Consider the following 57,005-nt stretch of genomic DNA (forward strand, 5'->3'; position numbering starts at 1 on the left):
TTTCGGGCCCGGGGACCTGGAAGCCGGCTACCGTTTCCTGGAGTCCCTGAAGCCGCCCTATGTACTCAAAGCCGACGGCCTGGCTGCCGGCAAGGGCGTGGTGATCCTCGATGACCTGGATGCGGCAAAAGCGGAGCTGCGGTCAATGCTGGTCGAGGCTAAATTTGGCGAGGCGAGTGCCCGGGTGGTAATCGAGGAGTTCCTTTCGGGTATCGAGTTGAGCTGCTTTGTCCTCACCGATGGCAAAAACTACAAGATCCTGCCCACCGCCAAAGATTACAAGCGGATCGGGGAAGGGGACACCGGCCTGAATACCGGGGGGATGGGGGCGGTTTCGCCCGTGCCTTTTGCAAAGGGGGCTTTTATGGAGAAAATCGAGGCCCGGATCATCCGGCCCACCGTGGAGGGCCTGCAACAGGAAGGCCTGCCCTATGTGGGCTTTATCTTTATCGGCCTGATCCGGGTGGGGGAAGACCCTTTTGTAATCGAATACAATGTGCGCATGGGCGACCCGGAAACCGAAGTGGTTATCCCGCGCATCGAATCCGACCTGGCAGAACTCATGAGTGCCACCGCCAAGGGCCGGCTGGATGAGGTGGAGTTAAAAGTGCGGGATGAGTCGGCAACTACCGTCGTTATGGTTTCCGGGGGGTACCCCGGCAGTTACGAAAAGGGCCACGTTATTTCCGGGCTGGACTTGGCAGGGGAAAATGCCGTGGTGTTCCACGCCGGGACGCAACGGGACGACAAGGGGAATGTGGTGACCAACGGGGGCCGGGTGCTGGCCGTAACGGCCTACGGAAAGGACTTCACGGAGGCCCTGGAAGGCTCCTACAAGGCCGCAGGGCAACTTTCTTTCCAGGACGCCTACTACCGCAGGGATATCGGTTTCGACCTCTGAGGAGGCTTAAAAGCGGGTTTGGCGGGAATACTACAGGTAGGAGTGGGAGGTAATGCTGTGGTCCTCTTCTCCACGGACATCGAAAATACGCAATTGGCGAAGCCAGTAGACCATGGCAACCATCCCGATAATCACGAATATCCAGTTGACGGCGTTGGAAGTCCACCAGTTGGACAGGAACCTGAAGAAGTCGTAAGGGGCGAACAGGTGATTGACAAATAAATCTTCGATCCCTTCAAAAAAAGCTCTCATAGTGCCTATATTTACCTTGCAAACATACGAAAACCAGCGATGATTTCAAGCGTTTTTGGCAAAACTAAACCCGTCAACTACATCCTGGTCCTCGCCTTCCTCTTCCTGCTTTACGCAATCGTACTATTCTTCCGGTTCGACCGGGAAATCAGCCTGGAAACCCTCCCCATGGATGTGCTCGGGGGTGTTGCCCTCCTGCTGAGCATCCTGCTGATGAATTTCATCGTCCAGCGCAACCAGTTGACGGGGGCACACTCCTTTGTGATCTACTTTTTTGCCTTGCTGGTACTGCTTTTCCCGGAATCCCTGCTGGACCGGCAGGCCCTGGTAGCCAACCTCTTTGTGCTCCTGGCGCTGCGCCGGCTCATCAGCCTCAAATCGCTCCGGAACGTGAAATCCAAGATCTTTGACGGGACGTTGTGGATCCTGGTGGGCAGCCTGCTGGTAGACTGGGTGCTGCTGTTTTTGTTGCTGCCCTGGCTCTATGTCTATTTTTACGACCCCCGGAGCCTGAGAAACTGGCTGAACCCACTGGCAGCCGTGGTGGTCGTGGGGCTGATAGCCACCGCCATCCTCATGCTGGCCGGCATCCCGGATTTTATGACCAGCCATTACCGGTTGCGGTGGGAGGGCACGGTGGAATACTGGTCCCAATGGCGGAATGCCGTAAAACTGAGCCTCTACGTCATGGTGATACTCATTGCCGGATTCATAGCCTTTCTCAAATTGGGGAAGGCAGGGCACGGCCGGATCGTGGTGATGCGGCTTCTGGCTATCTCGCTGCTCATCGGGATTGCCGTGGTGATGCTCCGCAGCGGTACCCGCGGGAGCCCTATTGTCCTGACCTTTTTCCCGGCAGCTGTTTTCCTCTCCAAATACATCGAATCGGTACGAAAGGAAAAATTCCGGGAAGGCCTGCTCATCGGTTCCCTGGTTTTCGGGTTGGTGGTCTTTGCATCGGAATGGGCCGTCCGGTGAGGGGCGTTCGGCAGGCGAGCAGGGACCTCAGTCGGTAGGGCAAAGAACAGACGGGTTGCCAAATAAGCGGTATCTTTGCCGAAACTGCAGCCTATGTTCAGTGACTTCGCCTTTGGCATTTTTGAGGAAAGTATCGGCAAATACCACGAAGCGGACCGGGTAGACCAGCCCAGGGTGAACCCCTATGAAACGGGGAGCATCGAATACCTGCTTTACCTGAAGAACTGGATCGACACCGTGCAATGGCATTTTGAGGACCTGATCCGTGACCCGGGCATCGACCCGGCGGAGGCCCTGGAGCTCAAGCGGAAGATCGATGCGAGCAACCAGGAGCGCACGGACCTCGTGGAGTATATCGACAGTTATTTCCTGAATAAATACCAATCGGTTTCTGCAAAGGAATCTGCAACCATCAACACGGAAAGCCCTGCCTGGGCCATTGACCGCCTTTCCATCCTGGCCCTGAAGATCTACCACATGCGGGAAGAGGCGCAGCGGGAGGATGCCAGTAGGGATCACCGGGAGGCCTGCCGGAAAAAACTTAACGTGCTGCTCGAACAGCAAAAGGACCTCTCCACCGCCATTGACCAGCTGCTCGCCGATATCGAAGCCGGGAAGAAATACATGAAGGTGTACAAACAGATGAAGATGTACAACGACGAGGAGCTAAATCCGGTACTTCGTGAACGGAAGCACTAAGCCACATTTGCTCCTCCTGCGATTCTCGGCCCTGGGCGATGCCGCCATGGTTGTCCATGTGATTCTGTCCCTGCAACGAAAATACCCCGGGATCCGGCTTACGGTGGCAACCAAACCAGCTTTTTTACCCGTTTTTGAAGCCGTCCCCGGCGTACAGGGATTTCATGTACAGACCCGCGGCCGGCACAAGGGCCTTTCCGGGCTCTGGAAATTACACCGGGAATTGCTCGCCCAGAACCCGGATGGCATTGCCGACCTGCATGCGGTACTCCGCACCCGCATCCTGCGGTTCTTTTTCGGGGCATACCCGATCCCCGTGGCGGTGTTGGACAAAGGCAGGCAGGAAAAGCGCCGGCTAACGGCTGCCACCGGCAAGCGCTGGAAACCGCTAAAAAGCACGCACCAGCGGTATGCGGACGTATTGGCCCGGCTCGGGTACCCCATTGAGATGGAGCCGGGGGATGTATTGCAAAAAGCGGCCTGGCCCGCAGATATGGGCCTGCCCCAACCGCCTGCAGCTGTTAAGAAAATAGGCCTGGCCCCCTTCGCCGCCCACCCGGGCAAATGCTATCCGGAAGACCTGATAAAAGAAGTATTGGCAAAACTGTCCGGGGAACCGGAAATACGTGTCTTCCTTTTTGGGGGTGGCCCGGAGGAAAGCGAAAAGCTGCGCCTGTGGGAGGCTGCCTTCGGGAATTGTGTGTCCGTGGCCGGAAGGGGTAGCCTCAGCCAGGAACTCCGGCTTATTTCCAACCTGGACCTGATGGTCTCCATGGACAGTGGGAACGGCCACCTGGCTGCGTTATACGGGGTCCCTGTGCTGACCCTCTGGGGAGTGACCCACCCCTATACCGGTTTCGCGCCTTTTGGCCAGCCCCCGGAGCATTCCCTAATGGCAGACCGGGATATGTATCCGCAGATCCCCACCTCCGTTTACGGAAACAAGGTACCGGAGGGTTACCACCGGGTAATGGAAACCATCCCCCCCGAAACGGTTTGTGGTAAAATCCTGGAAATCCTGGGCCCGGGAGGCCCGGGTCAGGCCAGGACGACCGGGGAAAGGGAACGGAAATAGTAGCGCAGCTGCTGGATATAGTTGTATCGCAACATTTTGCAGTTTCCGGTAACCATCAGGCTGCGGATTCCGAAATAACCCGAAATAATAAAGGCTGCTGCCCCTTCGCTGTCGATATGGCGCTCGACAAACCCGTCGGTTTTCCCTCTCTGCAGGGCCGTGACGATATTTACCTCCCAAACTTTAACGATATCGGTGAGATAGCGGGTGATCTTCTCGTTCCGCCCATTGAATTCATTAAGGAAGTTGGAAAGTACAAATCCGTAGTCCAGGTCATTGAACTCTGCCGTTTTCAAGGCGTCGTCCAGGCAGATTTCGATGGCCCGCAACGGGTTTTCCTCCCCTTCTATGGGTTCTATCAGCATGCTGTACACCTTCCTGAAAACCAGGTTCTGCACGATACTGATAAAAAACTCCTCCTTGGACTGGAAATGGTAATAAAATGCCCCCTTGGATAAATTGAGGGATTTCAGGATGTCGTCGATACTGGTGTTGTAATAGCCCTGGGCATAAAACAGGTCGAGCCCGGACTTCTGCATGCGGTTCATGGTCGCCATGCGCTTGAGGTTCTTGTCCATAATGTAAGATTTTGGGTAACCGACTAATCGGTCGTTAACAAAGAACTTACGGATTGGCACCACCCGGGGTTTTATAAGATGAATTCCGGAAAAATATCGACCACCGGTAAAAATCCCGACGAAAAGCGCGTTTTGAAAAACCGGTTACCGACCGGGCGGTCGGTTCAACGGCCTGATTTTTTGGTTGACCGGGCGTGGGTTTCAGCGTTTTCAGGTCGGTTTTTAAGGTGCCCGCCGTGTGATTTTAAAAAAATTTTAGCACTGACACCCGGGTATCTGGCACAGGATTTGTCCCTTATGGGATGCAAAAAAACGGATAGAATTAAACTGAAGTATTAAACTTAATTGAATACAAAAAATGAAAAAGCACATTCTCAACCAGACGCAACGGACCTATTTGTTGTCCGCCCTGATTGCGTTGTTGGTAAGCCTGGCGGTGATCGGGCTGGACAACTGGCAGCGCCCTGCTGACATAACGATTGAACGGGCCCCGGACTCCCTTCAAAAGCCGGTCCTCTACACGGCCGATAAGGAAGGGAACATCACGCCCCTGGATTTTACCGAAACCACCAAAAAGGTGTTGGATGCCGTGGTGCACATCACCTCCAGGGGCACCCAGCCCTATGGCCAGAACTACCGGCAGTTGCCGGACCCGTTTAAGGAATTCTTCCGCGACAGCCCTTTTGGCCGGTATTTTGATTCGCCCGGGGGGGAAACTCCTCAGGAACGGGCACCTGAAGCCGGTACCCCGGAAGAGCTGCCCCGGATCGGGACGGGTTCCGGCGTAATCATCAACAAAGACGGGTATATCGTGACCAATAACCACGTCATTGCCCAGGCCGATGAAGTAGAAGTGACCCTGCACAACAACGAGACCTATGAGGCCAAGGTTATCGGGGTGGACCCCACGACGGATCTCGCCCTGCTCAAGATCGATGCCGCGGACCTCAAAACCCTGGCGCTTGTAAACTCCGATGATGTCGAGGTAGGGGAATGGGTGCTGGCCATCGGCAACCCGTTCAGCCTGAATTCGACCGTAACGGCAGGCATCGTCAGTGCCAAGGCCCGGAATATCAATATCAACCGGGAAGAACTGGCGGTAGAAAGTTTTATTCAGACGGATGCGGCCATCAACCCCGGCAACAGCGGGGGCGCCCTGGTCAACCTCAACGGCGACCTGATCGGCATTAACACGGCCATCGCCAGCCGGACGGGCAGTTACAGCGGATATGGCTTTGCCGTGCCCAGCAATATTGTCTCCAAGGTAGTGGAAGACCTGCTGGAATACGGAAATGTGCAACGGGGTATCCTGGGCGTGCGCATCCAGAACCTGGATGGCCGTCTGGCCGAGGAAAAGGGCATTGACCTGGTCCCCGGCGTCTATGTGGCTTCCGTAAATGAAGGCAGCGCAGCCGAGCAGGCCGGGATACAGGCCGGAGACGTTATAACCGCCGTCAACAAAAAGCCCGTGGCGAGCTCCCCCCGCCTCCAGGAACTGATCGCCGGTTTCCGGCCAGGGGATGAGGTGGATATTATGCTCCTCAGGGACGGCAAATCCCGGAAAATCGGGGTTACCCTCAAGGATTCCGCCGGGGTTGCTGCGGTAGTTGCCCGTACGGATCGGGAACTGTTTAACCGCCTGGGCGCGGAACTGAGCACCCTGAACCCTGAAAAAGCCGCCGATCTGGAACTCGATGGAGGGGTGGAGGTGACCCGCCTTTACCCGGGGCTCCTCCGGCAGGAGACGCGGATGCGGGAAGGATTTATCGTTACCCGCGTCAACGGGAAAGAGGTCAGGAGCCTGGAAGATTTCCGGGAGGAACTCGAAAAAAGCAGGGACGGGGGCGTCATGCTCGCAGGACGCTATCCGGACAGCCCTAAAATGTATTATTACGCCTTTGGGTTGGATTCCTGACATGGATTAGCCATTTTAGGAAAGCCGCTGGCAAAAGAATTCGTTCCGGTAGCCTGCGGCTTTTATATTTGCAGCAAATCCAATAAGGCTTATGGACTATCCAGGGGCTTCAGAGTCCGGTATCGTATTTTCCGGCGGTGGCGTTCGGGGCATGGCGCATATTGGCCTGGTAAAGGCCCTCCGGGAGCATGACATCACCCCCCAATGGGTGGCCGGAAGCAGTGTCGGGGCCCTGGTCGGCGCCATGTATGCCGATGATATTTCCATAGACGGGATGCTGTCTTTCTTTAAGGAAACCCCGCTCTTCCGGTATAACTTCTTCAGTATTAGCAAACCAGGATTTATAGATACCGATCGGTATCACAAACTGTTTGAAGCCTACTGGCCTGCGAATTCCTTCGAGGCCCTGAAGCGCAGGCTCTATGTGGCCGCGACCAACCTGAACAAGGGACAGGAGGCCTTTTTCCAATCCGGCGAGCTTATCCGGCCCCTGCTTGCATCCGCCGCCCTGCCCCCGATCTTCAGCCCGGTAAAGATGGGCAATACGCTGTATGCAGACGGGGGGATCATGAACAACTTCCCGCTGGAACCGATTGCCCCGCACTGCCGGTACGTCATCGGGAGCAATGTTGCCGTGATCGGGGAGTTGGGTACCCGGGATATCCGGTCTTCTCTACAGCTGACCAACAGGACCACCGCCCTGATGATCTATGCCATCAACCGGGACAAAATACAGAGCTGCAACCTCATATTTGAGCCCCCGGAACTCGAGCGGATCGGGGTGCTGGATAAAAAGGGGATCGAGCGGGCGTACCGGATCGGGTACGAGCACGCCATGCGGGTGCTCGGGAACCCATCGCGCGAACCACAAGGTATAACACAAGAGAAAAAATAAGGGGAACCACAAGAGGACGCGCAAAAGGAACCAATTCCAGAAGCCCCAAAAATACAAAGCTTTTGATCAGACGTCGTCGTAATCCACGGTGAGCTCGCCGGAAGTGGGGTGTGCCTGGCAGGTGAGGATCAGGCCTTCTTCAATTTCCGAATCGGTCAGGATCTGGTTTTTGGCCATTTTTGCATTGCCCTCCCGGATACGCGCAATACAGGTGCTGCAGATACCGCCCTGGCAGCTGTAGGGGGCATCGATTTTGGCCGCAAGCACCGCATCGAGCACCACCCCTTTCCGGTCCATGGTCAGTTCGTGGGTTTCGTCGTCCAGTACCACTTTCAGGCGGGTCATCCCCTCCAGCTCCTGGCTCAGGGGATCCTCCTCCCCGGAGGTTGTAAAGAGCTCGTGGAACACCTGTTCCCTGGCGGCCCCGTTTTCCAGGAGGGTTTCCTCCACGGCCCGGATCATGGGTTCGGGGCCGCAGATATAATACCGGTCAAACTGCAGGTCCCGGTGTTTGTTCTTCGTGATAAAATTGACCGTGCTCTTTTCGATCCGCCCAAAAAGGGTTTCGTCGTAGCGGCTACGGCTGTAGATGTCGTGCAATACAAACCGATCGGCATATTTTTCCTGCAATTCGCGGATTTTTTCCAGGAACATGGTCTCCTCCCGGCTGCGGTTCCCGTAGACTAGCACCGCCTTGCCTTCCGGGTCCGATTCCAGTGCGGTTTGCAGGATGCTCATTACCGGGGTAATGCCACTGCCGGCAGCAAAAGCGATCAGGTTTTTCCCCGTCCCCCCCTTTTCGTAGATAAACCGGCCCTGCGGGGGCATGACCTCCAGGACGTCACCGGCCTTCAGGGTCTCATTGGCAAATTCCGAGAATTTACCCCCTTTGACCTGCTTGATACCGATGGTGAGTTCCGGCAAACCGGGTATGGACGAAATGGAATAGGCCCGGTGGTTTTCCCTGCCGGTTTTTTCGGAGCGGACGGTGATATACTGACCCGCCTTGAAATCGAAGGTATCCCGGAGTGCGGTGGGTATTTCGAGGCTTACCGCCACCGATTCGGGGGTGAGCCTGTCAATTCTGGAAACTTTCAGGGAGTGAAAATCGCTCATGGACAAAATTTTTGTGCAAAACTAAGCATTGGCGTACTTTCAGGGGCGAATTCACCCGCTTTTTCTTCCCGTCTGTAACAAATCCTGCAATTCGGGGACTAAACGAAACGAACTGTCAGACCAACCCATGTTCAAACATTTTATCCGGCTCCAGTGGAAGGCTTTTTTCCGGTCGGCCTCCTTTAAAACCGAAATCTGGTTCAAGATCCTGATGGCGATCGGCGCCCTCTACTTTATCCTGGTCTTCCTGAGCCTGGGGGTAGGGGCCTATTTCATCATCGAGAAGTCCGGCCTGGGCGATCCGCTGCGGGTCGTCAACCAGTTCCTGATCTATTACCTCGTCGCGGACCTGTACATGCGCTATATGCTGCAGAAAATGCCGGTGCTCAATATCCGGCCACTGCTATATCTGCCCGTCTCCAAGGCCAGTGTTGTCCGCTTCTCCCTGGGCAAGACGGTTTTGTCCTTTTTCAACATCAGCCATGCCTTCTTCTTTGTGCCGTTTTCCGTGGTCCTCCTGATCAAGGGCTACCCTGCAGCTTCCGTGATCTCCTGGCACCTGGCCTGCCTGGCCCTTATCTTCACGAATAACTTCCTGAATATCCTGATCAACAACGTGGACCGCATCTTCTACCCGCTGATTGCGGTCCTGGCCCTTTTGGGCATTGCCCAGTATTACGGTTGGTTTGACGTTACTGCCTATACCGCCCCGGTCTTTGACCTGTTCTACGACCAACCCTGGACGGCCGTATTGCCCTGGCTGTTGCTGGGGGCCGCCATGTGGGGGGCGTTCAGTTATTTTAAAAAGCATATGTACCTGGATGCGGGCCTGGCCACCAAAAAGTCGGTCGGGAAGACGGAGGACTATACCTGGCTCAACCGGTTCGGGAACCTGGGCACATTCCTGAAGAACGACATCAAACTGATCAAACGGAACAAACGTTCCAAGACCACCGTCCTGATGAGCGTACTGTTCATTTTTTACGGGCTGCTGTTCTTTACCGGGGGCCTGGAGGTCTACGAAAGCCCCGTATGGCGGATATTTGCCGGCATCTTTGTTTCCGGGGGCTTCCTTTTCAGTTTCGGGCAGTATGTCCCGAGTTGGGACAGTTCCTATTATCCGCTGATGATGAGCCAGAACATCCAGTACCGGGAATACCTGAGTTCCAAATGGTGGCTGATCGTCATCGCGACGGGGATCAGCACCGTGCTGGCGGCCTTTTACCTCTACTTTGGCTGGGAGGCCTACCTGGCAGTCCTGGTGGGCGCAGTCTACAACATCGGGATCAATTCCTACCTGGTCCTTTGGGGCGGGGCGTATATCAAAACCCCCATCGACCTGACTTCCAACAAGAAAGCCTTTGGGGATAAACAGGCGTTCAACGTAAAAACCCTGTTGCTGACCATCCCCAAGCTACTGCTGCCGCTGCTGGTATACTGGCTGGGCGCCTTTTTCCTGGGCGACACGGCCGGGTTCATCCTGGTTGCACTGGTCGGGGTCCTCGGCTTTGCCTTCAAGGAGCGGGTCTTCCGGATGATTGAAAAGATCTATAAAAAAGAAAAATACAAAACCCTGCTTGCCTACAAGCAGAAAGCCTGAGCCTATGATACACGCGGAGAACCTCACCAAAAAATACGGCAGCCAGACCGTCCTCGATATCGAAAGCCTCGAAATCCCCAAAGGCCAGAGTTTTGGGCTGGTGGGCAACAACGGGGCAGGTAAGACCACCCTGTTCAGCCTGCTGCTGGACCTGATCGAACCCACTACGGGAAGCATCACCAGCAACGGGGTGCCCGTGCGCAACAGCGAGGCATGGAAACCCTTCACCTCCGCATTTATCGATGAAACCTTCCTGATCGGCTACCTTACCCCCGAGGAATATTTTTATTTCATCGGGGAATTGAGGGGCCAGAGCCGGGCCGATGTGGATGCGCTCCTGTCGGGCTTCACCGATTTTTTCCACGGAGAAATCCTGGGCCAGAAGAAATACCTGCGGGACCTCTCCAAGGGGAACCAGAAAAAAGTGGGCATTGTGGCGACTTTTATCGGGTCGCCGGAGGTGGTGATCCTGGACGAGCCCTTTGCCAACCTGGACCCTACCACCCAGATCCGGCTCAAGAAGATCATCCGCGAACTGGCTGCCCAAAGGGAGGTTACCGTACTGGTATCCAGCCACGACCTGATCCACGTGACGGAGGTCTGCCAGCGGATCGTGGTACTGGAGAAGGGAAAAATCGTCCGGGACATCGAAACCACCCCGGAAACCCTGCAGGAACTCGAGTTGTTTTTTGCCGGGGAAACGCCCTGATCCGGTAACGGGAAACCACCCAATCCGCATCCGGGCAGGACCCTACTCCAATAAATGTGCCTCCGGCATACTAAAACCGGGCATTTCCAGTTTTGTTTACATACGAATACCGGGAAATTTGAAGCTTCGTCTGGCATTTTTTAACGGCCTGCTGCTAGCAGCAGGGTTATTCTGGGGCTGCTCGACAAAGAAAGACACCTTCGTCAATCGCAACTGGCATGCCCTGAATACCAAATACAACGTACTCTACAACGGCGATCTCGCCTTCGAAGAGGGACGGGAGGAACTCAATGCCTCCTACCGGGATAATTACTGGGAGATACTGCCCGTGGAACGCCTGCAGGTATCCGGTGAGGTGAAGCTGGACTCCGAGGACAACAACCCCAACTTCCTGCGCGCCGAGGAGAAAGCGGCCAAGGCCATCCAGAAACACAGCATGGATATTTCGGACCGGGAGCGGAACCCGCAGACCGATGAGGCTTTCCTGCTCCTGGGAAAGGCCCGGTACTTCGACGAGCGCTATATCCCGGCACTGGAGGCCTTCAATTACGTGCTCCAGAAATACGAGGCCAGCGACAAGCGGGCCGAGGCGCGGATCTGGAGGGAAAAGACCAATATCCGGCTGGGCTACGAACAGCTGGCCGTCAAAAACCTGAAGCAGTTATTTAAGTACCTCAAGCTCAGCGATCAGGAGTATGCCGATGCCCGGGCCATCATGGGGCAGGCCTATATCAACCTCAACCACCCGGACACTGCCCTGCAACAGCTTAAAACCGCCGCAGCCTATACCCGCAAGAACGAGGAGCGCGGCCGGTACCTGTTTATCATCGGCCAGTTATTCAACCAACTGGAGTATCCGGACAGTGCCAATGTCGCATTTGACAAGATCATTGCGATGAACCGGAAGATCCCCAGGGTCTACCTGATCAATGCCCACCTGAAAAAGATACAGAACACGGAACTGGATGCCGGCAATACCGATTTTGTGCTGGAATACCTCACCGACCTCGAGGAGAACCGCGAAAACCGGCCTTTCCTGGACAAAATTTACCGGCAGCTGGCCGAATTCCACAACAGCCAGGGGAACGATAGCCTGGCGGTCCGGTATTACAACCAGTCACTCCGGGCCGCGGACGGCGACCGGGTGATCAACGCCTTCAATTACACGGACCTGGCCGATTATTACTTTGACCGCAATGACTACCGCCCCGCAGGGGCTTATTACGACAGCGTCCTGCTCAACCTGGAGGAAAACACCCGCGAATTCCGCGCCATCCTCAAGAAACGGGAGAATCTGGACGATGTGATCGCCTATGAGGATATTGTGCAGCAGGCAGACAGCGTCATCACCCTCTATGAGATGGAGCCCGTACAGCGGCAGATTTATTTCCAGACGTATATCGACTCCATCCGGGCCCTGGACGAGGCGGAGGCGGCCCGGAAGGAACGCCAGGCCAATGCCGGGTTCGAGGCTTTTGCCCAGAGCCCCGGTGGCAAGGCTAACCAGGGCAAGTTCTATTTCTACAACATCACCAGCCTGGGGTATGGAAAAACTGCTTTTACCAACAAATGGGGCGAGCGGGAGCTCGAGGATAACTGGCGGTGGAGCAACCGGAACCGGCTGCTTGCTACTGCGGAGGATGGGGAGGCCCTGGCAACCGCATCGGCAGACCCCGCCGACCTGCCGGTAGAGCAGAAATACAACCTGGATTTTTACCTGGAGCGGGTCCCGACCGATGCAGGGATTATCGACAGTTTGCGCAGGGAGCGGAATTTTGCCAATTACCAGCTGGGCCTGATCTACAAGGAAAAATTCAAGGAACTCCTGCTGGCCGCGGGCAAATTGGAACGGGTGCTGGCTTCCGACCCGGAGGAGCGGCTGGTACTGCCTTCCAAATACAATTTATTCAAGATCTACCAGGAGGTGGGCAGCCCCCTGGAGGCAAACATGCGGGAGGATATTATCCGGAACCACCCGGAATCGCGCTATGCGGCCATCCTTACGAACCCGGAGATCGAGCTGGCAGCTTTGGAAAACAGTCCCCAGTCCCGGTACGGGGAACTCTACAAGGCCTTTGAAGACCAGCGGTACCTGGAGGTGATTACCGGCACCGAAGAAAGCATTTCAAGGTACACCGGGGACCCGATCGTGCCCAAGCTCGAATTGCTGAAGGCCAGTGCCATCGGTCGCCTGCAGGGCTTTGAGGACTTTAAGGAGGCCCTGAATTACGTGGCCCTGAATTACCCGAACACCGAGGAAGGCCGCAAAGCCCAGCAGATCATTGCCGATCAGCTGCCCCAGCTGGAATCCACGGAATTCACGGATAACCTCAGTGCCCCGGGCACCCAGAACTGGAAGGTCGTCTTCCCGTTTAAACGGTTTCAGGAAAAGGAAGCCGTGGCCCTGAAGGAAAGACTGGAAAAGGCCATCAAGGAACTGGCCTATCGCAACCGGGTTTCCCGGGATATCTACAACCTGGAAGACCAGTTCGTGGTGGTACATGGTTTCCGCTCCAGGGATTTTGCCCTGGGCTTTGTGGAACTTTTAAAAAACAACCGGGATTACCGGATTGATAATGAGAATTTTGTAATTTTGTCGGCCAACTATAAGGTTGTGCAAATCCATAAAAATATCGAGGCTTACCGCAGTCAGCTTCAAACCCCAAAACCTTAAACCCCATGTTTTCAGACAACAAAAAACCTAGGACTATGAGCGAGATCGGAGGACAACCCAACAGGATCGAAAAGAACACCAAAATCAAAGGAGACATTATCTCCGAAGCCGACTTCCGGATCGACGGGAAACTGGACGGCAACGTCAAGACTTCTGGCAAAGTGGTCATCGGGAAGGACGGCTATATCCACGGGAAGGTGGAATGCGTCAACGCCGATATCGAGGGCAGCTTCAATGGCGAATTGCTGGTAAGCGACCTGCTTTCCCTGAAAAACACAGCGGTTATTGAAGGGACGGTACATGTTTCGAAGTTATCCGTTGAACCCGGGGCAACCTTCAACGCCTCCTGCAGCATGAAAGGCAAAGGCGGCCTGGGCAGCAGTTCTTCGGCTTCCGTGGCTTCCACCCCGGGCGTAAAGACCGCTGCGGATTCGCAGGCGAATTCCGGAGAGCGTGCCAAAGCGTCCTGACCCAAATAAAGGCAACAACCCGCTCCGGCAGGTTGCCGTCCTTTCAGGGATCGCCATTGAGATGGGGGTTATCATCTACCTGGCGGCCCGCGGCGGCATGTGGCTGGACGACCACTACGGAATGGAAAAACGATTGTTTACAGCCGGCTGCACCATCCTCGGCGTAGCCCTCTCCCTTTGGGTGGTACTGCGGCAGATCAGGCGGTTTAACCCATGACCCGGACCGATGGCTTCCTGTTGCGCTTCACCCTCCTGCTGACTACCCTGCTCGGGGCAGCCTATGCCACCCATAGTTGGATCCGCGCCCAAAACGGCCTGGACCCCTCCGGCGATTTGCTCCCGGCTTCCTACATCCTCAATTACCTCCTGGCGGCTGGCATTGTCTGGTGCCTCTACATTTTCAGGCGGAAAATCCGGCAGCAGATCGGCTTCCTCTTCATCGGCGGCAGCCTGCTGAAGTTCCTGGCATTTTTTATATTCCTCTACCCCACCTACCAGGCAGACGGCGAGATGTCCCGCACCGAATTTGCCTCCTTTTTCATCCCCTACCTGATTGCCCTGCTGGCAGAGACCTATTTCACGGCAAAAATCCTCCGCGATCTGGAAAAGCAAGACAGCCCCTAACTCCCGGCTGCAGCGGCCTAAAATAAAATGCAATTGCTTTTTTCTTTTTAGAGGAATAGCTTACATTTGCACCGATTTTTAGCGACCTCAAGATTAGAGCAACATGCGAATCCATTTTCTGAGCAAAATCCTGGCCCTTACCGCTTTATTCTGCAGTATCGGGCTCTCTGCCAAAGAAAACGCCCAAACGGAAGAAACGCCCCAGGGAACCAAGGCCGAGATCAAGGCATATATCGAACACCACCTGCAGGATTCGCACGATTTCTCGCTTTATTCCTACACGAATGACCAGGGAGAACACGTTTACGTGGGCTTCCCCCTGCCGGTCATCCTCTGGGACGACGGCCTGAAGATATTTTCCTCCTCCCGGTTCCACCATGGGGAGGAAGTCGCCGAGGTGGACGGAAATTACTACGCCCTGCACCACAGCAAGATCTACAAGACCGATGCCTCCGGCGAATTGAACATGGATGCGGAAGGCCACCCGATCAATGTAAAACCCCTGGACCTGTCCATTACCAAAAGCGTTGTCATGATGCTGGTAACCGGCCTGCTGCTCATCTGGCTGTTCAGCAGCCTGGCCCGCAGCTATGCCAAAAACGGCGGGCTGCCTTCCGGGATCGGACGGTTCTTCGAGCCCATCGTGCTCTATATCCGGGACGACATCGCCATCGCCAATATCGGGGAGAAGAAATACAAGCGGTACATGCCCTTCCTGCTGACCGTCTTCTTCTTTATCTGGTTCCTGAACATGTTCGGGCTTACCCCGCTGGGGGTGAATGTCACCGGGAATATCGCCGTGACCACGGCCCTGGCCATCCTGGTTTTCCTGCTCACCAATTTCACGGGGACCAAAGACTACTGGAAACACATCTTTGACCCGCTCGGGGACGGCATGCCCTGGTATGGGAAAATCGTTATCTACATTATCCTGGTGCCGATCGAGATTCTCGGCCTCTTTATCAAGCCCTTTGCCCTGCTGATCCGTCTCTATGCGAACATGACGGCCGGCCACGTGGTACTGATGAGCCTGATCGGGCTGATATTCATATTCAAAAGCTGGGTCGGTGGCCCGCTTTCATTTGGCCTGAGCTTTGCCATCTCCCTGATCGAGGTGCTGGTGGCCCTGTTGCAGGCTTATATCTTCACCATGCTGGCGGCGCTGTATTTTGGCTTTGCGGCCGAAGAGCACGACCACGGCCATGGTGATGAAACGGAACTGGCGCATCTCTAGGGGTGCAGTAGTAGTTGAATTGTTTAATTCTTTAATAATTATTTTATGGAAATTCCAAGTGTAGTAGGTGCAGGACTCGCCGTAATCGGAGCCGGTATCGGTATCGGTATGATCGGTGGACGTGCCATGGAAGCGATTGCCCGTCAGCCTGAAGCCTACGGAAAGATTCAAACAGCGATGCTGATTGCAGCGGCGCTTATTGAAGGGATTGGTTTCGCCGCGATTTTCGCTGGCTAGACCCAACCAAAACCAGGGCAACCCCAACGGTTGGTTGGGGTTGTCATGGTAATTCGGAATCATAGAATAAACCGACGACAATGGAGAAATTAATCAACGAATTTTCATTTGGCCTGTTTTTCTGGCAGATCTTCCTGTTCATCCTGTTGCTGATCCTGCTCCGCAGGTTCGCCTGGAAGCCCATCCTGAATGCGGTGAACGACCGGGAGGAAGGGATTAAAAATGCCCTTGCCGCAGCCGAAGAAGCCAAAAAAGAAATGCAGAACGTCACTGCAGACAGCGAAAAGCTGCTGCAGCAGGCACGGGCCGAGCGCGAATCCATGCTGAAAGAGGCCCGCCAAATCAAGGAAAAAATGATCGCCGACGCGAAGGAGCAGGCCCAGGTGGAGGGGGATAAGATGATCCGGGCAGCCCAACAGAGCATCGAAGGCGAGAAAAAGGCGGCCATCGCCGATATCAAGAACCAGGTGGCGTCCCTTTCGGTGGAAATTGCCGAGAAGGTGCTGCGGGAGCAACTAGACAACAAAGACAGGCAGCTGAAACTGGTTGACAGCCTGGTGGACGACATTAAACTGCGTTAAGAAATGAGCGAAGCACGTGCAGCCTCCCGGTATGCCAAGGCGGTCCTTGACCTGGCCCTGGAACAGAAAAAGGCGGGAGAGGTGGAAAACGACATGCGGAAGGTACTGGATACCATTTCCGGCAGCGAGAACCTGCGCGAGGTGCTTTCCAGCCCGGTGCTGACGACCTCCGAAAAGGAGTCTGGCCTCGGGGCGGTCTTTGCGGATACCGAAAAGCTGACTAAAAAATTGTTTTCCCTCCTGGCAGAGAACAAGCGGGTGGGCATGCTCGATGAGGTTGCCCGCCAGTACCTGGCCCAGTACGAAATGATCAGGGGACAGGACGTGGCCCATGTGACCACGGCGGTGCCCATGACCCCGGCCCTTGAAAAAAAGGTGCTGGCGCAACTCAAATCCATTACCGGCAAGGAGGTTACCCTCCAGCATGCCGTAGACCCGGAATTGATCGGCGGGTTTGTCCTGCGGGTGGGTGACCTGGAATACAATGCGAGCATTGCGAGCAAGCTCGGGAATTTGAAAAGAGAATTAATTCAGAAATAAGTAACCCGGTCCGCCCCGGTGGGACGGATCGCCTTTTTATCATAGAAAAATGGCTGGAATCAAAGCTGCTGAAGTATCAGCAATCTTAAAGAAGCAATTATCCGGATTTGATGCATCCGCCACGCTGGACGAGGTGGGTACCGTACTCCAGGTGGGGGATGGTATTGCCCGCGTCTATGGATTGGCCAATGCCCAGTATGGGGAATTGGTGGAATTTGACGGCGGGCTCGAAGGGATCGTCCTCAACCTGGAAGAAGACAACGTGGGAGTCGTACTCCTTGGCCACTCCCGGGAAATCGGCGAGGGGACTACCGTAAAAAGGACCCAGCGGATTGCCTCCATCAACGTGGGCGAGGGTATCGTCGGACGGGTGGTGGACACCCTGGGAACCCCGATCGACGGGAAAGGGGCCATTACCGGAGAGACCTTTGAAATGCCGCTGGAGCGCAAGGCGCCCGGGGTTATCTTCCGTCAGCCGGTAAACGAACCCCTCCAGACCGGGGTAAAGGCGATCGATGCGATGATCCCGATCGGACGGGGCCAGCGGGAGCTGGTGATCGGCGACCGGCAGACCGGTAAGACCACCGTCTGCATCGATACCATCATCAACCAGAAAGAATTTTACGATGCCGGGGAGCCCGTTTACTGTATCTACGTGGCTATCGGCCAGAAGGCGTCCACAGTAGCGAATATCGCCAAGACCCTGGAGGATAAAGGCGCCCTGGCATACACCACCATCGTGGCAGCCAACGCCTCCGACCCCGCCCCCATGCAGGTATACGCCCCGTTTGCGGGCGCAGCCATCGGGGAGTACTTCCGGGATACCGGCCGGCCGGCCCTGATTATTTACGATGACCTTTCCAAGCAGGCGGTTGCTTACCGGGAGGTTTCCCTGTTGCTTCGCCGCCCGCCGGGACGTGAAGCCTACCCCGGGGACGTTTTCTACCTGCACTCCCGCCTATTGGAGCGCGCGGCCAAGGTAATTGCCGACGACCAGATCGCCAAGGATATGAACGACCTGCCGGACGTATTGAAGGACAAAGTAAAAGGCGGCGGGTCCCTGACGGCCCTGCCGATTATCGAGACGCAGGCAGGCGACGTTTCTGCCTATATCCCGACCAACGTGATCTCCATTACCGACGGACAGATCTTCCTGGAGCAGGACCTCTTCAACCAGGGGGTTCGCCCGGCGATCAACGTGGGTATATCGGTTTCCCGTGTAGGGGGATCGGCCCAGATCAAGTCAATGAAGAAGGTGGCCGGTACGCTGAAGCTCGACCAGGCCCAGTTCCGGGAACTTGAGGCGTTTGCCAAGTTTGGCTCTGACCTGGATGCCGCCACCCTGAACGTGATCGAGAAAGGTCGCCGCAACGTGGAGATCCTGAAACAAAACCAGAACGACCCCTTTACCGTGGAGGACCAGGTGGCGATCATCTACGCAGGTTCCAAAAACCTGCTGCGCGACGTGCCGGTAGACAAGGTAAAGGAGTTTGAGCGGGATTACCTGGAGTTCCTGAACGCGAAACACCGCGACGTGCTGGACGCGCTGAAAGCCGGGAAACTGACCGACGAGACTACCGACACGCTGACGGCTGTCTGCAAGGACCTGGCCGCGAAATACAAAGGCTGATAACGGGTTGCGGACACCGGGCCGCAATCCCTAAATGCAACCACAGGATATGGCAAACTTAAAGGAAATACGCAACAGGATCACCTCGGTGAGCTCCACCATGCAGATCACCTCTGCCATGAAGATGGTGTCGGCAGCCAAGCTGAAAAAGGCCCAGGATGCCATCACCGCCATGAGGCCGTATGCCGATAAGCTTACCGAATTGCTGCAGGGCCTCAGCGCCAACCTGGACAGGGACAGCAGCAGCCGGTATGCCGATGTGCGGGAAGTGCGGAAGGTACTGGTGGTATCCGTGAGTTCCAACCGGGGGTTGTGCGGGGCGTTTAATTCCAACATCGTCAAGCAAAGCATGAGCCTGCTGCACGGCACTTACGGGGACAAGCAAGTGGAGTTCTTTACCATCGGGAAAAAAGCCCACGACCTGATCCGCAAGCGCCATACCATTGCAAAGGACCACAGCGGGGTTTTCGACAACCTCACCTTCGAGGCCATTGAGGCTATTGCGGAGGAACTGATGCAACTTTTCACTGACGGAAAATACGACCGTATCGACCTGGTGTACAACCAGTTCAAGAATGCGGCAACGCAGATTGTCACCACCGAACAATTCCTGCCCATCCAGCCAGCCGAAGCGGCGGAGGCGGTATCCGGAGACTATATTTTCGAGCCGTCCGAGGCGGAAATCGTGGAGCAGCTGATCCCCAAGTCCCTGAAGACCCAGCTCTTCAAGGCGGTCCTGGATTCGTTTGCCAGCGAGCACGGGGCCCGGATGACGGCCATGCACAAGGCAACCGACAACGCGGCCGAACTGCGGGACCAGCTGAAGCTCACCTACAACAAGGCGCGGCAGGCGGCCATTACCAACGAGATCCTGGAGATCGTCGGCGGGGCCGAGGCCCTGGCCGGGTAGTGGCTAAACCACCAACGAATTTGAATCCCCGGCGCACTGCCGGGGATTTTTTTTTGCCCCGGTTGCCAGGGGCTTTGGCATCAAATTTGGATACCTATCTTTACAAAGACAAAACATGAAACCCCGGATGCTACAGCGAAACCTTGCCACCCTGCTCCTCACCATGGGGTTGATGGGGTGCTCCTCCCAGAAATCCTTTCAGGCCGACCCGCCTTTTACCGTCACCGACGCCACGGCCCGCATGTGGACAGGGGGCAGGGAAGCCTCGGGCTCAGGGATGGAACTGCAGATGCGCTGGACACCCGGGGATAACGGCACGGCCCGGCCGGACGCCCTATATTTCCGGGGGCACCGCATGGAGGCTGTCCTGGAGGATACGGAAACCGGGATGGTCCTGAAGGGGGAATATCTGCTGGTCGCCCCTAGTAAAGGGGATATGATCATGCACGCCGACGGGCGGGAGGAAGTGGGCAACCAACCACCCCTCCCATTGCCGGAAGCCGACTTCCCCTTTGAACTCCGGCCGGACGAGGCAGTGATTTCCTATACGCGGCTTTCCGACGGGAAGCAATTCTACTTCAAAGTCGAAGGCATTAAGGAAAAACAGGGGCGTATTTACCCGGGCAGACAGGGGCAATAACTTTGCCAGCGTTGGCTAATTGCCTAATTTAGGGTTTTATCTAACCCCCTTCTTCTTTGAAGCTGTTTCGTAAACTCTTCAGGCAAACCTTTATTTACGGCCTGGCCACGGTATTGCCACGCATGCTGTCGTTCCTGCTGGTGCCGCTTTATACGGAAGTCATGCCACCCGGAGGATACGGCGAACTCACCATTATCTTTACGTTTTTTGCCATCTTCAATGTCATCCTGGCCTATGGGATGGAAACGGCTTTTTTCCGGTTTTACAGCAAGGAACCCGAGAAGGAGCGCGTCCTGTCTACCTCCCTGCTCTCCATACTGGGGTCCACGGTCCTGTTTTTCCTCCTCGGGGCCCTGATGCGGGAACCGCTGGCCCGGCTGATGAATATCGAGGTGAGTTACTTCTGGTATTTCATCATCATCCTGTCGCTGGATGCGCTGGTCATCGTGCCCTTTGCCCGGCTGCGGGCACAGGAATCCCCCGGTCTCTATGCCATTGTCAAGATTGCCAATGTCACCACCAATATCGTACTGAACCTGTTTTTCCTCCTCGCCCTGCCCCGCCTGGCCGAATCCGGTACGGAGGAGATCTGGTCTGCCCTGTACGTGGCCGACTTCCAGATCGAGTATATCCTGATTGCCAATATGGTGGCAAGTGGGCTCACCCTGCTCATCCTGAGCGGCAATTACAGGCACCTGAGCCTGGCATTCGATCGGGGCCTTTGGAAGCGGATGCTGGGTTACGGCTTGCCCGTGATGGTTGCGGGGGTGGCCTTTACCATCAACGAGGTGTTCGACAAGTACCTCCTCTCGGAACTCCTGCCCCTGGGCGCGGAAGCGGCAAAGGCAGAGGTTGGGAAATACGCCGCTTGCTATAAGCTCGCCATGTTCATGACCCTTTTCGCCACGGCTTTCCGTCTGGGGATCGAGCCGTTTTTCTTCAGCCATGCGACCTCGGAAAACCCCAGGCGCGCCTATGCCCAGATCACCAACTACTTTGTGGTCCTGGGCAGTGTGATCCTCCTGGCCGTGGTGGTATTCGCCGATGTGCTGAAGGTGCTGTTCGTCCGGGACGAGGCATATTGGGAAGCCATGGAAGTGGTGCCCATCGTGCTGCTCGGCAGTTTTTGCCTGGGCATCTACCACAACCTCTCGGTCTGGTACAAGGTGACCGACCGCACCCGTTTTGGTGCGCTGATCTCCCTGGTAGGCGCGGCCCTTACCATCGGGATCAACGTGGCCTTTATCCCCGAATACAGCTATGCGGCCTCGGCCTGGGCCACCCTGGCGGCCTACGGCAGCATGATGGTTCTGTCCTACCTGTTTGGAAAGCGCTACTATCCCATTCCGTACAACATGCGGAAAATCAGCTTTTACCTGGGGATTTCCATTCTCTTTTCGGTCCTGTCGTTTTACGTATTTAACAGGAACTTATATATCGGGCTGGGCTTACTTTTAGTATTTTTGGGGGTACTCTACCGGCTCGAAAAAGAATTGCTGCTCAAATTGATACGCGGAAAATGAAGGTAAAGATCATCAATCGATCCGGGCGCCCCCTGCCTGCTTACCAAACGGCTGACGCAGCCGGGATGGACCTGCGTGCCTGCCTGCAGGAACCGGTACAACTCGCACCCCTGGAGCGCACCATTGTCAAAACCGGCCTGTATATGGAGCTCCCCAGCGGATTTGAAGCCCAGATCCGGCCAAGGAGCGGCCTGGCTGCCAAACAGGGGATCGGGGTGCTGAACAGCCCGGGGACCATCGATGCCGACTACCGGGGGGAAATTGGTGTGATTCTTGTTAACCTTTCCAATGAAACGGTGACCATTGCAGATGGGGACCGGATTGCGCAGATGGTGGTTGCCCGGCACGAAAGGGCCGAATGGGTGGAGGTTGAAACGCTGAACGAGACGGTGCGCGGGGCAGGAGGCTTTGGCAGTACCGGCAAGGAATAAACATGAGGCTAACTGAGAGAATTCCGAAAGCAATGTGGGCATTGCCCGTTTTCTGGTGCCTGCTGGCAGGTGCCCAGGAGGAGGACAGTGCCGAGTTCTTCCTGGAATCCTACTCCGATGCCTTCCAGCAAACCTTTTTCGAGGCCCTCAAGGAGAAGGGGATCGAAAATTACGACCGGGCGGAAGCCCTGTTGCTCGAGTGCAAACAAATGGACCCCCTGGACCCCGTACTCGACCACGAGCTGGCCAAGGTGCTCATCCGCCAGAAGCAATACCCGGCTGCCGAACAGTACGCCGTAGCCGCGGTCCGCGCGGAACCCGGGGAATACTGGTACCTGCATACGCTGATGCAGGCGCTGGAACCCCAGTACCGGCAGCCCGAAAACCTGGCCGATTTTCTGCCCCTGAAGATGCCGGAATTCCGGATTAACCTGGCCACCTGGTACCTGGAACAGGGCAAAGGAGATAAAGTGCGTGCCCAGTTGGAAGGGCTGCCGGCCACGAATCAGGTGGTGGCCCTGCGGCAGCAGGCCAGCCAGCTGGAGGCAGAGGCAGGCCCTGAAGCCCGGCAGGCGGAAGGTGCGCCCGATGTCAACCCGGGCGAAGGAACCGGGGACACCGCACCAAAGGAAGGCTCTGCAGCAGATTTCGAGAAACAACTGGAAGGGTTGCTCGTCTCCAAAGGGTGGGATGCCGCCCTGGAGCTCGGATCGGAGGCAATCGAAACCTATCCGCTCCAACCGTTTTTTTACCTTGCAAAAGGCCGGGCACTGCTTGGCCTGGGACGCGCGGGAGAAGCGGTTGGCGTATTGGAAGCGGGGGAAGAGTTCCTGCTGGAAACCGGGGAACTCGCCATAAGGATTTACACGGCCCTGGCAGAAGGGTATACTGCGCTGGGCAAAATGGAAAAGGCAGCGGAATACAAGGCTAAAATCAAAAACGGTTCGCAGTGATGCATCGATGGACAAATTATCTGGGTTTCCTGCTGGCGGCAATGTTGCTCACCGGCTGCGGGGCCCGCAAGGTGGTGTCGGCCGGGAAGGTGGACTCCCGGATGACGGTGCGCAATGTGATCCGGAACCACATGTCCGGTACGCCGGATTTCAAAACCCTCAGTGGCCGCCTGGCCATCGATTATTCGGATGGGGAAAACGACCAGAGCGTAACGGTCAGCCTGCGCATGAAGCGGGATGAGGTCATCTGGCTGAGCGCCCCCCTGGGCGTTGTCAAGGTGTATATCACCCCCGGCCGGGTGTCTTACTACAACAAGCTGCAAAACGAGTATTTTGATGGGGATTTTGCCTTTATCCGCGGGTTGCTGGGATCCGACATCGATTTCCAGAACCTCCAGAACCTACTGCTCGGACAGGCTGTCCGGGACCTGCGCGATGAGAAATACAACCTTTCGGTCACCGATGAAGCCTACGAACTCAAGCCGGAGGTCAGCCGGTGGTTGTACAAATTATTCTACGAAATAGAACCGCAGAATTTCCGGCTGGCTTCCCAGCAAATCTCCCAACCGGAGCTGAAACGGCTCATGGAGGTACGCTACCAGACCTACCAGGAAGTCGAGGGCCGGATCTTCCCCGAAGAGCTCCATATAGCAGCCATTGAACAGGACGAAAGAATCACCATAGGGATTACCTACCGGCAGGTCGAAATCAACCGGGACCTGAGCTACCCCTATAAAATACCGAAAGGTTTTAATCAGATAACAGCCCAGTGATCCTACGTATAGTGGCTTTGCGGTTCTTCCTTGCGCTGGTTCTGGCGTCGTTGGCCGGAACGGGCGGGTATGCCCAGCAGGACGAACAGGAGGCGCTCGAAGCAAAAAAGGAACAACTGGAAGAGGAAATCCGGGAGATCAACCGCCTGCTCTTATCCGAACGCGAGCAAAAGGGAAGCGTCCTGGACCAGATGGAGGCCCTGGACCAGAAAATCGGGCGCCAACAGCAACTTATCCGGGTTACCAACCAGCAATCGAACCTGCTCAACCGCCGGATCAATGCCAATATCCGCAACATCAGCAAGCTCCGCGGGGAGCTGGAGACCCTGAAGGCGGATTATGCCGGGATGATCCGCAAATCCTACCGGAACCGCTCCAAACAGAACCGGTTGTTGTTCCTGCTGTCCTCTCAAAGCTGGTACCAGGCCTTCAAACGGCTCCAGTACATGAAGCAGTATACGCAGTACCGGAAGGAACAGGGAGAGGAAATCCAGCAAAAGACCGAGGAACTCACGGTGCTCAACCAGAACCTCAGCCTGCAGCGAAAGGAAAAGGAAGCACTGATAGCCGAAAACCGCAAGGTCCGGGACCAGTTGCTCGCAGAGGTCAAAAGCCAGAAGAACCTGTTGCAGACCATCCGGCAGAACGAAAGCAGTTACGCGGCGGAAATTGAAGCAAAAAGGCGGGAAGCCAGGGAAATTGACCGGCAGATTGAACGGCTCATCCGAAGCGCCATTGCCGCCTCCAACCGGGAAAGTAGTTCGGGTAGCGCCTCGAGCAGCCGCTTTGCCCTGACCCCCGAGGCCAGCCTGATAGCGACTAATTTTTCGGCCAACAAGGGCAACCTGATCTGGCCGGTGGAAAAGGGGGTTAAAAAACAGGGGTATGGCATTTACCAGGATGCGGTTTACCCGGGGATCAAGCACCAGAGCAACGGGGTGATCATCGCTACGGACGAGGGGGCCCGGGCCCGGGCGGTTTTTGAAGGGGAAGTAATCGCCATCCTTGCCGTCCCGGGGGGGAACAAGGGCGTGCAGGTCAAACACGGCAACTATATCAGCACCTACTACAACCTGTCGGAACTCTATGTCCGGAAGGGGGACAAGGTAAAGATCAAGGACGAGCTGGGACAAATACATACCAATCGGTCTAACGGGTTGACGCAATTAAAGTTCTACCTGTATCGGGACGCAACCCGCCTGAACCCGGAGGAATGGATCTATCGACTTTAAAATATAACAATGAGTATAATTACAGACGTAAAGGGAACTTTTGAACTGAATAACGGGGTAAAAATGCCTTACCTGGGCCTCGGGGTGTACCAGTCCGAAGAAGGGGGCGAAGTAGAGCGGGCCGTGAAGTGGGCCCTGGAGGCAGGATACCGGCATATCGATACGGCCCGCGCCTATGGGAATGAAGCCGGGGTCGGGCAGGCTGTCCGCGAAAGCCCGGTGAGCCGGGAAGAAATCTTCGTCACCAGCAAGGTGTGGAATTCGGACCAGGGATATGAGAGCACGCTGCGCGCCTTCGACAGCAGCATGGAGGACCTGGGCCTGGAATACCTGGACCTGTATCTCGTACACTGGCCGGTTGCCGGGAAATACAAAGAAACCTGGCGGGCGCTGGAGCGCCTATACCGGGAAGGCCGGGTGCGGGCCATCGGGGTCAGCAATTTCCTGCAGCACCACCTGGAGGACCTGCTCCGGGATGCGGAGGTGGTGCCGGCGGTGGATCAGCTCGAATTCCACCCCTATTTGGTACAGGGATCCCTGCAGGACTATTGCAAGGCCCGGAATATCCAGTACGAAGCCTGGTCGCCCCTGATGCAGGGGGAAATATTCCAGTTGCCTCAAATGAAGGAAATGGCGGATGCCTATGGGAAGAGCATTGCCCAGGTGGTCCTTCGCTGGAATTTGCAGAAGGGGGTGGTGACCATCCCCAAGTCCTCCAAAAAGGAACGTATAGAGGCCAATGCGGACCTCTTTGACTTTGAGCTTTCTCCGGATAGATATGGACAGGCTGGATGCGATGGACAGGGGGCGGCGTTTCGGGCCGGACCCCGACAACTTCGACTTTTAGGAACCGGATCCGAGGAACAGCGCCTTGAGTTCTGTGGCGTCCCCGGGTTTCATCTTGCCGGCAAGTACCAGGCTGAGTTGTTTGCGCCTGAGGGCAGCCGCATAGCGCTGTTTTTCCAGTTCCGTTTCGGGCTCGAGGGGGGGCACTTCCGTGGGAATGCCCGTGTCGTCCACGGCTACGAAGGTATATATGGCCTCATTTGCCTTATCCCGCTCCCCGCTGAACCGGTCTTCGATCCAGACATCGATAAATACCTCCATGGAGGTCCGGAATGTACGTGAAATGGCCGCTTCTACCGTCACCACGCTGCCCAGCGGTATGGAACGGTTGAAGGCCACATGGTTCACGGAAGCCGTTACCGTGATCCGGCGGCTGTGCCTGCGGGCGGCAATGCTGGCAGCCCGGTCCATCCGGGCGAGCAATTCACCCCCGAAGAGGTTGTTCAGCGGGTTGGTTTCGCTGGGAAGTACCAGGTCTGTCATGATGGTGCGCGAGTCACTGGGAGTTTTTGGCTTCATATCAGGCTTCATCTCGGGAATTTTCGGCAAAGATACGGCCCCGCGGTGAGGAATGAAACGGGACAACCGGCTGAATACGGGAAAACAGGTGGAATAGGGGCGATAGGGCGGTACAGGCTTCCCCTGAGGGGCCTGAGGACCTTGGTGGCTGAAGGGGGATTTTACTTTTCCGAGAGCAGCCAGGCGTCGTTGGAAACCTCGCGCTTGATCTTCCGGAGGCCTTCCAGGGCGAGTTGCGGGTCGCTGAAGGTACCACAGGACACCTGGTGCAGCCCAAAGGCATTCACACCGTGATACCGGGCATCATATCCGCGGCTGCGCAATTGAGCAATTTTCCTGTCTGCATTTTCGCGAACCCGGAAGGCGCCGGCAATGATGTGGTGGGATCCCTTGCGGGCTTTTGACACCTCCAGGGTAATGGAGGGGAGCTCCAGGGGCTGGGAACCGAAAAACGTGGCTTCCTGTATGTGCCGGGACACTTCCTCCCGTGCGGCTTCCTGGACCAGGTCGCCGGAGGCATTGCGGCTCTGGTAAAAGGTATATCCGGATATCCCGGCCGTAACGGCGAGCAGCAGGATGGCGGCATATTTTAAATAGGGCCGCAAACCGGGCGTTTCCCGGGATTCCGGGGTAAATGTAAACGGGATGCGCTCCTCCAAAACCTCCACCTCTTCCTTCATGGTTTCCCGAACCACCGGGGTGGCGATCAGGGAGGACAGGCCAAAGGAGGCGGTCAGGAAGTTCGTTTTATCGACGGGCTGGAAGAATATTTTCTTTTCGCTGTTGAGCCTGAAGGTACCCAGGGATTCCAAGGTAAACTTGTGCTCCTGTTGGAGTTGTTTGAGCCAGCCCCTGGCCTCTTGTTCCACATGCTGCAGGGCCTCCTCGTAGGACATCTTTTCCGCCTGGGCAATGTGGGAGACCAGCAGGCCGTCGTTAGACCGCAGCTGGGCGTTAAAGGACAACACCTTGGAAGGCGGATAAAAGGTATTGCTGTCCTTTTGCAGGTAGGCAGGCTTTATTTGCGTCAGGAACGCCCCGAATTCAGGGACTACCACGCACTGGTAGCGATAAAGCAGGGATTCTATGTGACGGGCCGTTTCCATATGAGGCAAAGATGCTAAAATTTAACATTTACACCAACGCGGGGGTGCACCTTTTTATCAACTATTTAATGGTGCATCCTGTGAATTATACAATGAAGTGGCTGATAAAGAGCTAGTTGCATTATTGAGATTACAGGCAGTTCCCGGGATCGGACCGGTGGGATGCAAACAACTCATCGAGCGCTTCGGAAGCCCATCCGCTGTTTTTGCCGATAAAGGGATATTAGCGGAGAGCGGCCTGAGGCCGGACCTTGCAGGGAGGTACGGGGAGGAACAATACCTCCGGTGGGCCGAGGACGAGCTGGAATTTGCGACGAAACGTGGTATCCGGTGTATTTCCTACCTGGATCCCGGTTACCCCGCCGGCCTCCTGCAGTGCGCGGACGGGCCCCCTGTGCTGTTTACCCGGGGGGCCATTCGATTCGATGCCGGCCCCCTGGTTTCCGTGGTAGGTACCCGGGGCATGACGGAATATGGCCGGCAGTGCTGTGAGGCTTTTATTCGGGGAATCGCACCGATAAACCCGATAATCATCAGCGGTTATGCCTATGGAATCGATATCACGGCCCAGCGAACTGCCATGAGCCTTGGGTTGCAGACCATTGCCTGCATGGCTCACGGCCTGGACCGGGTGTATCCTGCCGCGCACAGGAGGTACGAGGGGGAATTACTTGAAAACGGGGGGTACCTCAGCGAATTTCCCAGGGGGACGTTGCCGGAACCGGGGCATTTCCTGAGGAGGAACCGGGTAATTGCCGGGCTCAGCCCGGCGACGGTGGTTATCGAGTCCGGGGAGCGGGGCGGCAGCCTGGTGACTGCCGGCCTGGCCTTCGGGTATAACCGGGAAGTCTTTGCCTTTCCGGGGCGCGTTACCGATATGCAGAGCAGGGGCTGTCACCAGCTTATCCGCCAACAAAAGGCCCAGTTGATCCAGGATGCCGGGGAATTCCTCCATGCAATGGGATGGGAACCCGAAGGCGGCGACCCGGACAGCCACCGGCCCACCCGGTTGCCGGAGCACCTGGAACCCAATGAGCAGTCCCTGGCCAGGATCCTCCGGGAATCGGGCAGCAGGCACCTGGATGATTTGGCCATTTCCTGTGGAATTTCTGTTTCGGAAGCACTGACCAGCCTTTTCAGCCTTGAAATGATGGGTTTGGTGCGCGCGTTGCCCGGAAAATGCTTTTGCTGGGAGGGGTAAAAAACAAACCACCTGGTCAGTTGGGGGCCGAAAGGGATCCATAAATCCCGGTTCGGGGGTTGTTCACCCCCTGTTGCCTGTCGTTGAACGACCATCCGGGGAAGGGCTTTATCGGCAAAGGGGGCATTTTCCGACCAGGTGGTCGGTTTGCCTGTTTCAGTAACCGAGTTTTGCACGGACCCGCTCCAGTACCTCACTGGCAACCACCCGCGCCTTCTGGGCCCCTATTTCAAGCGCTTCGTCGACCTCTGCAGGGTGTTCCCGATAGTATTCGAAGCGCTCCCTTGCCTCTGAAAAAGTATCCCGGACACATTCAAACAGCGCTTGTTTGGCATGGCCGTATCCATAGTTTCCGCCCAGGTAGTTGGCGCGCATCTCCGCTACTTTTTCCGGGGAGGCCAGTATTTTATACAGGGCAAAGACCGTATCCGTGTCCGGGTCTTTTGGATCTTCCAGGGGTGTACTATCCGTGACGATGCCCATGATCTGTTTGCGCAGCGCCTTATCCGGCTGGAAGATATCGATCAGGTTCCCCTTGCTCTTGCTCATCTTCTGCCCGTCTGTCCCGGGGATGTACATGGTGTTTTCCTGGACTTTGGCCTCCGGCATCACAAAGGTCTCCCCGAGTTGGGCGTGGAACCGGGCCGCGACATCCCGGGTCATTTCCAGGTGCTGCAACTGGTCCTTGCCCACGGGCACGATCTCCGCGTCGTAGAGGAGGATATCGGCCGCCATCAGCATGGGATAGGAGAAGAGCCCCGCATTCACGTCTTCCAGCCGGTCGGCCTTGTCTTTGAAGGAATGGGCGAGGGTGAGGCGCTGGTAAGGAAAAAAACAGCTGAGGTACCAGGCCAGTTCGGTAACCTGTGGGACATCGCTCTGCCGGTAAAACACGGTTTTTTCAATATCCAGGCCAAAGGCGAGCCAGGTGGCCGCAGTGGCAAAGGTATTGCCGCGGAGCACTTCCCCGTCCTTGATCTGGGTAAGGGAATGCATGTCCGCGATAAAGAGGAAGGAATCGTTGGCGGGACGGGCGGCCATTTCGATGGCCGGGCGGATGGCCCCGAGTATGTTCCCCAGGTGCGGGGTTCCGGTACTTTGAATGCCGGTCAGAATCCTAGGCATGGCGATGGTCTTTGCTTCTCCCCGCAAATGTAGGCTGGCAATTCCCGCTGTGCAACCCCTGCCCGGAAAATTCGGGAGCCAGCCGGCCGCATACCGGGATTTCCCGAACCGTGCTGTCCTCCAGGGCGTGCCCTCCATTGTGAAAGCCTTCCCTAACGTTCCTGCGGATTCCTTCAGGCATCCCCCGGGCAAAATTGCTACTTTTGGGACCATGAAAGACCTGTTCCGCATACCGGCAGTGACCCTGTGGAGGATTTGGTTCTATATCCTGGTGGCCCTCCCGATCCTGGTCTTTTTCCCCTTCCTGCTGCTGTTGACCATTTCCCAGCGTACCTACCCCCAGTTTTTCTGGATGGCCCGGAACCTTTGGGCACCGGTTATCCTGTACGGGATGGGGTTTGTGCCGGTTATACGCTACGACCAGCGCCTGGAAAAGGGAAAGAGCTATATGCTGGTCGCCAACCATACCAGCATGCTGGATATCATGTTTATGCTTCGGGTAAGCCGTAACCCCTTTGTGTTTGTCGGCAAGAAGGAATTGGCTAAAATCCCCCTTTTCGGTTTTTTTTATAAGCGGGTATGCATTTTGGTGGACCGGGAAGACAGCAGGAGCAGGTCCGGTGTCTACCGTCGGGCCCAGAATCGTCTCAAGAGCGGGTTGAGCATCTGTATTTTCCCGGAGGGCGGGGTTCCCGAGGAGACGGTGGAGCTCGACAGCTTCAAGGACGGTGCGTTTAAAATGGCTATTGCGCATCGGATTCCGGTTGTCCCCATCGTGTTTTTTGATTCCAAAAAGCGCTTTTCATTCCTGTTTTTCAGCGGCAGCCCCGGCGTATTGCGGGCACGGGTGCACCCGTTTGTCGAAACCGCGGACCTCATGGCGGCCGATAAGGCGAGGTTGCGCGAAACAGTACGGGAAACGATACTGAAGAGCCTGCGCAGCGGGCCGATAAAATAAAGCGCCAAACGGGCGCTTTATTATGAATATCAACTAGTTATGTCTCCTTCGATAGGGTCTCTTTTCCTTAACGTACCGAATGGTTTAAAAACGATATCGGATGCCGCTGTATACCCCTACGGAATAAGGCTGGAAGTTCCCCGCCGTGTTGGTAAAGGTATTCAGATGGTATTTGAACATAGGCTGCATCTGTAGTTGCAGGTCGGAATTGAGGTTGTAGAAAACCCCCAACCCCAGGTTGGTGCTGAAACTTACCGAATTCATATTCGTCGCCTCGCCGATCTGGGTGGTGGCCCCATCCGAATCCAGGCTTACCGAATTATCCACCAGGAAGAGCGAACTGAGCCCCCCGACCAGGTTGATCCCCAGTTTCCGGTCAACCAGCCGGTATTCCAATTCCATGGGGACTTCCAGGTACCCGAATTCCTGTAGCATGCGGCCTTCCCTCGCCGGCGTCTGCGCATTCACATCTGCCGTCGTATTTTCGATAGGCAGTGAATTTTCGGTGGCCGTGCTTTCCACCACTACGGTGCGCGCGTTCTCTGAATAACTGATCGTACGGATCAGGGACGAAGGGGAGGGGCCGGACAGTGTTGAGGTAAAAGCGACCTGGTTGGTATTGTACCCAAAATCGACCCGGTTCAGCCCCGAACGAAGGCTTAGTCTGTCGGAAACCTCATAGGCTACCGAAACGCCGTAACTGAAATTCAGTGTCCCGGACTTGCTGTTGGAGACAAAATTCTGCGAAATTGGCGACCCGTCTCCGAAAGAATTATAGTAGACCGGTGCCAGGTTGGTGCCCACGGACCAGCGGCCGGAAGCCTTTTCCGCCACTGCGGCTTCTTCGGCTTCTTCAATGGCCTCAAAGAGGGATTTGCCCTTGTCGGTCTTCGCGTCTTGGGCCGACTCTTCCTCATCCTCACCGGTAACAGCCGGAATATTTGCCGCCAGTTGCCCGGAAGCAGCCGGTTGGACATCTCCTTCCCGGTTGTTCCGGTCGGCCCCATCCGGTTTTTCAGGCGTGCGAACCGCGATGTCCCCGCCATCCTTTATGTCCCCGTCATTTTTTGACGCATCGGTATTATCACGGGTTTCGGCCGCGGCCACGGCTGTGACCCCCTGCCTGGTCGGGTCCTGATCCTTCCTGTTTCCCGGAAGTTCCCCATTTTTCACGGGGGTAACCTTGTCCGGGGAAGTCCCCGAATCAGCTTCTCGGGTGGCTGCGTTGCGGGTGTCGCCCTCCGGGACGATAGTGCCGCGGTTTTCCCTTGCCTGACGGGCTTCTCCACCGGTTTCCTCTGGATTGCCGCGTGTATCCGGGGCGCCTTCATTGGGCGCTCCTGCGTTGCCGGAATCCGTTTCCGGGGAATCTGTGCCCCGCGTATCGGTTACCGGAATTCCCTCCAGTTCCGGGACCCCGTCAGGGGTGAAAAATAACAGGGATAGCAGGAGGGCAGCGGCAATACCGCCCAGGGCCCACCAAATGGGGACAACCCGCTTCTGCTTTTTCTGGTCCAGGGACGCGCGGATCCGATCCCATACATGGGGGTCGGGTTCCCGGGCGTATTTTCCGAGCTTTTCCTTGAAAAGATCGTCTGAATGTTCTGGTTCCATGTTTATTGAGTTAGGCTATATTAATTTTCGTATTCTTAATCCGGTCCCGGAGGATGGCCCTGGCCCGAGCCAGGTTGGATTTGGACGTCCCCTCGGAGGTGCCCAGGGATTCGCTGATCTCCTTGTGGGAGTATCCGTCCAGGACGTACAGGTTGAACGTTATCCGGTATTTCTCCGGCAGCTCCTGGACAAATTTCAGCAAAGTACTCAGGGAGGGCTCCTGCCCCGATTCCTCAGCACTACCTGGGTCGTCCCCCTCGTCCGGGACCTCCGTAACCAGGCTCAGGGGCTCCTTTTTCCGGTATTTCTGCAAAACCGTATTGACCGTGATCCGCTTGAGCCACCCTTCAAAAGAACCCTTGGCCCCGAATTGGTGGATCTTTTCAAAAATGGTCATAAAACTGTCGTGCAAGTTGTCCTCCGCTTCCGTCTTGTTTCGGGAATACTTCAGACAAATGCCAAAAAGCACAGCGGAATAGGTCCTGTATAATTCTTCCTGGGCCGCTCTGTTTCCTTTCTTACACTTTTTTATGAGCTCTTTTTGGGTCAAAATGTCGGTTCGATTACATAGGAAGCCATGGTTTTCGGAAAGGCGCTATTCAACGGGGACTTCAACCTCGATAAACCGGGGGTTCCCCGATTCGTCCTCCCCGGAGTAAAACCGGAAAAGGTAGGGTTCGTAATACCGGCAGGTAAACTGAAAACTCGTCTGGAGTTCCCGGGCCGGGCCGGTACAGTTTTCTTCCGGGAATTCCGATCCGATGGCCACCACCCTGCGCACTGCGGTCCCTTCCGAAGTCACATCAAATCCCTCGAAGTTCGTACACCCGTTCGGGAGGGCATAGGTTACTCCGATTTCATAGGATTCGTGGAGTTGGAAGGATTCCGGCATATCCACAGCAGTTATCTCCAGCGTCACAAAGTGGTAACTCATGCCGTCGTCACTTATGTCACAGCCGGATAGCAGGATGCAAATCAGGAATATGGGCAAACCTTTCCAAATGCGCTTCATATGCATCATCTATAACTATTCCTTGTCTATAAGATGAGTCCGGCGCCTAAAGGTTGCTTGCCCTGGAGGGAAATGCGGGATTACCCCTTGATCGCCTTGATGGCCTCTTTGATTTTCTGTTCGAGTTCCTCAAGTAGTTCCGGGTTGTCTTTGAGGAGGATTTTTACGGCATCGCGCCCCTGCCCCAATTTGGTATCCCCGTAACTGAACCAGGAGCCGCTTTTCTGGATGATTTCATAATCCACGCCAAGGTCCACGATCTCGCCTACCTTGGAGATCCCCTCCCCGTACATGATGTCGAATTCCGTGGTGCGGAAGGGCGGGGCCACCTTGTTCTTGACCACCTTTACCCGGGTTTTATTTCCCTGGACGTCCCCGTCCGTATCCTTGATCTGGGTAGACCGGCGTATGTCCAGGCGGACGGAACAATAGAATTTCAGGGCGTTACCCCCGGTGGTCACTTCGGGGTTCCCGAACATCACCCCGATTTTTTCCCGTAGCTGGTTGATGAAGATCACCGTGCAATGCGTCTTGCTGATGGATGCGGTCAGCTTCCGGAGGGCCTGGGACATCAGGCGGGCGTGAAGCCCTACTTTGGAATCCCCCATTTCCCCCTCAATTTCACTTTTGGGGGTAAGGGCGGCAACGGAATCGACCACGATGATGTCGATGGCGCCGGAGCGGATCAGGTTATCGGCAATTTCAAGGGCCTGCTCCCCGTGGTCCGGCTGGGAAATGATCAGGTTGTCGATGTCCACCCCGAGTTTCTCTGCATAGAAACGATCGAAGGCGTGTTCCGCATCGATGAATGCCGCGATGCCACCGGCTTTCTGGGCTTCGGCAATGGCGTGCAGCGTCAGCGTGGTTTTACCCGAAGATTCCGGGCCGTAGATCTCGATGACCCGGCCCCTTGGGTAGCCTCCTACGCCCAACGCGATGTCGAGCCCCAGGGAGCCGGACGGGATCACCTCCACATCCTGGGCCACGTTGTCCCCCATTTTCATGACCGTACCCTTCCCGTACGTTTTGTCCAGTTTGTCCAGGGTGAGTTTCAGGGCTTTTAATTTCGCATCTTTTTCGCTGCTCATGGGTGTCTTTTATTTGAAAGTGGGAGGCTAAATTACCATTTCTTTTCCGAGTTTCACAATGAGGTAAGCAACCTTTTGAAGATGGCTGTATCTATTAAATGAATTCACATCAGAAACCCGCAATATAGCGCGGGCGGCCGCAACCGCATTTCACTGAATTGCTATGAAGAAGAAGGTAAATGGTTTGCGGTCCCAAGGGCCCTGCTCCTACGAGCAGGGCTTTTTTTTTGCATTTACTCCGGGTGTGGGCTGATTTAACCTGCACATTTTGAGGCCTTCCCCCCGAAAATTCTTATTTTTGCCCCTCGATTTCTTTTAACCCTCAAACCTGTATAGCATGCAACTGTACAATACGATGAGCGCAAAGGAAAGAGAAGCCCTTATCGATGAGGCGGGAAAGGACCGGCTCACGATCTCTTTCTACAAATACGCCCATATCCGCAATCCGGAGTTCTTCCGGGACTACCTTTTCATCCATTGGGACCAGCTGGAAGTGCTGGGCCGTATCTACGTGGCCCGGGAGGGCATCAACGCCCAGCTTTCCGTCCCGGCCGATCATTTCAACGCCTTCAAAGCGCACCTTGACAGCATCACCTTCCTGGAAGGTGTCCGGCTGAACATCGCCATTGAACAGGACAACAAATCCTTCCTGAAACTCAAGATCAAGGTGCGTCCCAAGATCGTGGCCGACGGCCTGGATGACAATGCCTTTGACGTTACCAACAAGGGCGTGCACGTGGATGCGCGCCGGTTCAACGAACTCATCGAGGACCCGGAGGCCATCGTGGTGGATATGCGCAATCATTACGAAAGCGAGATCGGCCATTTCGAAAAGGCCATCACCCCGGACGTGGATACCTTCCGGGACTCCCTGGACCTGATCGAGGAGCAACTCAGGGACTACAAGGAAAACCGAAAGCTGGTCATGTACTGTACCGGGGGGATCCGCTGCGAAAAGGCAAGTGCCTACTACAAGCACAAGGGGTTCAAACAAGTGTACCAGCTCGAGGGGGGCATTATCGAATACACCCGCCAGGTCCAGCAACAGCAGCTGGAGAACAAGTTCCGGGGAAAAAACTTTGTCTTTGACCACCGCCGTGGCGAACGCATTACCGATGAGGTGATCGCCCAGTGCCACCAGTGCGGGAAACCCTGCGACACGCATACCAACTGCGCCAACGAAGGCTGCCACCTGCTCTTTATCCAGTGCGAGGCATGCGCCGAGGCCATGGATGCCTGCTGCAGCGAATCCTGCCGGGAGATCGCGGCCCTGCCGCCGGAGGAGCAGCGCAAGCTCCGAAAGGGAAAGACCAAAAGTAACCTGATCTTCAAAAAAGGGCGGTCCGAGGTACTGACCTACAAGCGGCAGGTGGCCGACCCCTTTGAGGTTCCTTCTGCCGGGGCCACGCCCGCCGATACCGGGAATTGAAGGCAGGACCCACAATCTGAGACAGGCCCCGGGACCCGGACAGGTTCCCCAGAAACGGACCCCGGGGCCCCGGGAATTGACCCCGGCCCCCGTTCGCGTTCGTACTAAAATTATCCTATCTTTACGATTGTGAATTAATTATGAACCTATTTCTGCCGGGTCCTTGGGTCAGGTGGAATTGAGATAGAGAACATGGGGTGTAGCAGTTGTTCAACCGGTTCGGATGGACAGCCGCGCGGATGTAGGAACAACGGAACCTGCGGTACGGATGGCTGTAACAAACTGACCGTGTTTGACTGGCTTTCCAATATGTCATTGCCCGCCGGAGCGCAAGGGTTTGACGGGGTGGAGGTGCGGTTTAAAAACAGTAGAAAGGAATTCTTCAGAAATACGGAAGGGCTTACCCTTTCCATAGGCGACGTCGTGGCCACCCAGGCCAAGGCCGGACACGACGTGGGCATCGTTACCCTTACCGGGGAGCTGGTGCGGGTTCAGATGAAAAAGAAAAAGGTGCCCATGGGCGCCGACCTGCCCAAGATCTACCGGAAAGCCACCCAGCGTGACATCGACAAATGGCAGAAATGCCGCGACAAGGAAGAGGAGATCAAGAAACGCTCCCGGGAGATGGCCATCATCCTCCGCCTCGAGATGAAGATATCGGACGTCGAGTTCCAGGGAGACGGGTCCAAGGCCACCTTCTATTACACGGCCGAGGACCGCGTGGACTTCCGCCAGCTGATCAAGGACATGGCCAAGGCCTTCGGCATCCGGATCGAGATGCGCCAGATCGGCTACCGGCAGGAGGCCCAGCGCCTGGGAGGCATCGGGTCCTGCGGGCGGGAATTGTGCTGTTCCACCTGGCTCACGGACTTCCGGTCGGTGAGCACGGCTGCGGCCCGCTACCAGCAACTGTCTCTGAACCCCCAGAAACTGGCCGGGCAATGCGGCAAACTCAAATGCTGCCTGAACTACGAGCTCGATACCTATCTGGATGCCCTCAAGGATTTTCCGCCCAACGAGACCAGGCTCTATACGGAGAAGGGGGTCGCTTATTGCCAGAAAAGCGATATTTTCAAAGGGATCCTCTGGTTTTCATACAAGGACGACCCGTCCAACTGGCATGTACTCACGAAGGATCAGGTACAGGAGATCCTCGAAAAGAATACGCAAAAGCAAAAAGTCGCCAGTCTGGAGGAGTATGCGAGCAACAATTTCGACCGTGAAAACGTTACCTTTGAAAACCCCGTAGGGCAGGACAGCCTGACCCGGTTCGACCGGCCCAAGGGAAAGCGGCGGGGGAAAAAGCGAAAAAAGAGACGGAATCAGAAACAAGGTAAGGCCCGTAATGCGTAGGTTGCCCATAGCACTATTGATTATACTGACCGGTATTAGCTGTACGGACCAGCTTGCCTACTCCGAATTCCGCAGCACGGAAAACGGGGAGTGGGACAGGGACCGGCCCATGGAATTTACCGTGACCGACCCGGATACCACCCGCGCGCACAACCTTTACCTCTTTGTGCGTAACGACAACACCTTTCCCTACAGCAACCTCTTCCTGATTGCGGAAATGACCTTCCCGGACGGCAGTACCCAGCGGGACACCCTGGAGTATGAGATGGCCAATGCGGCCGGGCAGTGGCTGGGGGAAGGCCTGGGCAGCGTCAGGGAGAACAAATTGGGCTATAAGCGCGACGTCGTTTTTCCTTCCAGTGGCGTATATACCTTTACAGTATCCCACGCCATGCGGAAGAACGGCAACGTCGACGGGGTCCAGTCCCTCCCGGGAATCCTGGATGTGGGGCTTCAGATCGAATCAAACGAATAAGTCAAAAATGGCAACGACACCCAAAAAAAAGGCGCGCGCCACGAAAAAAAAGCCCTCCTTCTGGCCATTTATCAAATGGTTCTGGATCCTTTTCGGGGCGGGTATCCTTGCGGTTTTCCTGACGTTCCTGCTGGCCGCCTGGGGGGTTTTCGGGGAAATGCCCACTTTTGAGCGCCTGGAAAACCCCCAGACCAACCTGGCCACGGAGATCATTTCCTCCGACGGCAAGACCCTGGGCAAGATCTATCTGGAAGAGAACCGGACGGATGTGCCCTATTCCGAATTGCCCGAAAGCCTGGTAAACGCCCTGGTGGCTACCGAGGACGCCCGGTATTATGACCATTCCGGCATCGATGCGCGGGGGACCCTCCGGGCCATTGTCTTCCTGGGGACGCGCGGGGGGGCGAGTACCATCTCCCAGCAGCTGGCGCGCCAGTTGTTTGTGGGGGTGCGGTCCAGCAACGTGGCAGAAGCCATTATCCAGAAGATCAAGGAATGGGTGATTGCCACGCGCCTGGAACGGAACTACACCAAGGAGGAGATCATGGCCATGTACCTGAACATCTACGATTTCGGGTACAATGCCGATGGGATCCGCAGTGCCGCCCGCATCTATTTCGGCAAGGAACCCCGGGACCTCAATACAGAAGAATCGGCCGTTTTGGTGGGGATGCTCAAGAATTCCTCCCTGTACAACCCGATGCGGCGGGAAGAGCTCGTGCGGGACCGGCGCAACACCGTCCTCGCCCAAATGGCCAAATACGGTTACATCACCGATAAAACACGGGATTCCCTTTCGGCACTCAGCATGGATATCAATTTCAATCCCGAAACCCACAGCCAGGGCCCGGCCCCTTACTTCCGGATGTACCTCCGCGGGTGGCTCCGGGACTGGATCGAGAAAAACCCCAAACCCGCGCTGGAAGGCGAACGGGACAAATGGAACATGTACCTGGACGGGCTCAAAATTTATACCACCATCGATTCCCGCATGCAGAAGAACGCCGAAATAGCGGTCCGGGAGCACATGGCGAACCTGCAAAAGGAATTCTTCCACCAGAGCACCCCCCAGCGCAACCCGACGACCCCCTTCCTGGACCTGGAAAGGTCGGAGATCAACAGCATTATGGAACGGGCCATGAAAAATTCCCAGAGATGGCGTGCCATGGACCGGCAGGGCATATCCGAAAAGGAAATCCGGGAATCCTTTGAACAGGAAACCGAGATGACCGTTTTTGACTGGAACCACGCCCCGACCTACGAGAAGGACACGGTGATGACGCCCATGGATTCCATCCGCTATTACAAGACCTTCCTCCGGGCGGCCATGATGTCCATGGAGCCCCAGACCGGCCATGTGAAAGCCTGGGTGGGAGGCGTCAATTACCGCCATTTCCAGTACGACAACGTCATTCAGGGGGCCCGTCAGGCCGGGTCTACCTTCAAGCCATTCGTGTATGCGGCGGCCATCGACCAGCTGCGCCGTTCGCCCTGCGATACCAAGCCGGATACCCAGTACTGCATCGAGGCCGGCAAGCACGGGAACATGGAAGCCTGGTGCCCCAAGAACTCCGACGGGAAGTATTCCGGCAGGAGTTTTACGCTCAAGGCGGCCCTGGCCAACTCCGTCAATACGGTGACGGCCCAGCTCATTGATGAGGTCGGGCCCCGCCCGGTGGTGACCATGGCAAAAAACCTCGGTCTGACCGGTGACATCCCGGAGGTACCCTCTATTGCCCTGGGGACCCATGATTTCAACGTCTATGAAATGGTAGGCGCCTATGGAACCTTCGCCAACCAGGGAGTCTATGTAAAACCTGTAATGGTGACCCGGATCGAGGACCGGAACGGGACCGTACTGTATGAATACACCCCGGAAACCCGGGATGTACTCAGCAAGGATGTCGCCTACGCGATGGTCGACCTGCTGAAGGGGGTTACCGAGGGCGGATCCGGCGTCCGACTGCGGGGCAACTTCCAGAAGAACACCACGGTCTACAAGGAGATCATAACCGGCTACCCGTACGAATTTACTAACCCGATTGCCGGGAAAACCGGCACCACACAGAACAACAGCGACGGCTGGTTCATGGGGATGGTCCCGAACCTGGTCACCGGTGTCTGGGTCGGGGGCGAAGAACGTTCCATCCACTTCAATTCCATTACCTACGGCCAGGGCGCATCCATGGCCCTGCCTATCTGGGCGCTGTATATGCGCCAGAATTACGAAGACCCGGAACTGGATGTGTCCAAAGAGGATTTTGAAAAGCCGGAGGAGCTGTCCATCCGGATCGATTGCAGCCAGACCGAGGAGGAACTGGAAGAACCGGACGAGTTGGAGGACGACCTGGACGACATCGATTTTTAGGGGGTCCCCGACAAAAACGCGAAAACAAAAAAGTACCCGAGCGATATGATTCACAAGGAAGTTGCCAATGCCAAGGAGGCCCTGCAAGGGGTGGCCAGCGGGATGACTTTTATGCTGGGGGGCTTCGGCCTCTGCGGCATCCCTGAAAATGCCATCAGCGAACTGGTGCGCCTCGGGGTGAAGGACCTTACCTGTATCAGCAACAATGCGGGAGTGGACGATTTTGGCCTGGGCCTGCTCCTCCAGGGGCGTCAGGTCCGGAAGATGGTCTCCTCTTACGTGGGGGAGAACGACGAATTTGAGCGACAGATGCTGAGCGGGGAACTCGAGGTGGAGCTCACCCCCCAGGGAACCCTGGCCGAAAAATGCCGGGCAGCCCAGGCGGGGATCCCAGCTTTTTACACCCCTGCCGGATTCGGTACCGAGGTGGCCGAGGGCAAGGAGACCCGGGAATTCAACGGGAAAATGTATGTGATGGAGCAGGCCTTCCGGGCGGATTTCTCCTTTGTAAAGGCCTGGAAGGGGGATACGGCCGGCAACCTGATCTTCAAAGGGACGGCCCGGAATTTCAACCCGGTCATGTGCGGGGCCGCCGCGATTACCGTGGCCGAGGTGGAGGAATTGCTCCCTGCCGGCAGCCTGGACCCGAACCAGATCCACATCCCTGGTATCTTTGTCCAACGGATTTTTGAAGGGACCGGTTACGAAAAGCGGATCGAACAGCGGACGGTGCGCAAGCGACCCGGATCCAACGGTTAACCCAACGTTTTAAACTACCACCATGCTCGACAAGAACGGAATTGCACAACGGATAGCCAAAGAAGTCAAGGACGGGTATTACGTCAACCTGGGGATTGGCATCCCTACCCTGGTTGCCAATTTCGTGCGGGACGACATACAGGTGGAATTCCAGAGCGAAAACGGCGTGCTCGGCATGGGCCCTTTCCCCTTTGAGGGGGAGGAGGATGCCGACCTGATCAACGCCGGCAAACAAACCATTACCACGCTTCCGGGGGCCTCTTTCTTCGATTCGGCCCTGAGTTTCTCAATGATCCGCGGCCAGCATGTGGACCTGACTATCCTCGGGGCCATGGAGGTGGCCGACAACGGGGACATCGCCAACTGGAAAATCCCCGGCAAGATGGTCAAGGGGATGGGGGGTGCCATGGACCTGGTGGCCTCCGCTGAGAATATCATCGTGGCCATGATGCACACCAACAAGGCAGGGCAATCGAAATTGCTGAAACAATGCACCCTCCCGCTGACCGGCGTCGGCTGCGTCCGTAAGGTCGTCACCAACCTGGCCGTACTCGAGGTGACCGATGACGGCTTCCTGCTGCTCGAACGGGCTCCCGGGGTGTCGGTGGACGAGATCCGGAAGGCTACGTTGGGCCGGCTGGTGGTACCGGACACCGTGCCGGAAATGCAGCTCTGAGCAGGACCTCGCGTCCGCTGATGCCGCGCCGGAAATCCAAATCTGAACCCGACCTGGTGCACCCGCATGACTTGCCGGCCCCTTGCCAGAGGGCGCCGTTCATCGATCCGCCTACCCCAAAGCCATTTTTACAACAACTTCCGCCCCCTTCACAACAATTCCTGTGCACCTCCGTTTAAAGGAAGTATATTCGGAAAAGCATCAAGAGCCTTTTTCCCCAGATCAAGTCTCAGAAACCTAAAAACCTATGGAGTCCCAATTGAATCAAATGCCCCAGCAGGAGGAAATTCAGGTTTACCGCAATGACTTTGTCAGCGGCGTGATCCTGCTGGCCAAAAAACTGTTCATGCTGTAACAGCAAGCCGGCAAACCTACCAAAAAAAGCCCCGTCAGCGGGGCTTTTTTTATGCCCGCCCGGAGGCGCCGGCGCAGGAATCCATTATCTTTAGGGGGTGAAACCCCTCGAATTCCAAAGGTGTACACCCGATGACCTGGAGCTGCTCCGCCAGGTATCCATCCAAACATTTACCCACGCTTTCGAGTCCCAGAACAACCCGGACGATTTTAGCGCTTACCTGAAAAAGGCCTTCTCCCGCCAGCAATTGCTGCAGGAACTCCGGCATCCGGACACGGCCTTCTACTTTGTCCGCGATGGCGAAGACCTCGTGGGCTATTTCAAACTGAACGCACACCAGGCGCAGACCGAACTGCAGGAAGCGGAAGGCCTGGAAATAGAGCGCATCTATGTGCTTGCAGGCTGGCAGGGAAGGGGTGTCGGGGCCCGGATGCTTCACTGGATCCGGGACACTGCCCGCACCTCTGGGAAGGCCTACCTGTGGCTGGGGGTGTGGGAACACAATACCCGCGCCATGGCGTTTTACCGCAAGCAGGGATTCGTTACATTTGGAAAACACCCTTACGACATTGGCACCGACCGGCAATGGGACTGGCTTATGCGCCTGGACCTGGGTGGGGCCACTTAAACCAACACCCTGTAAACCATGAGAAAAACCGCTTTGTTGCTCCTGCTGTTGCTCGCCTCCACGGCCGCACGGGCCCAGGCCTATTACTACCCCGCCATGGGGGCCGAATGGGAATCCCGCAGCCCCGAATCCGCGGGCCTGGATCCAGCCGTCCTCAAATCGGCCGTCGATTTTGCGGAGTCACATGAATATTCGGGTTCCCGTGACCTGAGGCGGGCCATCCTGGAGGGTTTCGAGCGGGAACCCTACCACGAATTGCTGGGCCCGGTAAAAAAGCGGGGCGGACCCGCCGGCCTGATCCTGAAAAACGGCTATGTGGTTGCCTCCTGGGGGGATACCCGCCGCGTCGATATGACCTTCAGCGTAACCAAGAGCTTCCTCTCAACCGTAGCGGGCCTGGCCAGCGACCGGGGCCTCATCCGCTCCGTGGACGACCCGGTCTCCGAATACATCTGGGACGGCACCTTTGAGGGCGTCCACAATTCGGGGATTACCTGGTCGCACCTGCTGCAGCAGAATTCGGATTGGTCCGGCAGCCTTTGGGGGCTGCACGACTGGGCCGACCGCCCCCCGAGGGAAGGCGGCATCGACGACTGGAAACACCGGGAACTCCGCACCCCGGGGACCGTCATGGAATACAATGACGTACGGGTAAATGTCCTTGCCTATTCCCTGACCCACCTCTGGCGGAAACCGGTGCCGCAGGTGCTCAAGGAAGAACTGATGGACCCGATTGGCGCCTCCACCACCTGGCGCTGGTTCGGGTACGACCACGCCTGGACGGTAATCGACGGGCTGCGGATGCAGTCGGTCACGGGCGGCGGGCATTCCGGGGGCGGGATCTTTATCAGTGCGGAAGACATGGCCCGGTTCGGGCTGCTTTTCCTCTCCGATGGCAAATGGGAGGGGAAGGAACTGCTCAGCCGGGATTGGATTGACCGGGCCGTGGCCCCGTCGGTACCTAACCCGAACTACGGGTTTATGTGGTGGCTGAACCAGCCGGGTCCCCGCCAGATGGAGGGGGTACCGGATAATGTGTACTACGCCGCCGGGTTCGGGGGCAATTTTATCGTGGTCTGCCCGGATCAGGATGTGGTTATGGTGCTTCGCTGGCTGGAACCATCGGAGATCGGGGAGTTCGTAAGGCGCGTCTTCGCAGCGTTCTGAGTGGGCTCAGATCCCGTTCAGGATCTCACCGGCCCGTTTCAGGGTGTCGTCTTTCTTGGCAAAACAGAACCGGAGTTGCCGGTGGTCCTGCCGGTCCAGGTTGAATACGGAGATCGGGATACTCGCAAGGCCGTGTTCCCGGGCCAGGGTTTCTGCAAATTCCCGGTCCGGGGCGTTGCTGAGGTTCCCGTAGCTGAGTAGCTGGAAATACGTGCCCGCGGCCGGGGTGAATTCAAAACGCGAACCCGATACGGCCTGTAGGAACAGATCCCGCTTCCGCTGCATGAAATCGCCTAGCTCCAGGTAGTGTTCCGGCTTTTCCAGGTAGGTTTTAAGGGCCCGTTGGGCCGGGTGGCTCACGCAGAAAATCGCGAACTCGTGGATTTTCCGGAATTCGCGCATGAGGGGTTCCGGCGCCAGGCAGTAGCCGGTTTTCCAACCGGTGATATGGAAGGTCTTCCCAAAGGAGGCGCAGATGAATGCCCGCTCCCGGAGCCCCGGGAATCTGGCAACGCTTTGGTGGCTGTGCCCGTCATAAACCAGGTGTTCGTAAACCTCGTCGCTCAGCACCAGGATATTTGTGCCCGAAAGCCGGCGTTCCAGTTTTTTCATGTCTGCCTCCGACAGCACCGTTCCTGTGGGGTTGTGGGGGGTATTCAGTATGACCATTTTGGTCCGTTCGCTCAGGGCCAGGTCCAGGGCCACCCAGTCGATGTGGAATTCCGGCCCATCCAGCTGCAGGAGGACGGGAACCCCCCCGTGTGCCCTGACAGAGGGCTCGTAGTGGTCGTAGGCAGGCTTGAAGATAATCACCTCGTCCCCGGGGCGGATGGAGGCTGCGATGGCCGTGAACAGGGCCTGGGTTGCCCCGGCGGTAATGGTCACCTCCGATTCCGGGTTGTAGGCCGCCCCGTAGAGGGATTCCGTTTTTTCCACAATAGCCTCACGCAGGGAAAAAATGCCCGCCAGGGGGGCATACTGGTTGTGCCCGTCCGACAGGGCCTGGCTGTGTAGGCGTATCAGCTCGGGGTCTACCCCGAAGTCCGGGAATCCCTGGGCCAGGTTCAGCGCCCCCGTTTCCACGGCTACCCGGTTCATCACATCAAAAATGGAGGGCTCCAGGTCGGGGAGTTTGGAAGCGATAGGTGTTTTCAAGAGTTTCATTGGGTTTTATAGGGATGCGGTCCCTGGTTTTCAAAAGGGTTGCCCGGTGGCTGTCTGGTCCCGGTTTCCCATAAGGGTCCTCGGGGTCCCGGTCCCCGTGGTTTTCACATGGTTCGCCCGTGAACGGCCTTGCGGGGCCTAATTGCGGCTGGAGGTTTATTTCCCGACGCTCCGCAGCTGCAAAGCTGCACCTAAATGTAAAAAAAACCCCCGACCAATGGCCGGGGGTTGGGGGAATTAATCAGTTATCAGGCGTGTTGTTCTGCGTGTTTGCCTTCTTTGATCTCTTCGATCAACTTACTGTTGAAGGCGGGCAGGTCTCCCGGGTTGCGGCTGGTCACAAAACCATCGTCCACAACGACCGCCTGGTCTTTCCAGGTAGCGCCTGCATTGATCAGGTCGTCTTTAATCGACTTATAGGAAGTCAGCGTGCGCCCTTTTACGACATCCGCGCTGATCAGGACCTGGGGTCCGTGGCAGATGGCTGCGACGGGCTTCTTCATCTTAAAGAAGTCACGCACAAAGACCAGGGCATCTTCATTAATGCGCAGCAGGTCGGGGTTGATGACGCCTCCGGGCAGTACAAGCGCATGGTAATCGCCGGCTTTTGCCTTGTTGAGGGTTTTGGTCACCTCATAGGAGTTGGACCAGTTTCCGTTGGACCATCCTTTGATGGATCCGGATTCCGGGCTGACTATATCTACCTGGAAGCCTTCTGCTTCCATGGCTTCTTTCGGGGATTTTAATTCGCTTTCTTCAAATCCATTTGTAGCTAAGATCGCTATCTTCTTCATGTTGCGTATGTTTATTGGTTCATCTTTCTGTTCACTAATTAATATAGGCAAACACAGGCGGAATCTCCGTTAAAGTCCTTATAAAATAGGGCGGCGCCCTGTTAAGTTCCTTTAACAATAACCCCACAAAAAAACCCCCGCTCCATTGAACCGGGGGTGTATTTGAAATATAGTATGGACAGGCGCTGACGACTGGCTGGCAAGCCCATCGGGTGGCTGGCAGGAAGCTGGTCCCCGGGAAATCCGGTTCGCCCGGGTTTACCCTTTCGTGGTGGCTGCCAGGTACTCCCGGTTCATCCGCGCGATGTTCTCCAGGGAGATGCCTTTCGGGCACTCCACCTCGCAGGCGCCGGTGTTCGTGCAGTTTCCAAAACCTTCAAGGTCCATCTGCCGGACCATGTTCTGTACGCGTTCGGTAGCTTCTACCCGGCCTTGGGGCAACAGGGCAAACTGGGAAACCTTGGCCGAGGTAAACAGCATGGCACTGGCGTTCTTGCAGGCCGCGACGCAGGCACCGCACCCGATGCAGGTAGCCGCGTTAAAGGATTCATCCGCGTGGTCCTTTTCAATCGGGATCGCATTGGCATCGACTGTATGCCCGGAGGTGTTCACCGAGATATAGCCGCCAGCCTGTTGAATCCGGTCAAATGCCGACCGGTCGATCATCAGGTCCTTGATCACGGGGAATGCCGTGGCGCGGAAGGGTTCGATCACAATGGTGTCCCCGTCGTTGAATTTACGCATATGCAGCTGGCAGGTGGTGATCAGGCGGTCGGGCCCGTGAGGCTCCCCGTTGATCTGCAGGGAGCAGCTGCCGCAAATGCCCTCGCGGCAATCGTGGTCAAAGACCACGGGGTCCTCCCCCTTCTCGATCAGCTCCTGGTTCAGTACGTCCAGCATTTCCAGGAAAGACATGTCGCCCTCGATCCCGCTGATGGGATAGTCGACCATCTTCCCTTTGGAGTTGGCGTTTTTCTGCCTCCAGATTTTCAGCAATAATTTCATATTTCCTTATTTATAGCTTCTTGTTTTCAATTCGATATTCTCGAATACCAGGTCTTCCTTGTGGAGTACGGCATCCTTGGGTTCGCCTTTGTATTCCCAGGCCGAAACGTACTTGAAGTTCTTGTCGTCCCGAAGGGCTTCCCCCTCCGGCGTCTGATATTCCTCCCGGAAATGGCCCCCGCAGGATTCGTTCCGCTGCAGGGCATCCTTGGCGAAAAGCTCGCCCAGCTCCAGGAAATCGGCAACGCGCCCGGCTTTCTCAAGCTCCTGGTTCAGCTCGTCCATGCTGCCGGTTACCCGGACATTTTCGTAGAACTCACTGCGCAGGGCTGCGATCTCCTCGATCGCTTCCTTCAGCTCCTTGGCGTTGCGGGACATGCCGCATTTGTTCCACATGATTTTCCCGAGCTTCTTGTGGTAGTAATCCACGGATTTCGTCCCCTTGGCGTTGAGCAGGCGCTCCAGGCGGGCGCGCACGTCGGCCTCGGCCTTGTCAAAGGCTTCGCTGTCGGTGGGGATGGGGCCCGTGCGGATGTCATTGGCCAGGTAGTCCCCGATGGTGTAGGGCAATACAAAATACCCGTCTGCCAGTCCCTGCATCAGGGCGGAGGCCCCGAGGCGGTTTGCCCCGTGGTCGCTGAAATTCGCTTCCCCCGCGCTGTAGCAGCCCGGGATGGTGGTTTGCAGGTTGTAGTCCACCCAGAGGCCGCCCATGGTGTAATGCACGGCCGGGTAGATCATCATAGGCGTTTTGTAGGGGTTCTCGTCCACGATCTTCTCGTACATCTGGAAGAGGTTCCCGTACTTGGAAGCCACCACTTCCTCCCCGAGTTTGGTGATGGTCTCCGGGTCGGGATCCTTGATGCCGGAGGTGTAGGCCTTTTCTTCCCCGTACCGCTGGATGGCGGAGGCGAAGTCCAGATACACCGCTTCCCCGGTCTTGTTCACTCCGAAGCCGGCGTCGCAGCGCTCCTTGGCGGCGCGTGAGGCCACATCCCTGGGCACCAGGTTCCCGAAGGCCGGATACCGGCGTTCCAGGTAGTAGTCGCGGTCTTCCTCCTTGATCTGAGTCGGTTTGAGTTTGCCGGCGCGGATGGCCTCGGCGTCCTCTTTTTTCTTTGGCACCCAGATGCGCCCGTCGTTCCTCAGGGATTCCGACATAAGCGTCAGCTTGGACTGGTGGTCACCGGATACCGGGATACAGGTCGGGTGGATCTGCGTAAAACAGGGGTTTGCAAAGAAGGCCCCCCGCCGGTGCGCCCGCCAGGCTGCGGTCACGTTGCTGCCCATCGCATTGGTGGAGAGGTAGAAGACGTTGCCGTACCCGCCTGAGGCAAGGACCACTGCGTGGGCCGAATGCCGCTCGATCTTCCCGGTAACCAGGTCGCGGGCTATGATGCCCCGCGCCTTGCCGTCCACCAGCACCAGGTCCAGCATCTCGTGCCTGTTGTGCGGTTTGATCTTGCCCCGGTTGATCTGCCGGTTCATGGCCGCATAGCAGCCCAGCAGCAGTTGCTGCCCCGTTTGTCCCTTGGCGTAGAATGTCCGGGATACCAGGACGCCCCCGAAGGAGCGGTTGTCCAGCAGCCCCCCGTATTCCCGGGCAAAGGGTACCCCCTGGGCCACGCACTGGTCAATGATATTGACGGATTCCTCGGCCAGGCGGTAGACGTTGGCCTCCCGGGAGCGGTAATCGCCCCCTTTGATCGTATCGTAAAACAGGCGGTAGGGGCTGTCCCCGTCGCCCTGGTAGTTCTTGGCGGCATTGATCCCGCCCTGGGCGGCGATGCTGTGCGCGCGCCGGGGGGAGTCCTGGTAACAGAAGGTCTTTACGTTGTACCCGAGTTCGGCCAGGGTGGCAGCCGCCGCCCCGCCCGCCAGGCCGGTACCCACGACGATGATGTCGATGTTCCGCTTGTTGGCCGGGTTGACCAGGTTGATGTCGTTTTTATGCTTGGTCCACTTCTCGGCCAGCGGGCCGGAGGGGACTTTAGAATCCAGGGTTCCCATATTATGAATGCGTTATCGGATTAAGGTGATGGTACAGGGCGATGAAAATAAAGATGAGCGGTACCACGATGGCGTACAATCGGGTGAAGCTGCGGATCGCCGGGCTGTATTTGTTGTTGACCCCCATGGTCTGGAAGGAGGAGGCAAAGCCGTGCCAGAGGTGGAGGGACAGGAGCACGAAGCTGATCACATAGATGACGGTGCGCCAGAAGGGTTCAAATTTTTCCACGGTTTCCGCGTGGTAGCGGGTAGGGTCCTCGGGGTTGGCCTCGATGTATTTGTAGGCCATCTCGTGCACCCAGAAGTCGTAGAAGTGCAGCCCCAGGAAGGCGAGCACCACCAGGCCGGTGATGATCATGTTCCGGGAGACCCAGGGGGCATTGGCCCCTCCCCGGTATTTGACGTACTTGATGTTCCGGGCACGGTTGTTTTTGATTTCCAGGGCGATGCCCATTACAAAATGCACCACGACCCCCGCGATCAGGATGGGTTGCAGGATAAATTGCACCACGGCATTGTACCCCATGAAGTGCGACCATTTATTGAAGGTCTCCGGGCTGATTACCGAGCTGAGGTTGATGGTGGCGTGCTGGGCCAGGAAAAGCACCAAAAAAAGACCCGAGAGCGCCATGACGACCTTCCGGGCTATAGAAGAACTAGCGAATCCGCTCATTGCAGTTGGATTTAGTAAAGCCCTACAAAAATAGCTTACGGGCGGCGTTTTAACAAACTTTGCCCACGGGCCCCAGTCTTTTTTAGAATGGTTATAAAGAAGGGGTTTTCAACTGGTTATTTGCGCGCCTGTCGTCGCATGCGCTTTGGCCCGTACCAGAGCCAGAACCCGGTGATCGTAAACACGAGTAAAGCCACCCCGCTCAGGGAGGTATAAAAGAGTTTGAAGCCCCCGTTTTCGATGCCGAACCAGGTATCCACCATGGATCCGTCGTGCAGCTTTTCGACGATGTCGCTCCGCCGGCGTTCCACGTGCAGCACCTCACCTGTAGCCCCATCTAACTGCAGCCCCCAGAAACCCGTTTCAAAGGTAAATTTGACCACGCCCTTTCCGGGGCGCACGTCTATCCGGTCGATGGAAAAGGGCCCCTCCGGGTTCAGGGAATCCCGATAAAATGCCACGGCCCGGTCCCGTAATTCAGCCATGGGTTTCCATTCGGCCAGGTTGGCACTGCTGCCCGTACGGGTTTTGGCCAGCAGCACGTCCCCCGTGTGCTTTTTCCAGCCCAGGAGCAGGCCGCTTACCGCGATAAAAAAGAAGACCATAAAGAGGAAAGCCCCCGTATACCGGTGGATCTTCCGGAAGACCCGGAGAGTGTTGGCCTGTTTCTGGCGGGACGAGGGGGCAGACATACTGGAAACTTTTGCAAAACGGCAAATATCGGCTAAATTCCTAAATCCCCCATGTCCCGCAACTGCACCTCCAGGGCCCGGGTCGACAGGCGCACTTCCCGTAGCGAGAGCACCAGGGAAAGCATCAGGAAGATCAGCGACAGGCCAAAAATCGCATTGGCCCACAGCCGCAGCTCCACATAGATCAGGAACATGCTGATGGCCGCAAGCAGGAAGCTCGCGATGGAGGTGGTCTGCATTTCCTTGATAATGCGCAGGCGGCGCCTCAGGTAGCCGATCTGCTTCTCGAGGGGGGCGGCGTGGGTTTCCCGGAATTGCCGGTGGAGCTCCCTGATCAGGGCCGCGATGGCCAGGTAACGGGCGTTGTACGCCAGCATGCTCAGGGAGATGGCCGGGAAAAGCAGGGCCGGGATGCTCAGGGTTAGTTCCATAGCGGGTGGGATGAATCGTTAACAGGAAGCGCCTCCCGCAAATTGCGATGCGGTATGCGGTAAAACGTGCCGGGCCTTTGCTGCCTATTCAATCTTGAATTCTTTGGTCACGGTGGTTTTCCCCAGCTGCAGTTCGGCCTGATAGGTGCCTACCGGAAGGTAGGTCTTGCCATCGTCGGCCGTTTTCAGCGGCACCTTGTTTTTCTTGAGGAAATTGCTTTTTCCTTCCTTGCTGAAGGCCAGGTCGTAGGACATGGTGTTCATGCCCGCGTCGGCCGCGAGTTCAGTTTCGCTCACCACGGTACCGTCTGCACTGAGGATGCGCGCCCGCACGGTACCCGCGGATTGGGAAAAAAAGCCGATATCCAGGCCCGGGGTGTTGGGTTTCCCCCAGGTGTACCGCGAATTGCCCCATCGGGACGAATGCCGGATTACCGGCAGGTCAAAGACCACCAGGGGCTCCTGCAGTTTGTCGCTGGTCAGGGTTTGCAACGGGTTGATGTCCGCCATGTAGATACTCCGCCCGTGGGTGCCCACCAGCAGGTGGCCCGCCTCCGGTTGGATCACCAGGTCGTGGACGGCCACATAGGGCATGCCATTCTGCATCAGCTCCCAGGTCTTTCCCCGGTCCAGGCTGGCATACAGCCCGTTGTCCGTCCCCACAAAGAGGAGGTTTTCGTTATCCGGGTCCTCGGCCAGTGCATTGACCGGGGAGGCCGGCAGCCCCCCGGAAAGGGAGGCCCAGGTTTTCCCGTAGTCTTCGCTCACATAGATATAGGGGGTGAAGTCGTCCCAGCGGTAGCCGTTCAGGGTCACGTAGACCCGCTCCTTTTTATGGGCGGAGGCCGTCACCCGGCTTACCCAGAGCTCCTTCGGAAAGCTGTCCGAAATCCGGGTCCAGGAACCGCCTGCATTCCGGCTCACGTGCACCAGGCCGTCGTCGCTGCCCGTGTAGAGCAGGCCGAATTCAAAGGGGGATTCGGAAATGGTGGTCAGGGTGCCGTAGGCCACGTTGCCCTTCTTCCCGCCCCGGGTCAGGTCTTCCGAGATGGCCGTCCAGTCGTCTCCCCGGTTCATGGACCGGTGGAGTTTGTTGCCCCCCAGGTACAGGATGTCCTGGTTGTGGGGGGACAGCAAAATGGGGGTCTGCCAGTTGAAGCGGTAGGGGGATTCCCCCAGGGAATGCTTCGGCTGGATATAGGTGCGGCTGTCCTTGTCCAGGTCCAGGCGATAGTAATTCCCGAACTGGAACCCGGTGTAGACGATGGCGGAATTGCGGCTGTCCACTTCTACCTGCATCCCGTCCCCGCCCAGGATCTCCTTCCAGGGGTATTGCCCCTCCTGGTGCCATCCGTCGGATTCGCCGGCGTTGTAGGGCCCCTTCCAGACCCCGTTGTCCTGCAGGCCGCCATAGACGTTATAGGGCTCTTCATGGTCCACCTCGATGGCGTAGAATTGCCCCACGGCAGGTGAGTTGTTCTTGATCCAGTGGGCGCCGTAATCATAGGTGATGTTGACGCCCCCGTCGTTGCCGTTGATCAGGTGGCCTTCCAGAGCCGGGTCGATCCAGAGGGCGTGGTGGTCCGCGTGGACGTTGTCCCCACCGATGGCCTCAAAGGTTTTCCCCCCGTCCGCGGACCGGATGATCGGCACCCCGGCCAGGTAGATCTGTTCCTTGTCGTAGGGCGCCACGCGGACCTGCCCGAAATAATAGCCGTAGCTGTAAAAAAGGTCGTCGATGTAGCCCTCGTGCGTCTTCTTCCAGGTTTTGCCCCCGTCATCCGAGCCATACACCTGTGCCCCGATCACCGGGGTATCGAAGAGGAGGGAGTTTGCATCTTCCAGGTAGGCCGCCAGGTCGGCGGGCTGCACGGTGCCCACCCGCACCATCTGCTTTACGTTTTCGGCCCGGTACTTTTCCTGGAAGCCATTCGTCTTCAGGAACTCGTCCAGTTTGCCGTTGTCCAGGGCGAGGAAATCGCCGGCTGACATGTTTTCGAAATCCTCCTTGGTAAGCCCCTGCTCCTCGTCATCTTCCAGGTCCTCCTTCGGGCGCCGGTCCTGGTTGTCCAGGACGGCGTAAATGGTATTGTGGTCAAAGGCGGCCAGGCCGATGCGGCCGGCCCCGGGACCCGTTGGGAAGCCCGACCCCGCGCGGGTCATCAGGTTCCAGTTGTCGCCCCCGTCGATGCTTTTGTAGATGCCGGTCCCTGCGCCGCTCCCGTCAAAGTTCCACGCCTTCCGGTCCCGCTGCCAGGAGGCGGCGTAGAGTACTTCGGGCTTGCCCGGGGATGCCACCAGGTCGATTATCCCGGTTTTGGCATCGATAAACAGGGTGCGTTCCCAGGTAGTCCCGCCGTCCGTGGTCTTGTAGATGCCCCGCTGGTCGTTGTCGGAATACAGGTGGCCCGCCACGGCAACCACCACCTCGTCCGGGTTCTCCGGGTGGATCGCGATACGGCCGATATGGTGGGAATCCGGCAGGCCGGCAAACGTCCAGGTTTTCCCTTTATCAGTGGATTTGTACATGCCGATCCCCGCATAGGAGGAACGGGAGGCGTTGTTTTCGCCCGTGCCCACCCAAATGGTACCGGAGGGCCAGTGGACGGCAACGGCCCCGAGGTTCTGGGTAGGGGTATTGTCCATGACGGGGGTGAAACTCGTCCCGTTGTTGGCGGTGTGCCAGAGGCCGCCAGAGGCATAAGCCACATAGAATTCCACGGGGTTCTCCGGGTTAACTGCCAGGTCCACCACCCGCCCGCTCATCACGGTGGGGCCGATATTCTCCAGGCGGAGGTTTTTGAGGCGGGAGTCCTGGGCCATACGGGCCTGCTGCTCCAGGGCCTGTTGTACTTTGGACGCCTCGGTGGCAGGGGTTTGGGCGAATGCCGGAAGGGCCGCCAAAAGGGCGACAAGGGTGCGGAAAAATTTCATTTGACGGGTTGGTTTTGTAACGGTTCGTGTAGGCAATGTGTAGATTTTACACAAAACTATTGCACAGGTGCCTAAAAAATTGTTAATTTATTCTCCTTTTCGGACGAATCTACCAAAAAAGAATGAGTAATGACTGGTTAGCAGTCGTCGGTTCGGGTAGCGGACGGAAAGCAACCGGTTAAAATCCTGCTTCTAATAGCAACTAACCAACCAACCACACCGATGGGGGCTTCAACAGCCCCCTTTTTTTATGCCCGCCCGACCATTTCTTTTCTGTGCCCTTTGTCCCCCGCAGGCCGATTTCCTACCTTTGGAAAAACCCGGGAGCAGCGCCCGGGCAGACGTAAAAAAACACAAGCCAGGATCCTATGAAATACCACCCGATCGAATCCCGCCTCTTTACCAAAAACCGCCAGAAATTCATGGCGCAGATGCGCCCGAAGAGCCTCGCGGTCTTCAACTCCAACGATGTATACCCCATTGGGGCGGACAGCACCATGCCCTTCCGCCAGGCCCCGGACATCTTCTACCTCTCCGGGGTGGACCAGGAGGAATCCATCCTGTTGTTATTCCCGGATGCCATCGACCCGAAACACCGGGAGGTCCTTTTCCTGCGCGAAACCAACGACCACATAGCGGTCTGGGAAGGGGAGAAGCTCAGTAAGGATAGGGCCTTTGCCACCTCCGGCATCAACACGGTCTACTGGCTGCAGGAATTCGACAAGGTGTTCTTTGACCTGATGACCGAGGCGGAGACCATCTATTTCAACACGAACGAACACTACCGCCAGGCCGTGGTGACCGAGACCCGGGAGGACCGTTTTATCAAGGCCACCAAGGCGAAATTCCCGGCCCATAAATTGGCCAAGAGCAACCCCATCCTGCAGGAGATCCGGGGGGTCAAGGAACCCGAGGAGATCGACCTGATGAAAACCGCCTGCGGTATTACCGAAAAGGGCTTCCGCCGGGTGCTGGGCTTTGTCCGGCCAGGCGTCTGGGAATACGAGATCGAGGCGGAATACCTGCACGAGTTTATCCGGAACCGCTCCAAAGGCTTTGCCTATACCCCCATCATCGCCTCGGGCAACAGCGCCAATGTGCTGCACTACGTGGAGAACAACCAGCAGTGCAAAGCGGGGGAGCTCATCCTCATGGACGTGGGGGCAGAATACGCCAACTACTCCAGCGACATGACGCGGACCATCCCCGTCAGCGGCCGGTTTACCGACCGGCAGAAGCAGGTATACAACGCGGTACTCAAGGTTAAAAATGAGGCCACCAAACTACTGGTTCCCGGAACGCTATGGGCGGAATACCACAAGGAGGTGGGCAAGATCATGACCTCCGAGCTCCTGGGCCTGGGCCTGCTGGACAAGGCCGACGTGCAGAATGAAAACCCGGACTGGCCTGCCTACAAAAAGTATTTCATGCACGGCACCAGCCACCATATTGGCCTGGACACCCACGACTACGGGGCCCTGAAAACCCCGATGAAGCCGGACATGGTCTTCACCGTGGAACCGGGCATCTACATCCCCAAAGAGGGCTTCGGCATCCGCCTGGAAGACGACGTGGTCATCCGGGAAAAGGGCGCACCAGTCAACCTGATGGCGGATATCCCAATCGAGGCGGAGGAAATCGAATCCCTGATGAATTCGTGAATTGGAATTAAAAAAACCCCGGCAGCGATGCCGGGGTTTTCCGTGTGTAACTCAAAATACAAACTAGTCTTCAATAAAAAGATAGTTTAGGTTCAGGTCGTTGAAGGCCTTGTTGAAGGCGGTGATTTCCTCGTCGACCATTTTATCAAAGGCGTTGAGCTGGGTTTCGATCTCCCCGCTGAGTTCCTGCTGTACGGCAATATCCTGCTCGGTGGGCGGGAAATCGTCCAGGCTCACCAGGCTGTTCAGGTGGGCCAGCTTGTTAGTCAGCCGGATCGGGAAGTTCAGGGGGTCCTGGTTGCTGCGGTTCTGCGTCTGATAGAGCGCTTTCTCGATTTCCCCGAAGCCCTCCTTCATCTTTTTGGCTTTTTCAACCAGCTCCCTGGTCGCCTCGTTGTCCTTGTATTGCTTCACAAAGGCATCCAGCTGGTCGTTGATCTTGCGGATCTTCTTGATGGACTGGTGCGCCCGGTCCACCGTTTCGTTGATGGCCGTGATAAAGTCGTGTTGCTTTTGCATGTCTGCAACGCTCACCTCCGCCCGCGGGTCCGGCACAATCCGGAATTGCTGGGTCTGGGTTTCCCCGTTTGCGGTCAGGTGCACCTGGTAGCTCCCCGGCACGGCCTTGGCCCCGCTGAGGTTTGCCCACCAGAGGATCATACCGGGCAGCCGCTCGGCCCCTTTGCCTTCGGTATCCCAGACGTGCGTATTGCCGCCCTTTTTCACCTTCAGTTTTTTGTCGTTCTCCGTGGCGTAGGTACTGAAATTGGCCAGCGTATCCCCGGCCATACTGGTATAGGTGACGGCCACGCTGTCCTTTTCACTGAAATCCGACAGGTAGAAGTGGGTAACTACCCCGTTCGGGTGGTTCTGCCCTTCCGTCAGGGAAGGGGTACTGCGGGCACCCCCCTTGGTGCGGTAGGCATCCTTGGGTTTGTAGAGGATGCTGTTTGCAGAGCGCTTGGCATCGTCCAGCTGGTGGAGGACCGTCAGGTCGTCGATGATGTACAGGCTCCGTCCCTGGGTGGCCACAATCAGGTTGTTGTCCTTCAGGGCCAGGTCGGTGACGGGGACCACCGGCAGGTTCAGCTGGAAGGGCTTCCAGGAAGCCCCGTCGTCGAAGGAGATGTACATCCCGGTTTCGGTGCCGGCGTAGAGCAGCCCCTTACGGCCCGGGTCTTCCCGCACCACACGGGTAAAGTGTTCCGCATCGATGCCGCTGGTGATCTCCGTCCAGGTCTTGCCGTAGTCGGTGGTCTTGTACAGGTAGGGCTTAAAGTCCCCCAGCTTGTAGCGGGTGGCCGCCACATAGCAGGTACCCTCGTCAAAATAGGAGGGTTCGATGCTGTTCACCATGCTCCACTCCGGCATGTTGGACGGGGTGACGTTTTCCCAGTTCTGCCCCCCGTCCCGGGAGACGTGGATCAGGCCGTCGTCGCTGCCCACCCAGAGCAACCCTTCGGTGAGCGGGCTCTCGTTGGCGGCGAAGATGGTGCAGTAGTATTCCACCCCGGTGTTGTCCTGGGTGATGGGTCCGCCGCTGGATACCAGCTTGTCCGGGTCGTTACGGGTCAGGTCCGGACTCAGCAGCTCCCAGCTCTGCCCCTCGTCCGTGCTCATGTGCACGTGGTTGGAAAAGGTATAGAGCTTGTCCGGGTCATGGCGGGAAAAGATGATGGGGAAGTTCCACTGGAATCGGTACTTCATCCCTTCGGCCCCGTACCCCATCGGGTTGTCGGGCCAGACGTTGATGGCCCGCACCGTATTGGCGTCGTGGTTGACGCGGGTCAGG

At 56.8% G+C, this 57,005-nt stretch carries 54 protein-coding genes and 1 pseudogene (2 of these 55 cut by a window edge); 36 read left to right on the forward strand and 19 right to left on the reverse strand.

What is annotated here, in order from left to right; translation table 11 throughout:
* Positions 1 to 901, forward strand: the 3' portion of a protein-coding gene (gene purD / locus H7F20_RS02770) for a phosphoribosylamine--glycine ligase (RefSeq protein ID WP_185784607.1). 377 nt of this gene lie to the left of the window's left edge; 901 of the gene's 1,278 nt are visible here — the last part of the coding sequence; its start codon lies beyond the left edge, outside the window; it ends in the stop codon at positions 899 to 901.
* A 30-nt stretch (positions 902 to 931) separates the two neighbouring features.
* On the opposite strand, the gene H7F20_RS02775 is transcribed toward purD, so the two are convergent.
* Positions 932 to 1,153 carry a uracil phosphoribosyltransferase gene (locus H7F20_RS02775; RefSeq protein ID WP_185784608.1) on the reverse strand — a complete coding sequence of 74 codons (222 nt, stop codon included), beginning with the start codon at positions 1,151 to 1,153 and terminating at the stop codon, positions 932 to 934.
* 39 nt (positions 1,154 to 1,192) lie between these two features.
* Between H7F20_RS02775 and H7F20_RS02780 the strand changes: the two genes are divergently transcribed.
* From H7F20_RS02780 to H7F20_RS02790, 3 genes are all read left to right on the forward strand, one after another.
* Positions 1,193 to 2,131: a DUF6427 family protein gene (locus tag H7F20_RS02780; RefSeq protein ID WP_185784609.1), complete on the forward strand. Its 939-nt coding sequence runs from the start codon at positions 1,193 to 1,195 to the stop codon at positions 2,129 to 2,131.
* A gap of 93 nt (positions 2,132 to 2,224) precedes the next feature.
* A complete protein-coding gene (locus tag H7F20_RS02785; protein ID WP_185784610.1) occupies positions 2,225 to 2,830 on the forward strand; it encodes a DUF4254 domain-containing protein in 606 nt (201 codons plus the stop codon).
* Positions 2,814 to 3,905 (forward strand): glycosyltransferase family 9 protein, encoded by a 1,092-nt coding sequence (locus H7F20_RS02790; RefSeq protein ID WP_370588463.1) that lies wholly within the window; start codon positions 2,814 to 2,816, stop codon positions 3,903 to 3,905. Before H7F20_RS02785 ends, H7F20_RS02790 begins: the two co-directional genes overlap by 17 nt.
* On the opposite strand, the gene H7F20_RS02795 is transcribed toward H7F20_RS02790, so the two are convergent.
* Positions 3,869 to 4,483: a TetR/AcrR family transcriptional regulator gene (locus tag H7F20_RS02795; RefSeq protein ID WP_185784611.1), complete on the reverse strand. Its 615-nt coding sequence runs from the start codon at positions 4,481 to 4,483 to the stop codon at positions 3,869 to 3,871. The genes H7F20_RS02790 and H7F20_RS02795 overlap by 37 nt on opposite strands.
* 358 nt (positions 4,484 to 4,841) lie before the next feature.
* On the opposite strand from H7F20_RS02795, the gene H7F20_RS02800 reads away from it, so the two are divergent.
* Together H7F20_RS02800 and H7F20_RS02805 are read left to right on the forward strand one after the other, a co-directional pair.
* A complete protein-coding gene (locus tag H7F20_RS02800; RefSeq protein WP_185784612.1) occupies positions 4,842 to 6,398 on the forward strand; it encodes a Do family serine endopeptidase in 1,557 nt (518 codons plus the stop codon).
* Positions 6,399 to 6,489: 91 nt separating this feature from the next.
* Positions 6,490 to 7,293, forward strand: coding sequence for a patatin-like phospholipase family protein (locus tag H7F20_RS02805; RefSeq protein ID WP_185784613.1), 804 nt, complete (start codon positions 6,490 to 6,492; stop codon positions 7,291 to 7,293).
* 66 nt (positions 7,294 to 7,359) lie between these two features.
* Here H7F20_RS02805 and H7F20_RS02810 read toward each other — a convergent pair whose 3' ends face one another.
* Positions 7,360 to 8,409, reverse strand: a complete 1,050-nt coding sequence (locus H7F20_RS02810) for a ferredoxin--NADP reductase (RefSeq protein ID WP_185784614.1) — start codon at positions 8,407 to 8,409, stop codon at positions 7,360 to 7,362.
* A 127-nt stretch (positions 8,410 to 8,536) separates the two neighbouring features.
* Here H7F20_RS02810 and H7F20_RS02815 point away from each other — a divergent pair, with 127 nt between their 5' ends.
* The 19 genes and pseudogenes from H7F20_RS02815 to H7F20_RS02905 all read left to right on the forward strand — a co-directional run.
* Entirely contained in the window at positions 8,537 to 10,009 is a 1,473-nt protein-coding gene (locus H7F20_RS02815) for a DUF5687 family protein (RefSeq protein WP_185784615.1), read from the forward strand.
* A gap of 4 nt (positions 10,010 to 10,013) precedes the next feature.
* The gene (locus H7F20_RS02820) at positions 10,014 to 10,718 is read left to right on the forward strand and encodes an ABC transporter ATP-binding protein (protein WP_185784616.1); all 705 of its coding nucleotides are present in this window, start codon (positions 10,014 to 10,016) and stop codon (positions 10,716 to 10,718) included.
* Between the two features lie 118 nt (positions 10,719 to 10,836).
* Positions 10,837 to 13,392 (forward strand): lipopolysaccharide assembly protein LapB, encoded by a 2,556-nt coding sequence (locus H7F20_RS02825; RefSeq protein WP_185784617.1) that lies wholly within the window; start codon positions 10,837 to 10,839, stop codon positions 13,390 to 13,392.
* Between the two features lie 5 nt (positions 13,393 to 13,397).
* Positions 13,398 to 13,862, forward strand: a complete 465-nt coding sequence (locus tag H7F20_RS02830) for a polymer-forming cytoskeletal protein (RefSeq protein ID WP_185784618.1) — start codon at positions 13,398 to 13,400, stop codon at positions 13,860 to 13,862.
* Entirely contained in the window at positions 13,846 to 14,079 is a 234-nt protein-coding gene (locus tag H7F20_RS02835) for an AtpZ/AtpI family protein (protein ID WP_185784619.1), read from the forward strand. Before H7F20_RS02830 ends, H7F20_RS02835 begins: the two co-directional genes overlap by 17 nt.
* Entirely contained in the window at positions 14,076 to 14,486 is a 411-nt protein-coding gene (locus tag H7F20_RS02840; protein ID WP_185784620.1) for a DUF6168 family protein, read from the forward strand. Before H7F20_RS02835 ends, H7F20_RS02840 begins: the two co-directional genes overlap by 4 nt.
* Positions 14,487 to 14,589: 103 nt before the next feature.
* Positions 14,590 to 15,720 (forward strand): F0F1 ATP synthase subunit A, encoded by a 1,131-nt coding sequence (gene atpB, locus H7F20_RS02845; RefSeq protein WP_185784621.1) that lies wholly within the window; start codon positions 14,590 to 14,592, stop codon positions 15,718 to 15,720.
* Positions 15,721 to 15,765: 45 nt separating this feature from the next.
* Positions 15,766 to 15,957, forward strand: a complete 192-nt coding sequence (gene atpE, locus H7F20_RS02850; protein WP_015753297.1) for an ATP synthase F0 subunit C — start codon at positions 15,766 to 15,768, stop codon at positions 15,955 to 15,957.
* A gap of 80 nt (positions 15,958 to 16,037) precedes the next feature.
* Complete coding sequence (locus H7F20_RS02855) at positions 16,038 to 16,538, forward strand: F0F1 ATP synthase subunit B (protein ID WP_185784622.1); 501 nt, start codon at positions 16,038 to 16,040, stop codon at positions 16,536 to 16,538.
* Between the two features lie 3 nt (positions 16,539 to 16,541).
* Complete coding sequence (gene atpH / locus H7F20_RS02860) at positions 16,542 to 17,078, forward strand: ATP synthase F1 subunit delta (protein WP_185784623.1); 537 nt, start codon at positions 16,542 to 16,544, stop codon at positions 17,076 to 17,078.
* A 49-nt stretch (positions 17,079 to 17,127) separates the two neighbouring features.
* Positions 17,128 to 18,708: a F0F1 ATP synthase subunit alpha gene (gene atpA, locus H7F20_RS02865; RefSeq protein WP_185784624.1), complete on the forward strand. Its 1,581-nt coding sequence runs from the start codon at positions 17,128 to 17,130 to the stop codon at positions 18,706 to 18,708.
* A 49-nt stretch (positions 18,709 to 18,757) separates the two neighbouring features.
* Positions 18,758 to 19,618 (forward strand): ATP synthase F1 subunit gamma, encoded by an 861-nt coding sequence (gene atpG, locus H7F20_RS02870; RefSeq protein WP_185784625.1) that lies wholly within the window; start codon positions 18,758 to 18,760, stop codon positions 19,616 to 19,618.
* Positions 19,619 to 19,745: 127 nt separating this feature from the next.
* Positions 19,746 to 20,258, forward strand: a complete 513-nt coding sequence (locus tag H7F20_RS02875; protein ID WP_185784626.1) for a hypothetical protein — start codon at positions 19,746 to 19,748, stop codon at positions 20,256 to 20,258.
* Positions 20,259 to 20,314: 56 nt separating this feature from the next.
* Entirely contained in the window at positions 20,315 to 21,781 is a 1,467-nt protein-coding gene (locus H7F20_RS02880; RefSeq protein WP_185784627.1) for a lipopolysaccharide biosynthesis protein, read from the forward strand.
* Positions 21,778 to 22,212, forward strand: coding sequence for a dUTP diphosphatase (gene dut / locus H7F20_RS02885; RefSeq protein WP_185784628.1), 435 nt, complete (start codon positions 21,778 to 21,780; stop codon positions 22,210 to 22,212). Before H7F20_RS02880 ends, dut begins: the two co-directional genes overlap by 4 nt.
* 32 nt (positions 22,213 to 22,244) lie before the next feature.
* Entirely contained in the window at positions 22,245 to 23,165 is a 921-nt protein-coding gene (locus H7F20_RS02890; protein ID WP_185784629.1) for a hypothetical protein, read from the forward strand.
* Positions 23,165 to 23,938, forward strand: a complete 774-nt coding sequence (locus tag H7F20_RS02895; protein ID WP_185784630.1) for a DUF4292 domain-containing protein — start codon at positions 23,165 to 23,167, stop codon at positions 23,936 to 23,938. Before H7F20_RS02890 ends, H7F20_RS02895 begins: the two co-directional genes overlap by 1 nt.
* Positions 23,935 to 25,170 carry a peptidoglycan DD-metalloendopeptidase family protein gene (locus tag H7F20_RS02900; protein ID WP_185784631.1) on the forward strand — a complete coding sequence of 412 codons (1,236 nt, stop codon included), beginning with the start codon at positions 23,935 to 23,937 and terminating at the stop codon, positions 25,168 to 25,170. Before H7F20_RS02895 ends, H7F20_RS02900 begins: the two co-directional genes overlap by 4 nt.
* A gap of 63 nt (positions 25,171 to 25,233) precedes the next feature.
* A pseudogene (locus tag H7F20_RS02905) lies at positions 25,234 to 25,890 on the forward strand (aldo/keto reductase); the annotation flags it as partial.
* Positions 25,891 to 26,013: 123 nt separating this feature from the next.
* On the opposite strand, the gene H7F20_RS02910 reads toward H7F20_RS02905, so the two are convergent.
* Positions 26,014 to 26,535, reverse strand: a complete 522-nt coding sequence (locus tag H7F20_RS02910) for an acyl-CoA thioesterase (protein WP_185785810.1) — start codon at positions 26,533 to 26,535, stop codon at positions 26,014 to 26,016.
* A 161-nt stretch (positions 26,536 to 26,696) separates the two neighbouring features.
* A complete protein-coding gene (locus tag H7F20_RS02915; RefSeq protein WP_185784632.1) occupies positions 26,697 to 27,641 on the reverse strand; it encodes an SPOR domain-containing protein in 945 nt (314 codons plus the stop codon).
* 124 nt (positions 27,642 to 27,765) lie between these two features.
* Here H7F20_RS02915 and dprA point away from each other — a divergent pair, with 124 nt between their 5' ends.
* Positions 27,766 to 28,842: a DNA-processing protein DprA gene (gene dprA / locus H7F20_RS02920; RefSeq protein ID WP_185784633.1), complete on the forward strand. Its 1,077-nt coding sequence runs from the start codon at positions 27,766 to 27,768 to the stop codon at positions 28,840 to 28,842.
* A 156-nt stretch (positions 28,843 to 28,998) separates the two neighbouring features.
* Here dprA and trpS read toward each other — a convergent pair whose 3' ends face one another.
* A complete protein-coding gene (trpS, locus tag H7F20_RS02925; protein ID WP_185784634.1) occupies positions 28,999 to 29,967 on the reverse strand; it encodes a tryptophan--tRNA ligase in 969 nt (322 codons plus the stop codon).
* A 211-nt stretch (positions 29,968 to 30,178) separates the two neighbouring features.
* Between trpS and H7F20_RS02930 the strand changes: the two genes are divergently transcribed.
* On the forward strand, positions 30,179 to 30,925 hold the full coding sequence (locus H7F20_RS02930; RefSeq protein ID WP_185784635.1) for a 1-acyl-sn-glycerol-3-phosphate acyltransferase: 747 nt from the start codon (positions 30,179 to 30,181) through the stop codon (positions 30,923 to 30,925).
* Positions 30,926 to 31,009: 84 nt separating this feature from the next.
* Here H7F20_RS02930 and H7F20_RS02935 read toward each other — a convergent pair whose 3' ends face one another.
* The 4 genes from H7F20_RS02935 to recA all read right to left on the reverse strand — a co-directional run bounded on the left by H7F20_RS02935 (position 31,010) and on the right by recA (position 34,639).
* Positions 31,010 to 32,539: an outer membrane beta-barrel protein gene (locus H7F20_RS02935; protein WP_185784636.1), complete on the reverse strand. Its 1,530-nt coding sequence runs from the start codon at positions 32,537 to 32,539 to the stop codon at positions 31,010 to 31,012.
* A gap of 10 nt (positions 32,540 to 32,549) precedes the next feature.
* On the reverse strand, positions 32,550 to 33,089 hold the full coding sequence (locus H7F20_RS02940; protein ID WP_185784637.1) for an RNA polymerase sigma factor: 540 nt from the start codon (positions 33,087 to 33,089) through the stop codon (positions 32,550 to 32,552).
* A gap of 45 nt (positions 33,090 to 33,134) precedes the next feature.
* A complete protein-coding gene (locus H7F20_RS02945) occupies positions 33,135 to 33,551 on the reverse strand; it encodes a hypothetical protein (protein ID WP_255443960.1) in 417 nt (138 codons plus the stop codon).
* Positions 33,552 to 33,631: 80 nt separating this feature from the next.
* Positions 33,632 to 34,639 carry a recombinase RecA gene (recA, locus tag H7F20_RS02950; protein ID WP_185784639.1) on the reverse strand — a complete coding sequence of 336 codons (1,008 nt, stop codon included), beginning with the start codon at positions 34,637 to 34,639 and terminating at the stop codon, positions 33,632 to 33,634.
* 337 nt (positions 34,640 to 34,976) lie between these two features.
* Here recA and H7F20_RS02955 point away from each other — a divergent pair, with 337 nt between their 5' ends.
* The 8 genes from H7F20_RS02955 to H7F20_RS02990 all read left to right on the forward strand — a co-directional run bounded on the left by H7F20_RS02955 (position 34,977) and on the right by H7F20_RS02990 (position 43,849).
* The gene (locus H7F20_RS02955; protein ID WP_185784640.1) at positions 34,977 to 36,068 is read left to right on the forward strand and encodes a rhodanese-related sulfurtransferase; all 1,092 of its coding nucleotides are present in this window, start codon (positions 34,977 to 34,979) and stop codon (positions 36,066 to 36,068) included.
* Between the two features lie 192 nt (positions 36,069 to 36,260).
* Entirely contained in the window at positions 36,261 to 37,421 is a 1,161-nt protein-coding gene (locus H7F20_RS02960; protein WP_185784641.1) for a regulatory iron-sulfur-containing complex subunit RicT, read from the forward strand.
* A complete protein-coding gene (locus H7F20_RS02965) occupies positions 37,414 to 37,896 on the forward strand; it encodes a gliding motility lipoprotein GldH (RefSeq protein ID WP_185784642.1) in 483 nt (160 codons plus the stop codon). Before H7F20_RS02960 ends, H7F20_RS02965 begins: the two co-directional genes overlap by 8 nt.
* Before the next feature lie 7 nt (positions 37,897 to 37,903).
* Positions 37,904 to 40,264: a penicillin-binding protein 1A gene (locus H7F20_RS02970; RefSeq protein WP_185784643.1), complete on the forward strand. Its 2,361-nt coding sequence runs from the start codon at positions 37,904 to 37,906 to the stop codon at positions 40,262 to 40,264.
* 45 nt (positions 40,265 to 40,309) lie between these two features.
* Positions 40,310 to 41,023 (forward strand): CoA transferase subunit A, encoded by a 714-nt coding sequence (locus tag H7F20_RS02975; RefSeq protein ID WP_185784644.1) that lies wholly within the window; start codon positions 40,310 to 40,312, stop codon positions 41,021 to 41,023.
* A 22-nt stretch (positions 41,024 to 41,045) separates the two neighbouring features.
* Positions 41,046 to 41,699 (forward strand): CoA transferase subunit B, encoded by a 654-nt coding sequence (locus H7F20_RS02980; RefSeq protein ID WP_185784645.1) that lies wholly within the window; start codon positions 41,046 to 41,048, stop codon positions 41,697 to 41,699.
* Positions 41,700 to 42,151: 452 nt separating this feature from the next.
* The gene (locus tag H7F20_RS02985) at positions 42,152 to 42,682 is read left to right on the forward strand and encodes a GNAT family N-acetyltransferase (protein ID WP_185784646.1); all 531 of its coding nucleotides are present in this window, start codon (positions 42,152 to 42,154) and stop codon (positions 42,680 to 42,682) included.
* 18 nt (positions 42,683 to 42,700) lie between these two features.
* Positions 42,701 to 43,849, forward strand: a complete 1,149-nt coding sequence (locus tag H7F20_RS02990) for a serine hydrolase (RefSeq protein ID WP_185784647.1) — start codon at positions 42,701 to 42,703, stop codon at positions 43,847 to 43,849.
* Between the two features lie 6 nt (positions 43,850 to 43,855).
* On the opposite strand, the gene H7F20_RS02995 is transcribed toward H7F20_RS02990, so the two are convergent.
* The 8 genes from H7F20_RS02995 to H7F20_RS03030 form a co-directional block, all read right to left on the reverse strand.
* Positions 43,856 to 45,013: a methionine aminotransferase gene (locus H7F20_RS02995; protein ID WP_185784648.1), complete on the reverse strand. Its 1,158-nt coding sequence runs from the start codon at positions 45,011 to 45,013 to the stop codon at positions 43,856 to 43,858.
* A gap of 248 nt (positions 45,014 to 45,261) precedes the next feature.
* Positions 45,262 to 45,807, reverse strand: a complete 546-nt coding sequence (locus H7F20_RS03000) for a type 1 glutamine amidotransferase domain-containing protein (protein WP_185784649.1) — start codon at positions 45,805 to 45,807, stop codon at positions 45,262 to 45,264.
* A gap of 258 nt (positions 45,808 to 46,065) precedes the next feature.
* On the reverse strand, positions 46,066 to 46,812 hold the full coding sequence (locus H7F20_RS03005; protein WP_185784650.1) for a succinate dehydrogenase/fumarate reductase iron-sulfur subunit: 747 nt from the start codon (positions 46,810 to 46,812) through the stop codon (positions 46,066 to 46,068).
* Between the two features lie 6 nt (positions 46,813 to 46,818).
* A complete protein-coding gene (locus H7F20_RS03010) occupies positions 46,819 to 48,822 on the reverse strand; it encodes a fumarate reductase/succinate dehydrogenase flavoprotein subunit (protein ID WP_185784651.1) in 2,004 nt (667 codons plus the stop codon).
* Position 48,823: 1 nt separating this feature from the next.
* A complete protein-coding gene (locus H7F20_RS03015) occupies positions 48,824 to 49,495 on the reverse strand; it encodes a succinate dehydrogenase cytochrome b subunit (RefSeq protein WP_185784652.1) in 672 nt (223 codons plus the stop codon).
* Positions 49,496 to 49,611: 116 nt separating this feature from the next.
* Entirely contained in the window at positions 49,612 to 50,187 is a 576-nt protein-coding gene (locus H7F20_RS03020) for a PepSY-associated TM helix domain-containing protein (RefSeq protein WP_185784653.1), read from the reverse strand.
* 32 nt (positions 50,188 to 50,219) lie between these two features.
* Positions 50,220 to 50,618 (reverse strand): DUF2721 domain-containing protein, encoded by a 399-nt coding sequence (locus tag H7F20_RS03025; RefSeq protein ID WP_185784654.1) that lies wholly within the window; start codon positions 50,616 to 50,618, stop codon positions 50,220 to 50,222.
* Positions 50,619 to 50,702: 84 nt separating this feature from the next.
* Positions 50,703 to 53,552, reverse strand: a complete 2,850-nt coding sequence (locus tag H7F20_RS03030) for a glycosyl hydrolase (RefSeq protein ID WP_185784655.1) — start codon at positions 53,550 to 53,552, stop codon at positions 50,703 to 50,705.
* Between the two features lie 368 nt (positions 53,553 to 53,920).
* On the opposite strand from H7F20_RS03030, the gene H7F20_RS03035 reads away from it, so the two are divergent.
* Entirely contained in the window at positions 53,921 to 55,213 is a 1,293-nt protein-coding gene (locus tag H7F20_RS03035; protein ID WP_185784656.1) for an aminopeptidase P N-terminal domain-containing protein, read from the forward strand.
* Positions 55,214 to 55,276: 63 nt separating this feature from the next.
* On the opposite strand, the gene H7F20_RS03040 is transcribed toward H7F20_RS03035, so the two are convergent.
* Positions 55,277 to 57,005, reverse strand: the 3' portion of a protein-coding gene (locus H7F20_RS03040) for a glycosyl hydrolase (RefSeq protein WP_185784657.1). 1,403 nt of this gene lie beyond the right edge of the window; the window shows 1,729 of its 3,132 coding nt (coding positions 1,404-3,132); its start codon lies beyond the right edge, outside the window — the gene reads right to left on this strand; it ends in the stop codon at positions 55,277 to 55,279.

This window comes from Robiginitalea sp. SC105 (assembly GCF_014243345.1).
GTDB lineage: Bacteria > Bacteroidota > Bacteroidia > Flavobacteriales > Flavobacteriaceae > Robiginitalea.

What these genes read in the sequence shown, in the direction of transcription:
- H7F20_RS02775 (WP_185784608.1), bottom strand. Translation starts at nt 1,153, where the DNA reads ATGAGAGCTTTTTTTGAAGGGATCGAAGATTTATTTGTCAATCACCTG.
- H7F20_RS02780 (WP_185784609.1), top strand. Translation starts at nt 1,193, where the DNA reads ATGATTTCAAGCGTTTTTGGCAAAACTAAACCCGTCAACTACATCCTG.
- H7F20_RS02785 (WP_185784610.1), top strand. Translation starts at nt 2,225, where the DNA reads ATGTTCAGTGACTTCGCCTTTGGCATTTTTGAGGAAAGTATCGGCAAA.
- H7F20_RS02795 (WP_185784611.1), bottom strand. Translation starts at nt 4,483, where the DNA reads ATGGACAAGAACCTCAAGCGCATGGCGACCATGAACCGCATGCAGAAG.
- H7F20_RS02800 (WP_185784612.1), top strand. Translation starts at nt 4,842, where the DNA reads ATGAAAAAGCACATTCTCAACCAGACGCAACGGACCTATTTGTTGTCC.
- H7F20_RS02805 (WP_185784613.1), top strand. Translation starts at nt 6,490, where the DNA reads ATGGACTATCCAGGGGCTTCAGAGTCCGGTATCGTATTTTCCGGCGGT.
- H7F20_RS02810 (WP_185784614.1), bottom strand. Translation starts at nt 8,409, where the DNA reads ATGAGCGATTTTCACTCCCTGAAAGTTTCCAGAATTGACAGGCTCACC.
- H7F20_RS02815 (WP_185784615.1), top strand. Translation starts at nt 8,537, where the DNA reads ATGTTCAAACATTTTATCCGGCTCCAGTGGAAGGCTTTTTTCCGGTCG.
- H7F20_RS02820 (WP_185784616.1), top strand. Translation starts at nt 10,014, where the DNA reads ATGATACACGCGGAGAACCTCACCAAAAAATACGGCAGCCAGACCGTC.
- H7F20_RS02830 (WP_185784618.1), top strand. Translation starts at nt 13,398, where the DNA reads ATGTTTTCAGACAACAAAAAACCTAGGACTATGAGCGAGATCGGAGGA.
- H7F20_RS02840 (WP_185784620.1), top strand. Translation starts at nt 14,076, where the DNA reads ATGACCCGGACCGATGGCTTCCTGTTGCGCTTCACCCTCCTGCTGACT.
- atpB (WP_185784621.1), top strand. Translation starts at nt 14,590, where the DNA reads ATGCGAATCCATTTTCTGAGCAAAATCCTGGCCCTTACCGCTTTATTC.
- atpE (WP_015753297.1), top strand. Translation starts at nt 15,766, where the DNA reads ATGGAAATTCCAAGTGTAGTAGGTGCAGGACTCGCCGTAATCGGAGCC.
- H7F20_RS02855 (WP_185784622.1), top strand. Translation starts at nt 16,038, where the DNA reads ATGGAGAAATTAATCAACGAATTTTCATTTGGCCTGTTTTTCTGGCAG.
- atpH (WP_185784623.1), top strand. Translation starts at nt 16,542, where the DNA reads ATGAGCGAAGCACGTGCAGCCTCCCGGTATGCCAAGGCGGTCCTTGAC.
- atpA (WP_185784624.1), top strand. Translation starts at nt 17,128, where the DNA reads ATGGCTGGAATCAAAGCTGCTGAAGTATCAGCAATCTTAAAGAAGCAA.
- atpG (WP_185784625.1), top strand. Translation starts at nt 18,758, where the DNA reads ATGGCAAACTTAAAGGAAATACGCAACAGGATCACCTCGGTGAGCTCC.
- H7F20_RS02875 (WP_185784626.1), top strand. Translation starts at nt 19,746, where the DNA reads ATGCTACAGCGAAACCTTGCCACCCTGCTCCTCACCATGGGGTTGATG.
- dut (WP_185784628.1), top strand. Translation starts at nt 21,778, where the DNA reads ATGAAGGTAAAGATCATCAATCGATCCGGGCGCCCCCTGCCTGCTTAC.
- H7F20_RS02890 (WP_185784629.1), top strand. Translation starts at nt 22,245, where the DNA reads ATGTGGGCATTGCCCGTTTTCTGGTGCCTGCTGGCAGGTGCCCAGGAG.
- H7F20_RS02895 (WP_185784630.1), top strand. Translation starts at nt 23,165, where the DNA reads ATGCATCGATGGACAAATTATCTGGGTTTCCTGCTGGCGGCAATGTTG.
- H7F20_RS02910 (WP_185785810.1), bottom strand. Translation starts at nt 26,535, where the DNA reads ATGAAGCCAAAAACTCCCAGTGACTCGCGCACCATCATGACAGACCTG.
- H7F20_RS02915 (WP_185784632.1), bottom strand. Translation starts at nt 27,641, where the DNA reads ATGGAAACGGCCCGTCACATAGAATCCCTGCTTTATCGCTACCAGTGC.
- trpS (WP_185784634.1), bottom strand. Translation starts at nt 29,967, where the DNA reads ATGCCTAGGATTCTGACCGGCATTCAAAGTACCGGAACCCCGCACCTG.
- H7F20_RS02930 (WP_185784635.1), top strand. Translation starts at nt 30,179, where the DNA reads ATGAAAGACCTGTTCCGCATACCGGCAGTGACCCTGTGGAGGATTTGG.
- H7F20_RS02935 (WP_185784636.1), bottom strand. Translation starts at nt 32,539, where the DNA reads ATGGAACCAGAACATTCAGACGATCTTTTCAAGGAAAAGCTCGGAAAA.
- H7F20_RS02945 (WP_255443960.1), bottom strand. Translation starts at nt 33,551, where the DNA reads ATGAAGCGCATTTGGAAAGGTTTGCCCATATTCCTGATTTGCATCCTG.
- recA (WP_185784639.1), bottom strand. Translation starts at nt 34,639, where the DNA reads ATGAGCAGCGAAAAAGATGCGAAATTAAAAGCCCTGAAACTCACCCTG.
- H7F20_RS02955 (WP_185784640.1), top strand. Translation starts at nt 34,977, where the DNA reads ATGCAACTGTACAATACGATGAGCGCAAAGGAAAGAGAAGCCCTTATC.
- H7F20_RS02960 (WP_185784641.1), top strand. Translation starts at nt 36,261, where the DNA reads ATGGGGTGTAGCAGTTGTTCAACCGGTTCGGATGGACAGCCGCGCGGA.
- H7F20_RS02965 (WP_185784642.1), top strand. Translation starts at nt 37,414, where the DNA reads ATGCGTAGGTTGCCCATAGCACTATTGATTATACTGACCGGTATTAGC.
- H7F20_RS02970 (WP_185784643.1), top strand. Translation starts at nt 37,904, where the DNA reads ATGGCAACGACACCCAAAAAAAAGGCGCGCGCCACGAAAAAAAAGCCC.
- H7F20_RS02975 (WP_185784644.1), top strand. Translation starts at nt 40,310, where the DNA reads ATGATTCACAAGGAAGTTGCCAATGCCAAGGAGGCCCTGCAAGGGGTG.
- H7F20_RS02980 (WP_185784645.1), top strand. Translation starts at nt 41,046, where the DNA reads ATGCTCGACAAGAACGGAATTGCACAACGGATAGCCAAAGAAGTCAAG.
- H7F20_RS02990 (WP_185784647.1), top strand. Translation starts at nt 42,701, where the DNA reads ATGAGAAAAACCGCTTTGTTGCTCCTGCTGTTGCTCGCCTCCACGGCC.
- H7F20_RS02995 (WP_185784648.1), bottom strand. Translation starts at nt 45,013, where the DNA reads ATGAAACTCTTGAAAACACCTATCGCTTCCAAACTCCCCGACCTGGAG.
- H7F20_RS03000 (WP_185784649.1), bottom strand. Translation starts at nt 45,807, where the DNA reads ATGAAGAAGATAGCGATCTTAGCTACAAATGGATTTGAAGAAAGCGAA.
- H7F20_RS03005 (WP_185784650.1), bottom strand. Translation starts at nt 46,812, where the DNA reads ATGAAATTATTGCTGAAAATCTGGAGGCAGAAAAACGCCAACTCCAAA.
- H7F20_RS03010 (WP_185784651.1), bottom strand. Translation starts at nt 48,822, where the DNA reads ATGGGAACCCTGGATTCTAAAGTCCCCTCCGGCCCGCTGGCCGAGAAG.
- H7F20_RS03015 (WP_185784652.1), bottom strand. Translation starts at nt 49,495, where the DNA reads ATGAGCGGATTCGCTAGTTCTTCTATAGCCCGGAAGGTCGTCATGGCG.
- H7F20_RS03020 (WP_185784653.1), bottom strand. Translation starts at nt 50,187, where the DNA reads ATGTCTGCCCCCTCGTCCCGCCAGAAACAGGCCAACACTCTCCGGGTC.
- H7F20_RS03025 (WP_185784654.1), bottom strand. Translation starts at nt 50,618, where the DNA reads ATGGAACTAACCCTGAGCATCCCGGCCCTGCTTTTCCCGGCCATCTCC.
- H7F20_RS03030 (WP_185784655.1), bottom strand. Translation starts at nt 53,552, where the DNA reads ATGAAATTTTTCCGCACCCTTGTCGCCCTTTTGGCGGCCCTTCCGGCA.
- H7F20_RS03035 (WP_185784656.1), top strand. Translation starts at nt 53,921, where the DNA reads ATGAAATACCACCCGATCGAATCCCGCCTCTTTACCAAAAACCGCCAG.